At 55.5% G+C, this 56,872-nt stretch carries 51 protein-coding genes, 5 tRNA genes and 1 other annotated feature (1 of these 57 cut by a window edge); of the genes, 17 read left to right on the plus strand and 39 right to left on the minus strand.

Annotated elements, in window-relative coordinates:
- Window positions 1-136: 136 nt before the first annotated feature.
- The 3 genes from clpB to rluD form a co-directional block, all read right to left on the minus strand.
- Window positions 137-2,710, minus strand: coding sequence for an ATP-dependent chaperone ClpB (gene clpB / locus AB6T85_RS13785; protein WP_369895883.1), 2,574 nt, complete (start codon window positions 2,708-2,710; stop codon window positions 137-139).
- 125 nt (window positions 2,711-2,835) lie between these two features.
- The gene (yfiH, locus tag AB6T85_RS13790; RefSeq protein ID WP_369895884.1) at window positions 2,836-3,564 is read right to left on the minus strand and encodes a purine nucleoside phosphorylase YfiH; all 729 of its coding nucleotides are present in this window, start codon (window positions 3,562-3,564) and stop codon (window positions 2,836-2,838) included.
- Window positions 3,564-4,541 carry a 23S rRNA pseudouridine(1911/1915/1917) synthase RluD gene (gene rluD, locus AB6T85_RS13795; protein WP_253459024.1) on the minus strand — a complete coding sequence of 326 codons (978 nt, stop codon included), beginning with the start codon at window positions 4,539-4,541 and terminating at the stop codon, window positions 3,564-3,566. The genes yfiH and rluD overlap by 1 nt, the downstream gene beginning before the upstream one ends.
- A 130-nt stretch (window positions 4,542-4,671) precedes the next feature.
- On the opposite strand from rluD, the gene bamD reads away from it, so the two are divergent.
- From bamD to AB6T85_RS13815, 4 genes are all read left to right on the plus strand, one after another.
- Window positions 4,672-5,403: an outer membrane protein assembly factor BamD gene (gene bamD, locus AB6T85_RS13800; RefSeq protein ID WP_125287479.1), complete on the plus strand. Its 732-nt coding sequence runs from the start codon at window positions 4,672-4,674 to the stop codon at window positions 5,401-5,403.
- 260 nt (window positions 5,404-5,663) lie between these two features.
- The gene (gene raiA / locus AB6T85_RS13805; RefSeq protein WP_253459021.1) at window positions 5,664-6,002 is read left to right on the plus strand and encodes a ribosome-associated translation inhibitor RaiA; all 339 of its coding nucleotides are present in this window, start codon (window positions 5,664-5,666) and stop codon (window positions 6,000-6,002) included.
- A 269-nt stretch (window positions 6,003-6,271) separates the two neighbouring features.
- Window positions 6,272-6,976, plus strand: a complete 705-nt coding sequence (locus tag AB6T85_RS13810) for a hypothetical protein (RefSeq protein WP_253459018.1) — start codon at window positions 6,272-6,274, stop codon at window positions 6,974-6,976.
- On the plus strand, window positions 6,973-7,404 hold the full coding sequence (locus AB6T85_RS13815) for a hypothetical protein (RefSeq protein ID WP_301253459.1): 432 nt from the start codon (window positions 6,973-6,975) through the stop codon (window positions 7,402-7,404). The genes AB6T85_RS13810 and AB6T85_RS13815 overlap by 4 nt, the downstream gene beginning before the upstream one ends.
- Window positions 7,405-7,607: 203 nt before the next feature.
- Here the strand turns inward: AB6T85_RS13815 and AB6T85_RS13820 are convergent, their stop codons facing one another.
- Window positions 7,608-8,675 carry a glycosyltransferase family 9 protein gene (locus AB6T85_RS13820; RefSeq protein WP_369895993.1) on the minus strand — a complete coding sequence of 356 codons (1,068 nt, stop codon included), beginning with the start codon at window positions 8,673-8,675 and terminating at the stop codon, window positions 7,608-7,610.
- Window positions 8,676-9,251: 576 nt separating this feature from the next.
- Window positions 9,252-9,376: a sequence feature (Phe leader region), on the plus strand.
- On the opposite strand from AB6T85_RS13820, the gene pheL reads away from it, so the two are divergent.
- From pheL to AB6T85_RS13840, 4 genes are all read left to right on the plus strand, one after another.
- A complete protein-coding gene (pheL, locus tag AB6T85_RS13825) occupies window positions 9,253-9,300 on the plus strand; it encodes a pheA operon leader peptide PheL (RefSeq protein WP_199746341.1) in 48 nt (15 codons plus the stop codon). Its footprint overlaps the feature before it by 48 nt.
- Before the next feature lie 22 nt (window positions 9,377-9,398).
- Complete coding sequence (gene pheA, locus AB6T85_RS13830; protein WP_301730151.1) at window positions 9,399-10,559, plus strand: bifunctional chorismate mutase/prephenate dehydratase; 1,161 nt, start codon at window positions 9,399-9,401, stop codon at window positions 10,557-10,559.
- Between the two features lie 120 nt (window positions 10,560-10,679).
- Window positions 10,680-11,726 carry an ABC transporter substrate-binding protein gene (locus AB6T85_RS13835; protein WP_369895887.1) on the plus strand — a complete coding sequence of 349 codons (1,047 nt, stop codon included), beginning with the start codon at window positions 10,680-10,682 and terminating at the stop codon, window positions 11,724-11,726.
- Window positions 11,726-12,430, plus strand: coding sequence for a substrate-binding domain-containing protein (locus AB6T85_RS13840; protein WP_367317871.1), 705 nt, complete (start codon window positions 11,726-11,728; stop codon window positions 12,428-12,430). The genes AB6T85_RS13835 and AB6T85_RS13840 overlap by 1 nt, the downstream gene beginning before the upstream one ends.
- Before the next feature lie 46 nt (window positions 12,431-12,476).
- Here the strand turns inward: AB6T85_RS13840 and tyrA are convergent, their stop codons facing one another.
- Complete coding sequence (tyrA, locus tag AB6T85_RS13845; protein WP_253459007.1) at window positions 12,477-13,598, minus strand: bifunctional chorismate mutase/prephenate dehydrogenase; 1,122 nt, start codon at window positions 13,596-13,598, stop codon at window positions 12,477-12,479.
- Between the two features lie 2 nt (window positions 13,599-13,600).
- The gene (locus AB6T85_RS13850) at window positions 13,601-14,680 is read right to left on the minus strand and encodes a 3-deoxy-7-phosphoheptulonate synthase (protein ID WP_253459004.1); all 1,080 of its coding nucleotides are present in this window, start codon (window positions 14,678-14,680) and stop codon (window positions 13,601-13,603) included.
- Window positions 14,681-15,152: 472 nt separating this feature from the next.
- Between AB6T85_RS13850 and AB6T85_RS13855 the strand changes: the two genes are divergently transcribed.
- The 3 genes from AB6T85_RS13855 to AB6T85_RS13865 all read left to right on the plus strand — a co-directional run bounded on the left by AB6T85_RS13855 (window position 15,153) and on the right by AB6T85_RS13865 (window position 17,117).
- Entirely contained in the window at window positions 15,153-15,668 is a 516-nt protein-coding gene (locus AB6T85_RS13855) for a GNAT family N-acetyltransferase (protein ID WP_253459002.1), read from the plus strand.
- Between the two features lie 153 nt (window positions 15,669-15,821).
- Complete coding sequence (locus tag AB6T85_RS13860) at window positions 15,822-16,514, plus strand: CTP synthase C-terminal region-related (seleno)protein (protein ID WP_253458999.1); 693 nt, start codon at window positions 15,822-15,824, stop codon at window positions 16,512-16,514.
- Window positions 16,515-17,117 carry a glutathione S-transferase family protein gene (locus tag AB6T85_RS13865; protein ID WP_301253462.1) on the plus strand — a complete coding sequence of 201 codons (603 nt, stop codon included), beginning with the start codon at window positions 16,515-16,517 and terminating at the stop codon, window positions 17,115-17,117. It abuts the gene before it with no gap.
- Window positions 17,118-17,178: 61 nt separating this feature from the next.
- Here AB6T85_RS13865 and rplS read toward each other — a convergent pair whose 3' ends face one another.
- The 5 genes from rplS to ffh all read right to left on the minus strand — a co-directional run bounded on the left by rplS (window position 17,179) and on the right by ffh (window position 20,706).
- Window positions 17,179-17,541, minus strand: coding sequence for a 50S ribosomal protein L19 (rplS, locus tag AB6T85_RS13870; RefSeq protein ID WP_024965502.1), 363 nt, complete (start codon window positions 17,539-17,541; stop codon window positions 17,179-17,181).
- A gap of 45 nt (window positions 17,542-17,586) precedes the next feature.
- The gene (gene trmD, locus AB6T85_RS13875; protein WP_125287471.1) at window positions 17,587-18,396 is read right to left on the minus strand and encodes a tRNA (guanosine(37)-N1)-methyltransferase TrmD; all 810 of its coding nucleotides are present in this window, start codon (window positions 18,394-18,396) and stop codon (window positions 17,587-17,589) included.
- Window positions 18,393-18,941: a ribosome maturation factor RimM gene (gene rimM, locus AB6T85_RS13880; protein ID WP_253458995.1), complete on the minus strand. Its 549-nt coding sequence runs from the start codon at window positions 18,939-18,941 to the stop codon at window positions 18,393-18,395. The genes trmD and rimM overlap by 4 nt, the downstream gene beginning before the upstream one ends.
- Before the next feature lie 18 nt (window positions 18,942-18,959).
- Complete coding sequence (gene rpsP, locus AB6T85_RS13885) at window positions 18,960-19,208, minus strand: 30S ribosomal protein S16 (protein WP_033739514.1); 249 nt, start codon at window positions 19,206-19,208, stop codon at window positions 18,960-18,962.
- A gap of 136 nt (window positions 19,209-19,344) precedes the next feature.
- Window positions 19,345-20,706 carry a signal recognition particle protein gene (ffh, locus tag AB6T85_RS13890; protein ID WP_125287469.1) on the minus strand — a complete coding sequence of 454 codons (1,362 nt, stop codon included), beginning with the start codon at window positions 20,704-20,706 and terminating at the stop codon, window positions 19,345-19,347.
- A 158-nt stretch (window positions 20,707-20,864) separates the two neighbouring features.
- Here ffh and AB6T85_RS13895 point away from each other — a divergent pair, with 158 nt between their 5' ends.
- Both AB6T85_RS13895 and AB6T85_RS13900 read left to right on the plus strand, forming a co-directional pair.
- On the plus strand, window positions 20,865-21,656 hold the full coding sequence (locus tag AB6T85_RS13895) for a cytochrome C assembly family protein (RefSeq protein ID WP_125287468.1): 792 nt from the start codon (window positions 20,865-20,867) through the stop codon (window positions 21,654-21,656).
- 25 nt (window positions 21,657-21,681) lie between these two features.
- On the plus strand, window positions 21,682-22,968 hold the full coding sequence (locus AB6T85_RS13900; protein WP_125287467.1) for an HlyC/CorC family transporter: 1,287 nt from the start codon (window positions 21,682-21,684) through the stop codon (window positions 22,966-22,968).
- A gap of 64 nt (window positions 22,969-23,032) precedes the next feature.
- Here AB6T85_RS13900 and luxS read toward each other — a convergent pair whose 3' ends face one another.
- From luxS to mltB, 15 genes are all read right to left on the minus strand, one after another.
- Window positions 23,033-23,548, minus strand: coding sequence for an S-ribosylhomocysteine lyase (gene luxS, locus AB6T85_RS13905; protein ID WP_125287466.1), 516 nt, complete (start codon window positions 23,546-23,548; stop codon window positions 23,033-23,035).
- Between the two features lie 152 nt (window positions 23,549-23,700).
- Window positions 23,701-25,302: a glutamate--cysteine ligase gene (gene gshA, locus AB6T85_RS13910; protein ID WP_369895893.1), complete on the minus strand. Its 1,602-nt coding sequence runs from the start codon at window positions 25,300-25,302 to the stop codon at window positions 23,701-23,703.
- Window positions 25,303-25,333: 31 nt separating this feature from the next.
- The gene (locus tag AB6T85_RS13915) at window positions 25,334-25,759 is read right to left on the minus strand and encodes a YqaA family protein (RefSeq protein WP_125287465.1); all 426 of its coding nucleotides are present in this window, start codon (window positions 25,757-25,759) and stop codon (window positions 25,334-25,336) included.
- The gene (yqaB, locus tag AB6T85_RS13920; RefSeq protein WP_253458989.1) at window positions 25,756-26,322 is read right to left on the minus strand and encodes a fructose-1-phosphate/6-phosphogluconate phosphatase; all 567 of its coding nucleotides are present in this window, start codon (window positions 26,320-26,322) and stop codon (window positions 25,756-25,758) included. Before yqaB ends, AB6T85_RS13915 begins: the two co-directional genes overlap by 4 nt.
- Before the next feature lie 675 nt (window positions 26,323-26,997).
- A tRNA-Arg gene (locus tag AB6T85_RS13925) sits at window positions 26,998-27,074 on the minus strand.
- Window positions 27,075-27,248: 174 nt separating this feature from the next.
- A tRNA-Arg gene (locus AB6T85_RS13930) sits at window positions 27,249-27,325 on the minus strand.
- 114 nt (window positions 27,326-27,439) lie between these two features.
- Window positions 27,440-27,516 (minus strand) — tRNA-Arg (locus AB6T85_RS13935).
- Between the two features lie 252 nt (window positions 27,517-27,768).
- Window positions 27,769-27,845: transfer RNA gene (locus AB6T85_RS13940), tRNA-Arg, on the minus strand.
- A 3-nt stretch (window positions 27,846-27,848) separates the two neighbouring features.
- Window positions 27,849-27,941, minus strand: a tRNA-Ser gene (locus AB6T85_RS13945).
- A gap of 306 nt (window positions 27,942-28,247) precedes the next feature.
- Window positions 28,248-28,433, minus strand: coding sequence for a carbon storage regulator CsrA (gene csrA / locus AB6T85_RS13950; protein ID WP_004155916.1), 186 nt, complete (start codon window positions 28,431-28,433; stop codon window positions 28,248-28,250).
- A gap of 248 nt (window positions 28,434-28,681) precedes the next feature.
- A complete protein-coding gene (gene alaS, locus AB6T85_RS13955; protein WP_253458987.1) occupies window positions 28,682-31,309 on the minus strand; it encodes an alanine--tRNA ligase in 2,628 nt (875 codons plus the stop codon).
- A gap of 128 nt (window positions 31,310-31,437) precedes the next feature.
- Window positions 31,438-31,953, minus strand: coding sequence for a regulatory protein RecX (locus tag AB6T85_RS13960; protein WP_253458984.1), 516 nt, complete (start codon window positions 31,951-31,953; stop codon window positions 31,438-31,440).
- A gap of 516 nt (window positions 31,954-32,469) precedes the next feature.
- Window positions 32,470-33,537, minus strand: coding sequence for a recombinase RecA (recA, locus tag AB6T85_RS13965; protein WP_253458981.1), 1,068 nt, complete (start codon window positions 33,535-33,537; stop codon window positions 32,470-32,472).
- 98 nt (window positions 33,538-33,635) lie between these two features.
- Window positions 33,636-34,130, minus strand: a complete 495-nt coding sequence (gene pncC / locus AB6T85_RS13970) for a nicotinamide-nucleotide amidase (protein ID WP_301252607.1) — start codon at window positions 34,128-34,130, stop codon at window positions 33,636-33,638.
- A 174-nt stretch (window positions 34,131-34,304) separates the two neighbouring features.
- On the minus strand, window positions 34,305-35,375 hold the full coding sequence (mltB, locus tag AB6T85_RS13975) for a lytic murein transglycosylase B (protein WP_301730143.1): 1,071 nt from the start codon (window positions 35,373-35,375) through the stop codon (window positions 34,305-34,307).
- 203 nt (window positions 35,376-35,578) lie between these two features.
- Here mltB and AB6T85_RS13980 point away from each other — a divergent pair, with 203 nt between their 5' ends.
- Window positions 35,579-36,166 carry a DJ-1/PfpI family protein gene (locus AB6T85_RS13980; RefSeq protein ID WP_253458972.1) on the plus strand — a complete coding sequence of 196 codons (588 nt, stop codon included), beginning with the start codon at window positions 35,579-35,581 and terminating at the stop codon, window positions 36,164-36,166.
- Between the two features lie 36 nt (window positions 36,167-36,202).
- On the opposite strand, the gene lldD is transcribed toward AB6T85_RS13980, so the two are convergent.
- The 6 genes from lldD to AB6T85_RS14010 all read right to left on the minus strand — a co-directional run bounded on the left by lldD (window position 36,203) and on the right by AB6T85_RS14010 (window position 45,669).
- Window positions 36,203-37,336 carry an FMN-dependent L-lactate dehydrogenase LldD gene (lldD, locus tag AB6T85_RS13985; RefSeq protein ID WP_369895896.1) on the minus strand — a complete coding sequence of 378 codons (1,134 nt, stop codon included), beginning with the start codon at window positions 37,334-37,336 and terminating at the stop codon, window positions 36,203-36,205.
- A 181-nt stretch (window positions 37,337-37,517) separates the two neighbouring features.
- Window positions 37,518-38,195, minus strand: coding sequence for a respiratory nitrate reductase subunit gamma (narI, locus tag AB6T85_RS13990; protein WP_253458965.1), 678 nt, complete (start codon window positions 38,193-38,195; stop codon window positions 37,518-37,520).
- A complete protein-coding gene (gene narJ / locus AB6T85_RS13995; protein WP_369895898.1) occupies window positions 38,192-38,917 on the minus strand; it encodes a nitrate reductase molybdenum cofactor assembly chaperone in 726 nt (241 codons plus the stop codon). The genes narI and narJ overlap by 4 nt, the downstream gene beginning before the upstream one ends.
- The gene (gene narH / locus AB6T85_RS14000; protein WP_369895899.1) at window positions 38,914-40,452 is read right to left on the minus strand and encodes a nitrate reductase subunit beta; all 1,539 of its coding nucleotides are present in this window, start codon (window positions 40,450-40,452) and stop codon (window positions 38,914-38,916) included. Before narH ends, narJ begins: the two co-directional genes overlap by 4 nt.
- Window positions 40,449-44,207 (minus strand): nitrate reductase subunit alpha, encoded by a 3,759-nt coding sequence (locus AB6T85_RS14005; protein ID WP_369895902.1) that lies wholly within the window; start codon window positions 44,205-44,207, stop codon window positions 40,449-40,451. Before AB6T85_RS14005 ends, narH begins: the two co-directional genes overlap by 4 nt.
- Window positions 44,208-44,274: 67 nt before the next feature.
- Complete coding sequence (locus tag AB6T85_RS14010; RefSeq protein WP_253458953.1) at window positions 44,275-45,669, minus strand: NarK family nitrate/nitrite MFS transporter; 1,395 nt, start codon at window positions 45,667-45,669, stop codon at window positions 44,275-44,277.
- 313 nt (window positions 45,670-45,982) lie between these two features.
- Between AB6T85_RS14010 and narL the strand changes: the two genes are divergently transcribed.
- The 3 genes from narL to AB6T85_RS14025 all read left to right on the plus strand — a co-directional run bounded on the left by narL (window position 45,983) and on the right by AB6T85_RS14025 (window position 50,966).
- On the plus strand, window positions 45,983-46,630 hold the full coding sequence (narL, locus tag AB6T85_RS14015) for a two-component system response regulator NarL (RefSeq protein ID WP_369895903.1): 648 nt from the start codon (window positions 45,983-45,985) through the stop codon (window positions 46,628-46,630).
- Window positions 46,631-46,951: 321 nt separating this feature from the next.
- Window positions 46,952-49,504, plus strand: coding sequence for a DNA mismatch repair protein MutS (gene mutS / locus AB6T85_RS14020; protein WP_301252620.1), 2,553 nt, complete (start codon window positions 46,952-46,954; stop codon window positions 49,502-49,504).
- 163 nt (window positions 49,505-49,667) lie between these two features.
- Complete coding sequence (locus tag AB6T85_RS14025; protein WP_369895905.1) at window positions 49,668-50,966, plus strand: hypothetical protein; 1,299 nt, start codon at window positions 49,668-49,670, stop codon at window positions 50,964-50,966.
- 67 nt (window positions 50,967-51,033) lie between these two features.
- On the opposite strand, the gene rpoS is transcribed toward AB6T85_RS14025, so the two are convergent.
- The 7 genes from rpoS to ispD form a co-directional block, all read right to left on the minus strand.
- Complete coding sequence (rpoS, locus tag AB6T85_RS14030; protein ID WP_125287448.1) at window positions 51,034-52,026, minus strand: RNA polymerase sigma factor RpoS; 993 nt, start codon at window positions 52,024-52,026, stop codon at window positions 51,034-51,036.
- Between the two features lie 51 nt (window positions 52,027-52,077).
- Window positions 52,078-53,145 carry a murein hydrolase activator NlpD gene (gene nlpD / locus AB6T85_RS14035; RefSeq protein WP_253458892.1) on the minus strand — a complete coding sequence of 356 codons (1,068 nt, stop codon included), beginning with the start codon at window positions 53,143-53,145 and terminating at the stop codon, window positions 52,078-52,080.
- A 156-nt stretch (window positions 53,146-53,301) separates the two neighbouring features.
- Entirely contained in the window at window positions 53,302-53,928 is a 627-nt protein-coding gene (locus AB6T85_RS14040; protein ID WP_125287446.1) for a protein-L-isoaspartate(D-aspartate) O-methyltransferase, read from the minus strand.
- Window positions 53,922-54,683 carry a 5'/3'-nucleotidase SurE gene (gene surE / locus AB6T85_RS14045; protein ID WP_125287445.1) on the minus strand — a complete coding sequence of 254 codons (762 nt, stop codon included), beginning with the start codon at window positions 54,681-54,683 and terminating at the stop codon, window positions 53,922-53,924. The genes AB6T85_RS14040 and surE overlap by 7 nt, the downstream gene beginning before the upstream one ends.
- Window positions 54,684-54,760: 77 nt before the next feature.
- Complete coding sequence (gene truD, locus AB6T85_RS14050; protein ID WP_369895909.1) at window positions 54,761-55,798, minus strand: tRNA pseudouridine(13) synthase TruD; 1,038 nt, start codon at window positions 55,796-55,798, stop codon at window positions 54,761-54,763.
- The gene (ispF, locus tag AB6T85_RS14055) at window positions 55,798-56,277 is read right to left on the minus strand and encodes a 2-C-methyl-D-erythritol 2,4-cyclodiphosphate synthase (RefSeq protein ID WP_125287443.1); all 480 of its coding nucleotides are present in this window, start codon (window positions 56,275-56,277) and stop codon (window positions 55,798-55,800) included. The genes truD and ispF overlap by 1 nt, the downstream gene beginning before the upstream one ends.
- Window positions 56,277-56,872 carry the 3' portion of a 2-C-methyl-D-erythritol 4-phosphate cytidylyltransferase gene (gene ispD, locus AB6T85_RS14060; RefSeq protein ID WP_301252626.1) on the minus strand. The gene runs 115 nt beyond the window's last position, so only the last 596 of its 711 coding nucleotides appear in the window; its start codon lies beyond the right edge, outside the window; its stop codon occupies window positions 56,277-56,279. Before ispD ends, ispF begins: the two co-directional genes overlap by 1 nt.

Raw genomic sequence — 56,872 nt, forward strand, 5'->3', positions numbered from 1 at the left:
CGACGGCTGACAACCCCTAATTACAAAAAAACATTCGATCGACTAAAAAACGCGCTCTGACGGCTAAAAAGCACTGTTATTGGTGGCTTAATAAGCAAAAATGGGCCCGAAGGCCCATTTTTATTTGCTATGGCTGTTACTGCGTAGCCACTATAGCGCCATCCTGCACGTTCATTTCTATCGTTTTCCCCGGAACCAGCTGGCCAGAAAGTATCTGTTGTGCCAGCGGGTTCTCGATCTGCTGCTGAATTGCGCGTTTTAACGGCCTTGCCCCATATACCGGGTCATAACCGTTTTCGCCCAGCAGCTGCAGAGCGGCATCGGAAATATGTAGCTCATAGCCGCGATCGGTCAAACGATCGTACAGACGCTGCAGCTGAATTTTAGCAATAGAGGCAATGTGTTTTTCGCCCAGCGGATGGAAGACCACCAGCTCATCAATACGGTTGATAAATTCCGGACGGAAATGCTGCCCTACCACATTCATAACGACATCTTTCATTTCCGCATAGCTTAACGCGCCAAAACGTTCCTGAATCAGATCGGAACCCAGGTTCGAGGTCATAATGACCACGGTATTGCGGAAATCAACCGTTCTGCCCTGTCCATCCGTCAGGCGGCCGTCATCCAGCACCTGCAGCAGAATATTGAATACGTCCGGATGCGCTTTCTCTATCTCGTCCAGCAAAATGACGGAGTAAGGGCGACGGCGCACGGCCTCGGTCAGATAGCCGCCCTCTTCGTAGCCAACATAGCCAGGAGGTGCGCCCACCAGACGCGATACCGAATGTTTTTCCATAAACTCCGACATATCCAGCCGCACCATTGCGTCATCGCTGTCGAACATAAAGTTAGCCAGCGCTTTACACAGCTCGGTTTTACCCACGCCCGTCGGGCCAAGGAACAGGAATGAGCCAATCGGGCGATTCGGATCGGCCAGACCTGCACGACTGCGGCGGATTGCATTAGAAACCGCTTCGACAGCTTCATCCTGTCCGATGACGCGCTGATGCAGCTCCTGTTCCATACGCAGCAGCTTGTCGCGCTCGCCTTCCATCATGCGATCCACAGGGATACCGGTCCAGCGAGCCAGCACGTCCGCAATCTCGACGTCCGTCACGCGGTTACGCAGCAGCCGCATCGTTTTCCCTTCCGCCTGCGTGGCGGCAGCCAGCTGTTTTTCCAGCTCCGGGATTTTGCCGTATTGCAATTCCGACATCTGTGCCAGGTCACCAGTGCGACGCGCCTGCTCCAGCGACAGCTTCGCCTGTTCCAGATCCGCTTTAATAGTTTGCGTGCCGGACAGCGAGGCCTTCTCTGCTTTCCATTCCTCTTCCAGCTCTGAATAGTCGCGCTCTTTCTGACTCAGCTCTTCTTCAAGCATCTCCAGCCGTTTGATACTGGCATCGTCAGACTCTTTTTTCAGCGCCTGCTGTTCCAGCTTCAGCTGAATGATACGACGCTCCAGACGATCCAGCGCTTCCGGCTTGGAGTCAATCTGCATACGAATGCTGGAAGCCGCCTCGTCAATCAGGTCGATAGCCTTATCCGGCAGCTGCCTGTCGGCGATATAACGGTGCGACAGCGTAGCCGCAGCCACGATAGCCGGGTCGGTAATCTGCACATGGTGATGCAGCTCGTAGCGCTCTTTCAGCCCGCGCAGAATAGCGATGGTGTCTTCCACGCTTGGCTCCGCCACGAAGACTTTCTGGAAACGACGCTCCAGCGCCGCATCCTTCTCTATATACTGGCGATACTCATCCAGCGTGGTGGCGCCGACGCAGTGCAGCTCACCGCGAGCCAGCGCCGGTTTCAGCATGTTGCCGGCATCCATCGCGCCGTCCGCTTTTCCCGCGCCAACCATGGTGTGCAGCTCGTCAATAAACAGGATGACGTTGCCTTCCTGTTTGGACAGGTCATTGAGCACGCCTTTCAGGCGCTCTTCAAATTCGCCGCGATACTTAGCGCCCGCCACCAGCGCGCCCATATCCAGCGCCAGCACCCGGCGACCTTTCAGCCCTTCCGGCACTTCGCCATTGATAATGCGCTGCGCCAGCCCTTCCACAATTGCGGTTTTACCGACGCCAGGCTCGCCAATCAGCACCGGGTTGTTTTTGGTACGGCGTTGCAGAACCTGGATGGTGCGACGGATTTCCTCATCACGGCCGATAACCGGATCCAGTTTTCCTTTCTCCGCTCGCTCGGTCAGGTCGATAGTGTATTTATTAAGGGCCTGGCGCTGATCTTCAGCTCCCTGATCGTTCACGGTTTCGCCTCCACGCAGCTGGTCAATGGCGCGCTGGAGTTTTTCGCTGGTCGCCCCGGCAGATTTCAACAAATCAGCCAGCGAGCCTCGCGAGTCGAGCGCGGCCAGAACAAAAAGTTCCGATGAGATAAAGTTGTCGGCGCGCTTTTGCGCCAGTTTGTCGCACAGATTCAGCACGCGCACCAGGTCGGCGGAAGGCTGTACGTCGCCATCCGCGCCTTCAACCTGAGGCAAGCGGCTGATAGCCTGCTCAACGCCGTTGCGCAGTGCGGCAACATCCACGCCGGCTGAAGTCAGTAAAGGAGAGACAGAGCCGCCTTCCTGTTTGAGCAGAGCGCTCATCAGATGCAGCGGTTCAATAAATTGGTTGTCGCGCCCAAGCGCTAAAGACTGGGCATCGGCGAGAGCAAGCTGGAATTTATTAGTAAGACGATCCAGACGCATAATTCCCCCATTCAGGTCAAATTGCTACTGGAGATTAAATGAGGTCTTCCCTCAAATTTTCAAGTTAAATGACCGGAATATTTTGGTGAAAAAAAGCACAACCCGGACCGTCTTATGCGGACAGGTTAACTCAGCCAGACCAAACTTGCCATTCGACCTGTTACGCCATCGCGTCTGTAGGAAAAAAATTGGTCAGGCTGCGAGAAAGTGCACAGCCCGCCACCAGTGAAGTGGCGCACGCCTTTGCGCTGTAGCCGCAGACGCGCAAGCTGCCAGATATCGGCGTAATATTTATCGCCCGAGGGCGTAAAAGCAGCGGCATCTTCCGCATCCTGCGCTATAAATGCCTGCCGCACTTCCGCGCCGACCTCAAAAGCCTGCGGGCCAATTGCCGGCCCGAACCAGACCATGATCTCTTCCGACGGGGCCGTAAAGGCCGCCAGCGTCGCCTCCAGCACGCCTGCGCGCAATCCCCGCCAGCCGGCATGAGCCGCAGCAACCTCTTTCCCATCCTGCGAGCAGAACAAAACCGGCAGGCAATCCGCCGTCATTACCGCGCAAACCACGCCGGGCTGACGGGTATAAACGGCATCAGCCTGTAGGGAAGCGGGTGCTTCACCGGTAAGCGCAAGGACATTGACGCCGTGAACCTGCTCCAGCCAGACTGGCATAGCGGGCATTGACGCCAGCGTAACCAGACGCTCGCGATTGTGCTGCACCGCTGCGGCCCGATCGCCGACATGCGTCCCGAGGTTCAGCGAATCCCAGGGAGCATGGCTGACGCCATCACGGCGCGTGGTGCTACAGGCCCGCACGTTGGCGGGCGCATTCCATTCAGGCGTAAGCAGGCTCATTACCAGTCCAGCTGATCTTTAAATTCTTCGGTATCCGCTTTTAACGCCTCAATCAATTCGACCATGTCCTGCGGCAGCGGCGCATGCCATTCCATCTCAATACCGGTGACGGGATGATAAAGACGTAGCATGGTGGCGTGCAGCGCCTGACGATCGAATTTACGCAGCGTACCGATAAAATTCTCCGAGGCACCTTTTGGCGGACGCGGACGACCGCCATACAGCGGATCGCCCACCAGCGGATGGCTGATATGAGACATATGCACGCGGATCTGGTGAGTACGGCCCGTTTCGAGACGCAGACGCAGGCGCGTATGGGCACGGAAATGCTCCATAATGCGATAGTGCGTGGTAGCCGGTTTGCCCATTGGATGAACCGCCATATGCGTCCGCTTGGTCGAGTGACGGCTAATCGGCTCATTAACCGTGCCGCCCGCCGTCATCCTGCCAATTGCCACCGCTTCATACTCACGGGTGAATTCACGCAGCTGTAAAGATTCTACCAGGTGCGTCTGCGCAGGTACCGTTTTAGCCACCACCATCAGGCCAGTGGTATCTTTGTCCAGACGGTGCACAATGCCCGCACGCGGCACATCTGCAATAGCCGGATAATGATAAAGCAGCGCGTTCAGCACCGTACCGTCGGGATTACCGGCGCCCGGATGCACCACCAGATCGCGTGGTTTGTTGATAACCAGAATATCGTCATCTTCATAAACGATGTTCAGCGGGATGTTTTGCGCTTCCCAGCGCGCTTCTTCTTCTATCTCCGCTTCGATAGCGATTTGTTCGCCACCGAGCAGTTTTTCTCTCGGTTTGTCGATGATTACGCCGTTGACGCTGATGCGTCGGTCGAGAATCCACTCTTTTATACGAGATCTTGAATAATCAGGGAACAATTCGGCCAAAGCCTGATCTAAGCGTTGTCCGAGTTGCGATTCGGAGACCGTTGCGTTGAGTTTTACTTGTTGTGCCATAAACAGCTTCTTCGTTAACGTTGGGTTTTCACGGCGATGCCGTTTAATATAATGTGCTATTGTACCTGGTCACTATCGGGAGCTACATGGACAGCTTCCTGAATAACACTCTGAGGATAATCAAATCGTCATGACGCGTATGAAATATCTGGTGGCTGCAGCCACGTTGAGCCTGGCATTAGCGGGTTGTTCCGGCTCGAAGGATACGGTGCCCGATAGCCCGCCTTCCGAGATCTATGCCACAGCCCAGCAAAAACTGCAGGACGGTAACTTTAAAGGAGCAATAACGCAACTGGAAGCGCTTGATAACCGCTATCCGTTCGGGCCTTACTCCCAGCAAGTTCAGCTGGACCTGATCTACGCTTACTATAAAAATGCCGATTTACCGCTGGCGCAGGCCGCGATCGACCGCTTTATGCGTCTGAATCCAACCCACCCGAATATCGATTACGTGATTTATATGCGTGGTCTGACGGATATGGCGCTTGATGACAGCGCGCTGCAGGGCTTTTTCGGTATCGATCGTTCCGATCGCGATCCTTCTCACGCGCGTGATGCCTTCCACGACTTCTCTCAGCTGCTGCGCGGTTACCCGAACAGTCAGTACGCGACGGACGCAAGAAAGCGCCTTATCTATCTGAAAGATCGTCTGGCGAAGTATGAGCTTTCCGTGGCGCAATTCTACACCAAGCGTGAAGCTTATGTCGCTGTTGTTAATCGCGTTGAGCAAATGATGAAAGATTATCCGGATACGCAGGCGACGCGCCAGGCGCTGCCGCTGATGGAAAATGCTTATCGTAAGATGCAGCTGACCGCAGAAGCGGACAAAGTAGCGAAACTTATCGCGGCCAATCAGGCTTAACATAAAAAGGGCAGCGTTCGCGCTGCCCTTTTTTTCACCGGCGTCTGGCATATTACGCTGTTCCACCGGTAAGTTAACTTACCTATCATGCCTGTGAAAAAACCTCCCTACAAGCGCCTTCGCTACGATTACCAGCCTGCCTCACAAAATCTTCACTTTTGACAAAAAGTGACAAAATAAAGTGATGCAAATCACGCATTACGCCCTTTTCCAGGATATGCTTACTCTACATTCGACGGAAATGATTAGAGGTAAGCACTATGGTTCTGAACATTACCAGCAAGCAAATGGACATCACCCCGGCTATCCGCCAACATGTCGAAGAGCGTCTCGCCAAACTGGAAAAATGGCAAACCCATCTGATTAATCCGCATATCGTGCTTTCCAAAGAGCCGAAAGAATACGTTGCCGATGCCACTATCAACACGCCGAACGGCCCGCTGATTGCCAGCGCCAAACATGATGATATGTATGCGGCCATCAACGAACTGATCAATAAGCTGGAGCGTCAGCTGAACAAGGTTCAGCACAAGGGCGAAGCGAAGCGCGCCCAGGCCAGCGTTAAAGATATAAGCGTTATCGATCAGGAACTGGATTAAAGTTAATAACGCGCCTGCGGGCGCGTTTTTTATTGTTCTAATAAAATGAAATAAAAGGATTTATTTTAATAGATGTCCACATATCGACCACATCGACCAAACCAGCCCCTTTTGACGGGGCTTTTTTTGATCTACACAGGTCTCCGGGTGGAATAATATTAATTTTTATACAGCCGGGATGGATACCAAATCCTTCCGTTTCAGTATGGGTTTTATGATAAATTGGCCATGTAGCCGATCGTATTTATCATAAGGAAAGGAGATTCAGGATGAGTCAAAGGTCAGAAATAATTGATGGCAAAAAAGCTGCCGTTTTCAATAGAGGCCTGGTTTATACGGAAGTGCTGGGCTGGGTAGATCTTGGACATGCTCAGGGTACAGATATAATTGAATTGCTAAGGAAAATACGACAGGGGGAAGCTTCCGGAAAAGAATTTTATGATGTGACTTACTCTCAGGGTATGACGTCTTCATATGGACTGGCTCGATCAGGAAAAGTAATGACGTGGCGCTTAAGACATGGTCGCCCTTACTCTGAACAAAAAAGTATCGCGCTGGCGATGATGATGGCTATAGCGAGACAGTTCGAAATATTTCAGAGTTCATTCCCTAATAACCTGGTCACTGATAGCGGATTTAGCGGTGAAGATCTGGTGTCCGATCTGCTGGGATTTTACCGCGTCGTATCCGATCAAAACATCTTCCCCATATTACGGCCGGTCAGTAAAGCAGAAGCTCTTAAGCGCTGGGATTATTATGGTAAAATCGGCAACTGGAAAAACGATACGTTCCAGCCTCTGCTGTTCCCCGACCCGGAAAAATTCCCTCATGCAAGGCCGCGCATGGGAGTACTGCCAAAGTTTATGCAAAACGTTACCCCATATAGCAACTTCTCATCAGGAAATGTGATCCGTTCCCGTAATGATAAAACATTTGTTGTTCTGGGAGCAGAGAATGGCAGGATGGGATTGTGAAGAAATTTATAGCGGTACTTGCTGTTGTGCTACTACTCTGCGGAATAGCGTTCGTTTTTATCTGGCCAGTTCTGAGAATGGAATTTGCCAGTAGTGCGCATTATACCGAGCAGGATAAACGCGAATATAAGTATTACACACCTGAATTATTGAAGAAAATGCCAAGAATTTCTAAAGATTATGAATTTCACTATACAAATATCAGTGGGCCCCAGGCTTTTGTATTTGGCATACATTTTAACGGTACAACCGAGACAAGTAGGATCCGTAAATACCTTATTTCTGAAGGATATATACCGCAAAAAGAATGCCAGGTTCAAGCTGAATGCTGGCGTTCTCCACGGAACAACGATGTCGTATCGTTATATAAACTGGTGGAATTTAATGAAGCTGGAGTTGAGATCTACCGCAGGCCTAACAAAGAATAGTAAGTGTAAGTATCCAGAGAAAAGCCAGCTCGCAGACTGGTTTTCTCTTTTCCCTGGTGCTGGTCACTCATGCCTTTCCCGCACCGTTATAATAAACTTGTAGTAGCAGTCATCACACAGCGCATCGTCATTGGCCAACAGCCGTGCAAAAAAACGCCGCCTGAGCCCACACTCCTGGCAATATTTTAAGGCGATAAATTTTCTCATAGCACCAGGTCCTTTTCAGCTGACTGTTTTGCCACCAGCCCTGCCTTCTTGTTTTCCGATTTTTCTTTCTCATAACCAGGCCTGTTAACTTCGCTTAGCAATTGGGTGACGGCAGCAGAAACAGACTTACTGGCTATATTGCTGACGTTTCCGCCTTCATGCAGCACGATATTCCTGACCCCAAGCGGATGCCAGCGTCTGTATTTTTCAGGACGATCCTCAAACAAGGCCACCAGAGGGATCTGCAATGCCGATGCAAAATGTACGGGTGCGCTGTCCGCAGAAACAACAATATCCAGCTGCGTCATGGCCGCGATCAAATCGGCGACGGTTTGCGTAGAGACCCAGCGCGCTTTTTCATCTCTCCGCCATTTGGAAATACATTTATCCTGAGGTGAATGAAAAATAATAAACTCACATTTTCCGCTAAGCGCATCGGTTAATGCCTGCCATTTTTGCTCTGGCCATCGACGTTCCGCGCTATTGTTCGAAATGAATAAACCCACTCTGGCTCTGTTTTTTTCTCCCAGCTTTTGCTGCCAGTATAAAACCCGAGCCTGGCAGGGGAAAATTTGGGGATTCATCTGGTTAATATCCGGCGTGTTGAGTTCCGGCATAAGACAGAAACCGGCAAGTGCTTCATGAATTAAAGGTCGGGCCAGCATATGCGCAGGTATACGATCGTCAAACTCCGTATCAGCGTTGTGCCAGCGGCAGTCCGCAACGTTTAGCTGTCGGGCAAAGTTTATTGCATTTTTGTTCATCCCTCCGCTGGGGATGATAAGTAAATCAAACTTTATTTTCCGAAGCGAGAAAATTAACTTAACTCTATCCTTAAGGTAATTTAAAAATCCCGGCCGCACATTTTTTTCATAGTTTTTAGAATAGACATAATGGTGCACCCTGGCTACGGCAGGGTTATTATCCAGAACGGTTGAGTTATATTTACTGGCAAGAACATGTATTTCCGCCTGCGGCCACCTTTGCTTTAACGCCCGCAAAAAAGGTGTAGTACAAACCATATCCCCTAAAAAATCGATGCGAATAACCAGGATCCGCTTTATATCAGCCTTGTCCATAGACATGTCCTTACTGTAGGCACTTCTTCCATGAAAATAACATGTTAATCCTTGCATCCCTTCATAGCAAATACCATAAGAAAGCGAGGACATAATATCAGATACTCTTTACCATAAAAACAGGATAATAATCCAATTAACGTAGCTTCAATGTTAATATATAAAAATTCAATTAACAGAATTCATTATATTAACAGAGAATTTTCACAATAAATGATTATTATAAATGCCACTCAGATTTTATATAAAATGTATCATTACAAAATATTAACTATATTCAGTAAGGCTTCGGGTTGAGAGAGTAGAAAATGCCATGTGCTTATCTCAAACGTCAGCAGAAGGGCTGGGTGGACAGCCAACCTGCTCCCTGCCCGGCTACAGCTCACGCCTGGCGAAACGCTCTGCAATCCCCCTGAAGAGCCTTGCTCTTTCGCCCTATGCCAGCACTACCAGCCCTTTCGCCTGATAACACTTTGCCGCTCCGCCCTCCGAAACGCGTTTTTTATTGACAGCATTAAATCGCTGCGGTTACTTTAACCTTCTGACAATCGTGGATACTCTGATGAAACAGCTGCCGTTCTTCTTCGCCTTCTTTTTTACCTTCCGTTGACCGGGAGGCAATTCGTCGTATAAGAAAGCATGCGAAGACGAATAACAAGGCCTCCCAACCGGGAGGCTTTTTTTTTATGAACATCTGACAGGTAGCCTATGACCACCGAAAATCCCCTGCTGGGCCTGCGCGAAAAAATCAGCGCGCTGGATGAACAACTGCTGAGCCTGCTGGCTAACCGTCGGGCGCTGGCGATTGAGGTTGCGAAGGCGAAAATGGCCACGCACCGCCCCGTACGCGATATCGATCGCGAGCGCGATCTGCTGGAACATCTGGTCACGCTGGGTAAAGCTCATCAGCTGGATGCGCACTACATCACCCGACTTTTTCAGCTGGTTATTGAAGATTCCGTGCTGACGCAGCAGGCGTTGCTGCAAAAGCATCTGAATCAGACTAATGCGCAGTCGGCGCGTATTGCCTTCCTTGGCCCAAAAGGCTCTTATTCGCATCTTGCCTCACGTAACTATGCCGCTCGCCACTTCGATAGGTTTATCGAGTGCGGCTGTCTGAACTTCCGCGACATCTTTAATCAGGTGGAAACAGGCCAGGCCGACTACGCGGTATTGCCGATCGAAAACACCAGTTCCGGCTCGATCAATGAGGTGTACGATTTGCTGCAGCAGACCAGCCTTTCGCTGGTTGGCGAGATGACGCTCCCTATCGATCACTGCGTGCTGGTTACCGGCAGCACGGACTTGCAGCAGATAGAAACCGTTTACAGCCATCCTCAGCCTTTCCAGCAGTGCAGCGAGTTTATCCATCGCTATCCGCACTGGAAGATTGAATATACTGAAAGCACCGCGGCCGCGATGGAGCAGGTTGCAGCGCTGAATTCACCGAAGGTCGCAGCGCTGGGCAGCCAGGCGGGCGGCGAGCTGTATAACCTGCAGGTGCTTGAACGCAATCTGGCTAACCAGCAGCAGAATATCACCCGCTTTGTTATCCTCGCGCGCAAACCCATTGAGGTCACGCTTCAGGTTCCGGCCAAAACCACGTTAATTATGGCGACCGGACAGCAGGCTGGTGCATTGGTAGAAGCACTGTTGGTGCTGCGTCAGCATAATCTGGTGATGAGCAAACTGGAATCACGCCCGATTAACGGCAATCCATGGGAAGAGATGTTTTATATCGATTTTCAGGGTAACCTGCGCTCGGAAGAAGTACAGCAGGCGTTACGCGAACTGGCACCGATTACGCGTTCGCTGAAAGTGCTGGGCTGTTACCCAAGCGAAAACGTGCTGCCGGTCGACCCTTCCTGAGTACCGCCTCAGCCGCTTTCAGAAGCGGCTGAAACTTTTGGCCTATACCTCGCCTGGATCATTTACCTGCACCGCCCTGACGCTATATCATCGACTATATAACGTTTCTCAGGGAAATTTATGCGCAACTTTTTACGCTCCGCAGTGTTGCTTTCGCTTGGCCTGTTGGCCTTTTCCGCTTTTGCCGATCGTCAGGTTACCGATCAGCTGGGCCGCCAGGTCACGCTTCCCGATCGCGTCGATCGCGTCGTGGTCTTGCAGCATCAAACCCTCAATATCCTGGTGCAGCTGGATGCCACCAATACCCTTGTTGGCATCCTTGGCAACTGGAAGCAGCAGCTCGGCGACGGCTATTCGCGGCTGGCGCCGGAACTGACGCGTCTGCCGACGCTGGGTGATTTAACTCATGTGGATGTAGAAAAGCTGGTTGCGCTACATCCGCAGGTGGTTTTTGTCACTAACTATGCGCCGCAGGAGATGATTGACCAGATCCAGAAACTCGGCATCGCCGTTATCGCCATCTCGCTGCGTGCCGATAATCAACAGCAAAACCGTCTGAATCCCGATCTGGCTGACGAAGAGCAGGCTTATAGTGAAGGATTAAAAGAAGGCGTTCGCCTGATCGGCGAGGTGGTAAACCACCAGCAGCAGGCCGAAACGCTGATTAAAGCCACTTTCAATCAGCGGCAGCAAACGGGCAACCGGTTACAGGCGATCCCTGCTTCGCAGCGCATTCGGGTCTATATGGCTAATCCCGACCTTACGACCTACGGCTCCGGCAAATATACCGGCCTGATGATGGCGCATGCCGGTGCGCTGAACGTCGCCGCCGCAGCGGTGAAAGGGTATAAGCAGGTTTCTATGGAGCAGATCCTCGCCTGGGATCCGCAGGTGATCTTCGTGCAGGATCGCTATCCGCAGGTGATCGACGAGATCAACCAGCAGCCCGCCTGGCAGGCTGTGGATGCCGTTAAGCATCATCGCGTTTATTTGATGCCTGAATATGCCAAGGCCTGGGGCTATCCGATGCCAGAAGCGCTGGCGCTGGGCGAATTATGGATGGCGAAAAAGCTTTACCCGGAAAAATTCCAGGATGTCGATATGCAGAAAAAAGCGGATACCTGGTATCAGCGCTTCTATCGTACCCACTATACGGGTAGCAACTGATGAGCCTTACCGTTCTGGCTGCCGGAAGCCTGCGCGCCGTGTGGCCGGCGCTGGCCTCAGCGTATGGTCAACCAATCAGGGTAGCGTTTGGCCCGGCCGGGCTACTGTGCGAGCGAATTAAGCAGGGCAAGCGCTGCGATCTCTTTTTATCGGCCAATCTGACGCATCCGCAATCTTTGATCGCGGCAGGTATCGCACTCGACAGCGCCGTCTTTGTCCACAATCAGCTCTGCCTGAGCGTGCCTGCTGCCCTGGCCGCGTCGAACAAAAGCTGGCTGGAGCTGCTAAGCCATCCGCACTTACGCGTCGCCACCTCTACGCCGTTAAGCGATCCATCCGGCGACTACGCCTGGCAGCTTTTCGATCGTATTGAACGTCGCTATGCGGGAGTGGGAACCGCGCTGAAACAGCGGGCGCTACAGCTGGTTGGCGGCCCATTCAGCCCGGCTGTTCCGGCTGGGGAACCGGCAGCGAATTGGGTGCTGAACGGCGATCGGGCGGATATTTTTATCGGCTATCAGAGCTATGCCGCGCGGCCCGGGATTAAAACTATTACTATCCCGCCGCCTTTCCATATCCGCGCAGACTATGCTTTTGCCCTGTGTCATGCAAAAGCACAGCCGCTGGCAGATTTCTTACTGAGCGCCGAGGCGCAGGGAATTTTAGCGAAAGACGGCTTTCTTCCGCTGGAGAAGAGAGCCTGAGGCGAGAATACAGGCCGCGATCGGGCCTGCATTTTATCCAAAGCCGTTATCGGCGGCTGTCGTTGGCCTGACGCAGCAGCGAACGACTTTCCAGCATAAAGCTCTGGGCGTAATCGCCAAACCAATGCTCTACGCGACGGAAACTGTCGACGAACGCCTGCTTGTCGCCCCGCTCCAGCAGCTGAATAGCCTCGCCGAAGCGCTGATAGTAACGTTTAATCAGCGCCAGATTATTTTCTGAGGACATGATGATGTCCGCATAGAGCTGAGGATCCTGCGCAAAGAGTCTGCCCACCATCGCCAGCTCCAGGCGGTAAATAGGCGATGAAAGCGCCAGCAGCTGCTCAAGATTCACGTTCTCTTCCGCCAGATGCAGGCCATAGGCAAAGGTGGCGAAGTGACGCAGCGCCTGAATAAAGGCCATGTTCTGATCATGCTCTACCGCGCTGATGCGGTGCAGACGTGCGCCCCAGACCTGGATCTGTTCCAGAAACCACTGATAGGCTTCCGGCTGACGGCCGTCGCACCAGACCACCACCTGTTTCGCCAGGCTACCGCTGTCCGGGCCGAACATCGGATGCAGCCCCAGCACCGGGCCGCTGTGCGCGGCCAGCATCGCCTGAAGCGGGCCATTTTTTACCGAGGCCAGATCCACAAGAATACAGTCTTCCGGCAGCGGCGGCAGATCGGCAATCGCTTTTTCCGTCAGGTGGATCGGCACGCTGATGATCACCATTCCCGCATCCGCCAGCAGGCTTTCCGCCTGCGCCCACTCCTCTTTATCCAGGATTTTCACCTGATAACCGGAAAGGGTCAGCATCTTTTCAAACAGCCGCCCCATTTTGCCCTTGCCGCCAACGATGACTACCGGTCGAAGCTGCGGATGCAGCGTTTTGAAGCCTTTATCGTTTTCACTGGCGTAGGATTCGCGCATAACGCGGCGCAGCACATCTTCGATCAGGTCTGGCGGCACGCCAAGCGTCTCCGCCTCTTTACGCCGTGACGCCAGCATGGAAGCTTCGCGCTCCGGCACGTAAATCGGCAGACCGTAGCGGCTTTTTACTTCGCCCACCTCGGCGACCAGACTCAGCCTTTTGGCCAGCAGATCGAGCAGGGCTTTGTCCACTTCATCAATTTGATCGCGCAGCGCGGTCAGTTCAGCCACCATAATTAACCCTCTTGCGACAGACGCGCCGCCAGTACTCCGTCCAGTTCCTGATGAATTGTTCGCAACAGCGTTTCGGTCGTTTCCCAGTTGATGCAGGCATCGGTCACGGAAACGCCGTAGCGCATGGCGCTTTTGGGCTGTTCGGACGACTGGCTGCCTTCGTGCAGATGGCTTTCCAGCATCAGCCCAATCACGGAACGGTTGCCGTCTCTGATTTGCGAGACGGCGGACTCGGCTACGCCGGACTGGCGACGGAAGTCTTTGTTAGAATTACCATGGCTGCAATCTATCATCAGCGCCGGACGGAGTCCCGCCTGAAGCATCTCTTTTTCACACTGCGCGACATCTTCCGGCCCGTAGTTTGGCTGTTTGCCGCCGCGCAGGATGACGTGGCCATCCGGATTACCCTGGGTCTGCAACAGGCAGACCTGGCCGCTCTGGTTGATACCCACAAAGCGGTGCGGCATAGAGGCGGCGCGCATTGCGTTAATCGCCGTGCCCAGACTGCCGTCCGTGCCGTTTTTAAAGCCGACCGGCATAGAGAGGCCGGAAGCCATTTCCCGGTGCGTTTGCGACTCGGTAGTGCGTGCGCCGATGGCCGACCAGCTGAACAGATCGCCCAGGTATTGCGGACTGTTAGGATCCAGCGCTTCCGTTGCCAGCGGCAGCCCCATCTCGACCAGTTCAACCAGCAGCTGACGGGCGATATGCAGACCGGCTTCCATATCGAAAGAGTTATCCATGTAGGGATCGTTGATCAGCCCTTTCCAGCCAACGGTGGTGCGAGGCTTTTCAAAATAGACGCGCATCACGATATAGAGCTGATCTTTGAGATCGTCAGAAAGCGCTTTCAGATGCCGCGCATAGTCCAGCGCTGCTTCGGTATCGTGGATCGAACAGGGGCCGCACACCACCAGCAAACGGTGATCTTTTCCGCTGATAATGTCTGAAATAGTCTGACGGGAAGCAGCGATCTGCGTCTGCTGCGCGTCGGTCAGGGGGAACTTGTTTTTCAGCTCCTGCGGCGTAATTAAAATCTGTTCGTCGGCGATATGAACGTTGTTCAGCGCATCTTTTTGCATGGTCGTCAGCTCTCTAGTGGTCCCGTCAGCCTGTCATCAAGGTTTGAATACTGTATCAGAAGCGGTACAAAACTCAATCTCCCTATGTACACTTTTATTACCACAAAAGATAAACAAGAAGAAAAAAAAAATAAATGATTGTTAATCATATAGTTAATAAAAAATAAGACCAGAAACCAAAACGCCTACATGTAAAGTTAAATTTACACCAATATATGCGTTAACCTTACGTCTACCCGATAACCTGAAGTAAAGGACGTCGTACGGCTATCAGCAGGTTAGCCATAGCTACTTTTATTGATTGATCTGTCGCTGTTGAAATGTTTATAAATAACCCTGGGATTTTATAAAGGCAGCGTCGCTTTAAAAACCTGCATCATCCGCCGTATTGCCTTAAGCCGCCGCTTTTTTCGGGCTTCTGTCTGCATTAATAACGCCGTATAAATATTAATAAGCCTGAAGGAAAAGCCATATGCAGGTGCTTTACCGCCCTTACCGTCACGACGACGCCATTGAATTTGCGCAAGCCGTGAATGCCTCACTGGATACGTTGCGTCCCTGGCTGCTCTGGGCGCATGAAGGTTTTAGTCCAGCAGAAGCTCGCCGCTGGTTTGCCGCTACCCACATGCTGCGTGAGACAGGCGAAGCCAACGAGCTGGGGCTTTTCGCCGGGGATGGCCGCTTGCTGGGCGGTGCCGGACTGCGCTATTCCAGCGATCAGAAAAATCTGTGCTCAATAGGCTACTGGGTACGCAGCAGCGAGCAGCGACAGGGCATCGCCAGCCAGGCCGTGCGTTATCTTCTCGATCTGGCGTGGCAGGATCAGGAAAAAGATACGGTAGAAATCCTGGCAGTGGCGGAAAATATGGCCAGCCGCCGCGTGGCGGAAAAATGCGGCGCAGCCTTTATGGGCATTAAGCATGGATTGATCGTGCTGGATAGTGGGCCGGCGGATACGGCCATTTACCGCTTTCATCGAACGCGCTGATTTTCTGAAAACCCGCAACCCTGTGCTTCGGGTTGTTTTATATTTCCATGACTCATCGGGCCGATACGCCTGACGGCTGCGCTCAATAGTCAAAAGCGTAAGCCAGATTGCTGGCTAACGTATAGCCTCTTTTTTCTGCAAACAGGAAACAACATGCACCAATCTGTCCGTCTTGCCCTGGTGGGCGATTTCCGTCCTGATGCCGTGGCGCACCAGGCCATCCCACCCGCTATCAAGCTTGCCGCCGACTCGCTCAATATTTCGGTAGAGGCAGAATGGTTGCCCACCCCAGAGATTACCTCGACTGACGTATTGCATAATTTTAATGCGATCTGGGTCGTGCCGGGCAGCCCTTATCAGCATGACCAGGGCGCTTTTATGGCTATCACCTGGGCGCGCGAAAACAATATCCCTTTTCTTGGTTCCTGCGGCGGTTTTCAGTATGCGCTTATTGAGTACGCGCGCAACGTGATGGGCTGGCAAGATGCGGCACATGCGGAAACGGATACGGAAGGCCGTATGGTGATTGCGCCGCTTAGCTGCTCGCTGGTTGAACAAACAGGCGACATCGTCATTGAACCCGGTTCGACGATAGCAAAAGCCTACGGCAAACTCAGCACGCATGAAGGCTATCATTGTAACTTTGGCGTTAACCCTGATTTCGGGAACGAACTGGCCGATTTTCCGCTGCGCATCAGCGCGAGAGATCGGCAAGGCGATGTGCGCGGCATAGAATTGCCCCATCACCGATTTTTTGTCGCTACGCTGTTTCAATCCGAACGGGCGTCGCTGCGTCATGCGCTTTCGCCGCTGGTCGTCGCTTTGCTTACGGAGGCCGGGCGCTAAATGAACGTTTATACATTTCCTAAAAGCCGCTCCTTGAGGGTGCTATGGACTCTGGAAGAGCTAAAATTAGATTACACCACTTCTCCGGTAGCGCTCTTTTCCACAGAACCAGCGGCCTCTTCTCCTCATCCCTTACATAAAGTGCCCGTACTGGAGGACGAAGGTAGCCTTATTTTTGAAACGGCAGCTATCTGCCAGTATCTGGGCGAAAAAAAAGGGGATGGGAAACTTTACCCGACGGATGCGCTGCAAAAAGCCAAAGTCAATGAGTGGCTCAGCTTTTCTCTGACAGACCTTGAATCGCCAGTCTGGTATTTGCTTAAACATAAATTTTTACTGCCCGAGGCTCTACGTTCGCCAGCAGTGATTGAGACAACTTTCCGTGACGCCAGCAAGACGCTTGACGCTATCCGTTTTTCAGCTGAACAAGAGTGGATTGCAGGTGAGCATTTTACGCTGGCCGATATTTTCTTCTCGCATACGCTGATGTGGGCGCAACTGTGCGCATTGCCGGTTAACGATAAATTGACCCGTTACGTAGCAAGATGTCAGCGACGGGAAGCGTTCAGCAAGGCGCTGGAGAGGAATAACCGCACGGCCTGACGCGTTACGGCAGGCAAAAAAAAGGGCCGGTCTTTCGACCGGCCCCCTGTTTCGTATTAACTTAGGATGCTGCTTTAGCGCCCAGACGTTCTTTGATACGTGCAGACTTACCGGTACGCTCACGCAGGTAGTACAGTTTGGCCTTACGTACGGCACCACGACGTTTAACAGCAATGCTGTCGATTACAGGTGAGTGAGTCTGGAATACACGCTCAACACCTTCGCCGTTAGAAATTTTACGAACGGTGAATGCAGAGTGCAGACCGCGGTTACGAATAGCGATAACCACGCCCTCGAATGCCTGCAGACGCTTCTTGGAGCCTTCAACAACCCATACTTTCACTTCCACGGAATCGCCCGGACGGAATGAAGGTACGTCCTGTTTCATCTGCTCTTGTTCGATTTGCTTGATAATGTTGCTCATAATTAAATCTCTTATCCTGGGTAAACTGATATTCAGGCGCCGCGGCTACTGCCCGGACTGCCCATCATCGTTATGTTGCCGTCTGAATTCCTTTTGGAACTCCTTCAGCAACTTTGCTTGCTCTTCAGTCAGAGCCAGGTTTTCCAGAAGTTCAGGTCTTCTTAGCCAGGTACGGCCCAGCGACTGTTTCAGACGCCAGCGGCGAATTTCGGCATGGTTGCCCGACAGCAGAACTGGCGGAACCTCCATCCCTTCTAACACTTCAGGTCGGGTGTAGTGCGGACAGTCCAGCAGCCCCTCGGAAAACGAATCTTCCTCGGCGGACGCCTGCTTGCCCAGTACGCCAGGTATAAACCGGGCGACCGAATCAATCAGCGTCATTGCCGGCAGTTCCCCACCGCTGAGCACGTAATCCCCGATCGACCACTCTTCATCGATTTCGGTTTGGATGACGCGCTCATCAATCCCTTCATAGCGACCACACACCAGAATTAACTTCTCGCTGGTCGCCAGCTCGCAAACCCCCACTTGATCGAGTTTGCGTCCCTGAGGTGAAAGATAAATCACCTTAGCGCCTTCTCCTGCCGCCGCTTTTGCTGCGTGGATGGCATCCCGTAAGGGCTGAACCATCATTAGCATTCCCGGTCCGCCGCCGTAAGGACGATCGTCCACGGTACGGTGCCGGTCATGAGTGAAGTCGCGAGGACTCCAGCTCTGAATGCTGAGCAGGCCATTTTTTACTGCCCGGCCAGTTACTCCGTATTCGGTAATTGCGCTAAACATCTCAGGGAACAGGCTGATTATGCCAATCCACATCGACTGCGCCGGAGTGTTACCGTCTTGTCCGGAGCTCAAAAACCAGGATCCCAATCTACTTCGATGGTGCCGGTAGTGAGATCGACATTCTTGATAACCTGTCCATCAAGGAACGGAATCAGCCGCTCCTTCGCACCAAACGCATCCTTCAGGTTTGCCTTCACGACGAGAACGTCGTTTGAACCGGTTTCCATCATATCAATGACTTTGCCCAGCTCGTATCCTTGCGTGGTTACTACCTGGCAGCCCATCAGGTCTTTCCAGTAATAGTCACCGCTTTCCAGAGGAGGCAGCTGCTCCGCGTCTACCACAATTTCGCAATTGGTAAGTAGCGTGGCCGCATCACGATCGTCAATGCCTTTGACTTTGATGATCATGTCCTGATTGTGGCGCTTCCAGCCTTCCAGCTCGATAAGCTGCCATTGACCCGCCCGCTGGATAAACCAGGGTTGGTAGTCAAAAATGCTTTCAGCATCTTCGGTGGAGGAAAACACTTTGAGCCAACCACGAATACCGTAGGCCGACCCCATCTTTCCCAGAGTTAACGGGTTAGCGGGCGGCTGGGCGGTGAGTTGCTTGCTCATGTTGACCACCGTGACAGATTAAGCTGCTTTCTTAGCTTCTTTGATCAGCGCGTTAACGCGATCAGAGAGAGTAGCGCCCTGGCCAACCCAGTGCTCAATGCGGTCCAGATCCAGACGCAGTGCTTCAGCCTGACCAGAAGCGATCGGGTTGAAGAAACCAACGCGCTCGATGAAGCGGCCGTTGCGAGCGTTGCGGCTGTCAGTGACAACTACCTGATAAAACGGACGCTTTTTAGCGCCGTGACGTGCCAAACGAATTGTTACCATAACATCCTCTTTAGTTAATAAAACAACCGGGCCCCATTGAGGGAACGGGGCCCGGGTGCAATATAAAAAGCCCGAAAATTTTACTCATTTTGGCGTAAAAAGCAATCTAATTCGCCTGAGCGCTTTTCCGACTCGATTAACGGCCCGGGAAGCCCGGCGGCATCATACCTTTCATGCCGCGCATCATCTTCGCCATTCCGCCCTTCTTCATCTTTTTCATCATGCGCTGCATGTCGTCAAACTGCTTAAGCAAACGGTTGACGTCCTGCACCTGCATACCGGAACCCGTCGCGATACGACGCTTGCGGGACCCTTTGATAATTTCCGGCTTCTCGCGCTCTTTGCGCGTCATGGAGTTGATCATCGCCTCCATGCGCACCAGCACTTTGTCATCCATCTGCGATTTAACGTTGTCCGGCAGCTGGCCCATGCCCGGCAGTTTGCCCATCAGGCTGGCCATGCCGCCCATGTTGCGCATCTGCTTGAGCTGCTCCAGGAAGTCGTTGAGATCGAAGCCGTCGCCTTTTTTCAGCTTGCTGGCGAGTTTCTCTGCCTGCGCGCGGTCGACTTTGCTTTCGATATCTTCAATCAGTGACAGGACGTCGCCCATGCCCAGAATACGGGAAGCGATACGATCCGGATAGAACGGCTCCAGCGCCTCGGTTTTTTCGCCGACGCCCATAAACTTAATCGGCTTGCCGGTGATATGGCGGATAGAAAGCGCCGCACCGCCGCGCGCGTCACCGTCAACCTTGGTCAGGATAACGCCGGTCAGCGGCAGCGCTTCGTTAAAGGCTTTCGCCGTGTTCGCCGCATCCTGACCGGTCATGGCGTCGACCACAAACAGCGTTTCCACCGGATTAATGGCAGCGTGGACCTGTTTGATCTCGTCCATCATCGCTTCGTCAACGTGCAGACGACCGGCGGTATCCACCAGCAGCACGTCGTAGAACTTCAGTTTTGCCTGCTGAAGCGCATTTTTAACGATGTCGACCGGCTTCTGACTCAGGTCGGACGGACAGAAATCGACGCCAACCTGCTCCGCCAGGGTTTCCAGCTGTTTGATCGCCGCCGGGCGATAAACGTCGGCAGAAACCACCAGCACTTTCTTCTTGTGCTTCTCGCGCAGGAATTTACCCAGCTTGCCGACGCTGGTGGTTTTACCCGCACCCTGCAAGCCCGCCATCAGCACCACGGCCGGTGGCTGAGCGGCCAGATTGAGCGTGTTGTTCTCGGCGCCCATGGCGGCAACCAGCTCATTCTGAACGATCTTCACAAATTCCTGACCCGGCGTCAGGCTCTTGTTGACGTCGTGACCCACGGCGCGCTCTTTAACGCGGCCGATAAAGTCACGCACTACCGGCAGCGCAACGTCTGCCTCAAGCAGCGCCATGCGCACTTCGCGCAGGGTGTCCTTAATGTTGTCTTCTGTCAGCCGTCCACGGCCACTGATATTGCGCAGGGTCTGCGACAATCTGTCGGTTAAATTATCAAACATCGTCTCTCGCTCAACGTAATGAGAGGTCGCCAGGCGACACAATGGCGCAGATTATAACATGAAGACGCGGCGATCTCAGCCATCCGCGTTGAGATCGTTTGGAGCCAGCGGCCGCTGGCGCTATACTGCTTTTTTTCATAGCCTTGCCGGTACCACCTATGTCCGTTTTTGCGATCCTGGCGCTGCTCGCCTACTCTTTCAGCCTTGCCCTGATTATTCCCAGCCTGCTGCGCAAGCAGAGCGCGTGGCGAGGCATGGCCGTTATCTCCGCCGTCGTCGCGCTGGTGTGTCATGGCGTCGCGCTGGAACAGCGTATTTTCACAGCGGAAGGCGGTCAGAACCTTAGCCTGTTGAATATCGGATCGCTGGTCAGCCTGCTGATCTGCGCCATTATGACCATCGTGGCCTCGCGCAATCGCGGCTGGATCCTGCTGCCTTTGGTCTACAGCTTCGCGCTGATCAACCTGGCTTTCGCCACCTTTGTGCCCAACGCGTTTATCACGCATCTGGAAACCACGCCCGGCATGATGGTGCACATCGGGCTGGCGCTGTTTGCCTATGCTACGCTAATGATTGCGGCGCTTTATGCGCTACAGCTGGCGTGGATAGACTGGCTGCTGAAAAACAAAAAGCTGGCTTTCAGCAAGGACATTCCGCCGCTGATGACCATCGAGCGCAAAATGTTCCATATCACTCAGATCGGGGTAGTGTTGCTGACGCTGGTGCTGTGTACCGGTCTGTTTTATATGCAGGATCTGTTCAGCCGTGAAAACGTGGATAAAGCCGTGCTGTCGATTCTGGCCTGGTTTGTCTATATCGTTTTGCTCTGGGGTCACTATCATGAAGGGTGGCGCGGTCGCCGCGTGGCCTGGTTCAATTTCGGCGGCGCGTTCCTGCTGACCATGGCCTATTTCGGCAGCCGTATGCTGCAACACTTTTTGTCCTCCTGATCCTCCACTACAAGGAATTCCCTCGTTGGAACAAGTTTCAACCACCACGCTGATTATTATTCTTTTCGTTATGGTGCTGGTGTCGGCGTGGTTTGCCGGCTCCGAAACCGGCATGATGACGCTCAACCGCTATAAGCTGCGCCATCAGGCTAAAAACGGCGATCGCGCCGCCCGTCGGGTAGAGAAACTGCTGCGTCGCCCCGATCGCCTGCTCAGCCTGGTGCTGATCGGCAACAACCTCGTTAATATCCTCGCCTCCGCGCTGGCAACCATCGTCGGGATGCGCCTGCACGGCGATGAAGGCGTAGCCATCGCTACCGGCATCCTGACGTTTGTGGTGCTGGTGTTTGCGGAAGTACTGCCGAAAACCGTTGCCGCGCTTTATCCTGAAAAAGTCGCTTTCCCCAGCAGCCTGCTGTTAGGCCCGCTGCAAATCATCATGATGCCGCTGGTCTGGCTGCTGAATACCATTACCCGCGTGCTGATGCGGATGGTCGGCATGAAAACCGACAGCGCCGCCACCTCCGCGCTGAGCAAAGAAGAGCTGCGCACCATCGTGTATGAATCGCGCACGCTGATGTCGCACCGCAATCAGGATATGCTGCTGTCCGTGCTGGATCTGGAAAAAGTGAACGTTGACGACATTATGGTGCCGCGCAATGAAATTGTGGGCATTAATATCAACGATGACTGGAAATCCATCGTGCGGCAGCTGACGCACTCGCCGCATGGCCGCATCGTGCTCTATCGCGATTCGCTGGACGATACCATCAGTATGCTGCGCGTGCGGGAAGCCTACCGCCTGATGACCGAGAAAAAAGAGTTCACCAAAGAAGTCATGCTGCGCGCGGCGGATGAGATTTACTACGTGCCGGAAGGCACGCCGCTGAACATCCAGCTGGTGAAGTTCCAGCGCAATAAGAAGAAAGTAGGTCTGGTTGTTGATGAATATGGCGATATTAAAGGCCTGATCACCATTGAAGACATTCTGGAAGAGATAGTCGGCGATTTCACCACCTCCATGTCCCCGACGCTGGCGGAAGAAGTGATGCCACAGAATGACGGCTCGGTGCTGATTGAAGGCAGCGCTAACGTGCGCGAGCTGAACAAGGCCTTTAACTGGCAGCTGCCGGAAGAGGAAGCGCGTACGGTTAACGGCATGATTCTGGAAGTGCTGGAAGATATTCCGCTGCCCAACACTACGGTGCATATCGGTCACTATGCGATCGATATCCTCGACGTGCAGGAGAATATGATTAAACAGGTTCGCGTTACGCCGCAAAAGCCGCTGAAGGAGTCGGTGGGTTCCTGATAGCTATCCCCTGCCGCCAGGGGATAAACAACCGGGTTTCTGCAAGGGAAGCCCGGTTAACTGACTAGATGTGCAGTTCCTGCAGTTTATCCTGCGGCAGTGCCAGCTCGTCGTTGTGGTTCACGCCGATATCATGCTCAATGATGTGACGCGCGATATCCTGCGCTTCATCCAGAGAGTGCATTTCATAGGTGCCGCACTGGTACTCGTTCAGCTCAGGAATTTTGCGCTGATCGGTCACTTTCAGCACGTCCTGCATCGCGGCTTTCCAGGCTTTCGCCACGCGCTGCTCGTCCGGCGTGCCAATCAGGCTCATATAGAAACCGGTGCGGCAGCCCATTGGCGAGATATCGATGATTTCAACGCCGTCGCCGTTCAGATGGTTACGCATAAAACCGGCAAACAGATGTTCCAGCGTGTGGATACCGCGCTCCGGCATCACTTCTTTGTTTGGCCGGCAGAAGCGCAGATCGAAAACGGTAATGGTATCGCCGTGCGGCGTGTTCATGGTTTTCGCTACGCGAACCGCAGGCGCCGCCATGATGGTATGATCGACGGTAAAGCTATCCAGCAATGGCATATGGTTACCTCTGATAAATTTATTTTCGCAGTGATGAAACTTTCTCTGTCGACTCGTGGTCTGAATCTATGAAAGACGCGCATTTTGTTATCATCATCCCTGACAACAGAGATGTTAATTTGGCCACATTGATGTGGCCTTTTTCTTTTGCGTTAGCTTCGGCTTTTCAGAAAGTCTTCAAAGCTAAGCGTATCACTTTCTTCGATTTCCTGCTGACTAACGTTTGAACGGATAGCCTCCTGCTCAAAGTCGCTCTCCGTCAGGATCTCCAGCTGCTCGTTCGCCAACTGAGCATGATACTGCTCTGCCAGCGCCAGGCCCGTACCGGCCAGCCCGTTTTCTTTCAGCGCTGTCAAAAAACGCGCCGAATAGGTCAGGTCAGGATCGTCAAACGAGGCGGCCAGACGGTCACAGGCGGCCTGATAATGGCGATCGCCCTGCTGACGATCGAGCGTTTCCGCCACGCGCTGCAGATCTTTAAACAGGTTTTTGCCGACTTCCGCCAGCGGGAACTGCGCTTCTTCGCAACCGATACCCAGCATCAGGCCCGGCTTGCGCCCTTCCAGAATGACCCGGTTCCAGTTGGCGCGCGTGCAGAGCAGCTCTTCGCTGCTCATTTCCGGCGCGTCGGCCAGCGTACACCAGATCAGGAACAGATCGAGGAAGCGCACCTGATTTTCATCCACGCCTGTCGGCGAGAACGGGTTAATATCCAGCGAGCGCACTTCAATGTACTCGATGCCGCCGCGCAGCAGCGCATCGGAGGGATTTTCGCCGGAGCGCGTAACGCGTTTCGGGCGGATCGGCGCATACAGCTCGTTTTCAATCTGCAACACGTTAGTGTTGAGCTGCAGCCAGTTGCCCTGCTCATCCTTCACACCCATGCGCGCGTACTCTTCCGAAGGCGTTTTAATCGCCGCCTTCAGCGCTTTGACATAGTCAGGAAGATTATTGAAGGTGATGCCCAGTCCGCTCTGCGATTTATTGGTATAACCCAGGTCACTCAGGCGCAAAGAGGTAGCGTAAGGCAGATAGAGCAGACCATTTTCGGTACGCTCAAACCGTAAGTCCGTCTCTTTCCCCTGCAGGAAAGAAGAACAAACGGCCGGCGAAGCGCCAAACAGATAGGGAATGATCCAGCCAAAGCGATAGTAGTTACGGATCAGGCGCAGATAGCCTTCCGAGATCGCGTCGGTGCTGCTCTGCCCTTCTTTGCCATCCGTCCAGGCCTGCCAGAAAGAGAGCGGCAGCGAGAAGTTATAGTGCACGCCGGAAATGACCTGCATCAGCGCGCCATAGCGGTTCTTCAGGCCCTGCCGATAGAGCGTTTTCATCTGCCCGATATTGGAGCGCCCGTACTGCGCCAGCTCTATTTTATCGCTGTCGTCGATCAGGCACGGCATACTCATTGGCCACATCCGCTCCGCGCCGAGATCGCGTGAGACGTGACGATGAATATCGCGCAGAAAAGCCAGCAGATGATCGATGTCACGATCTACCGGCGTAATAAATTCCAGCAGCGTTTCAGCAAAATCAGTGGTAATCCACTTATGGGTCAAGGCTGAACCCAGCGATTTAGGGTGTCCGCTGGTGGCCAGATGGCCATCAGGTTTAACACGCAGCGTTTCGCGTTCAATGCCGCGACCAATACCTTTCATTGCCTCAGGGTGAGCTTCCAGCCAGGAAAGCGCCTGTGATACGTCCGGGATCAAATTGACCTCCCGCTTGGGGAAAAATTTATTATTGTTCAGCATAATGTTAATCATGATAGCGACGCTTAGCGAATCACTGCCACCATTCCATGCCCTGTAATGTTGCGAAAGCCAGCACGCCATAGCGCAACGTCTTGCCCACGGCGAGCCAGAGCGCAACCGGAAGCCAGGCGAAGCGAAGCCAACCCGCGAGAACGCAAAGCAGATCGCCAATAACCGGCAACCAGCTAAGAAGTAACGCAGCAGGCCCCCAGCGGTGCAGCCACGCTGTTGCTGTGTTATGCCATCGCCCCTGCTGTTTTAGCGGCAGACAGCGGCCGATGATAACGTTGGTTAAACCGCCGAGGGTATTCCCCAGGGCAGCAATGCCGGTCACGCCGAGCGCGGAAGCTTTTCCCGACAGCAGCAGCGAAACCAGCAGCACTTCTGAGTTTCCCGGCAGCAGCGTGGCGCTTAGGAAACCGCTGACAAACATTGAACCGTATAGCCAGTCGCTCACAGACGCCTGACGTCGACAAAAGCCATGCCTGCCGCCTGCGCGGCCTGAATACCGAAATCGGCGTCTTCAAACACGATACAGCGCTCAGGCGCAACACCGATTAATTCGGCGCAGCGCAGAAACGTATCCGGTTCCGGCTTATGACGCTTAACGTCATCAGCGCCGACAACCGCGTCAAAATAGTCGCGAAGCCCTAAATGTTGCAGCAGCGCTTCGGCTACGGCGTGCTCGCTGCCGGTACCGACCGCCATAGGCCGTTTACCGCGGTAAGCTTTAACGACGTCAACCAGCGGCAGCGGCTGGACGCTATCGAAAAGCATCTCTTTCAGCGCCGCGGTTTTTTCTGCGGCCAGCTGATGGGGATCCAGGCTGCTCTGATAGCTGTTGATGATAGCTTCCGCTATCCGCCACGTTGGCGAGCCGTTCAGCTTAATCAGCGACAGGTCGTCAAAGCGCATATCGTAGCGCGCCAGAACGGTTCGCCAGGCTTTACGATGCGTAGGTTCCGTATCCAGAATCGTGCCGTCCATATCAAATATCAAGCCGTCATAACTGTCGTACACGGAAGCCTCCGTCCCTGAATCAACGAACGTTTACTTTAGCGTAAAGCACCGAACTTGTCGCTGTCAGCTTGGATCCGCAAATGCCTTGAAACATATAGGGTTTTTTATTATCAGATTATATCCTTGTTAACAGATGGCCTTAATTGAGGCCAAAAAGCACAAAAGTGTAACTATGGAACCGACTCTGGACCGGCAATTAACGGGGTATATAACGGCAAAAGCAGAAAGTGAGGAAATGTATATTATAAAGCGGCGTGATAATTTCGCCTTGTTAAGGCAGCAAGTATGAGGATACGGAAAGGGTATTGGAAAAGCATCAGGCAGGTTTTTTACAATTCGATCGTAAAGGATTGCTGTAGCATCAGCGCTATAAGCTTTATACGGTATGGCTGTTCAGAATGGCTATGAGTTGGAATAACAGAAGATGAGGATAATGCGCTTGCGCTTCGGGTCATTGCTAAGCGTTTTTACTCTTCCTGTACAAGCTGCAAGCTTTTCACAGTATGTCAGTAAAGGTGTTACGACGAGATATTCAGAAGATGGTGCATCCGGGAGGATGATTCGGCTGGCGCCTCACCTTTACGGGCCGTTGCTAAAGCAACGTTATCATCCCTTGTGCTGGCGGTAACTGCTTGCGCTATGCGAGTACGTTATTGCGACCAGATTTGCAATATATGGTGCATCCGGGAGGATTCGAACCTCCGACCGCTCGGTTCGTAGCCGAGTACTCTATCCAGCTGAGCTACGGATGCATTGAGGAAAGCTAAAGATACTGCCTGGTACAACTGAATAGGGTGCATCCGGGAGGATGATTCGGCTTACGCCTCACCCTTCGGGCCATCGCTTAGCGATGTTATCCTCCCTGTACACGCTGCAAGCTTTTCACAGTATGTCAGTTAAGATATTGCTGCCACATTACTAAAATATGGTGCATCCGGGAGGATTCGAACCTCCGACCGCTCGGTTCGTAGCCGAGTACTCTATCCAGCTGAGCTACGGATGCATTGGAAAACAGTGGGGAGATAACGCGACAAACCTGAGGAGATACAGAAGAAACTGACAGACGTTTAAATCTTTTCATTTCTCAGAAGAGGCTACTGCCGACTTCTACAAAATATGGTGCATCCGGGAGGATTCGAACCTCCGACCGCTCGGTTCGTAGCCGAGTACTCTATCCAGCTGAGCTACGGATGCATAACAAATTCTGGTATAACGCAGGGGTGCTGACGACTCACCTTGATACAGGCTGCTAACGCTGTATCGGTACTACTTAAACAAAGCGGCGACTTGCTAAGCCACTTTATAAAATATGGTGCATCCAGGAGGATGATTCGGCTTACGCCTCACCCTTACGGGCCGTTGCTAAAGCAACGTTATCATCCCTTGTGCTGGCGGCTAATACTTACTGCTTTGCCAGAACACAATGGCTGCAACACTTCTTAAATATGGTGCATCCGGGAGGATTCGAACCTCCGACCGCTCGGTTCGTAGCCGAGTACTCTATCCAGCTGAGCTACGGATGCAAATGGCGGTGAGGCGGGGATTCGAACCCCGGATGCAGCTTTTGACCGCATACTCCCTTAGCAGGGGAGCGCCTTCAGCCTCTCGGCCACCTCACCATACGCGCTCTTATCGAGCTGTGCTTCTGAACTTGTTTCTGCTCATCGGCACTGCGTGGCGCACATATTACTTTCTGGGCCTTATAAGTCAAACATATTTTTTCACTCTCGCGTTTGATTGCGCATTTCCCAGCCAAAATGGGTATTTGGAAAGCAAAAAGAGTGATTTATCAACAATAATCGGCCCTTTCACAGCAGGGAAGTGTGTACAGGCCCGAAGAGATACAGCGAAAGAAAAACAAAGAAAGGCGGGAAAGAAGGACAAAACCGGTAGCGCCTCGCCTGGGCGGCAAGGCGCTGGATCCGTTAGTAACTCGTTTGCTGAGTTTTTTCGGCCTGAATACGCTGATAAATCTCTTCGCGATGAACCGAAACTTCTTTAGGGGCATTCACACCGATGCGAACCTGATTCCCTTTTACTCCCAGCACCGTTACAGTCACCTCATCACCGATCATGAGGGTTTCACCAACTCGACGAGTTAGAATAAGCATTCTTTGCTCCTTGAAAGATTAAAAGAGTCGGGTTAACTGTCGCCCGGCATTATCCATCATATAACGCTAAATATAGACTATGACAAATGCACAACAAGTGCATCATCACGGTAATACATTCTGCTGATACTTAGTTTAGCCGAAATACACACCATCAACCTGACTTTGTGTTTTTTGCGATAACATCTGACAGAATGACGCGGTGAAGCCCTGCCCCACCGCGCTTTCCGGGATGCTTTTTTATAGTGTTACAGTTTTGCCGCCACCCAGCTTTCAACACCGGCCAGAGCCCCTGGTAGTGCTCCGGCATCGGTGCCGCCGGCCTGAGCCATATCCGGACGGCCGCCGCCCTTACCGCCAACCTGCTGAGCCAGTTCGCCCACCAGCTCGCCGGCTTTCACGCGATCGGTTACATCTTTGGTTACGCCGGCAATCAGCGAAACCTTTCCTTCCGCAACGGTAGCCAGCACGATAACGGCTGACTTCAGCTGGTTCTTCAGATCGTCCACCATCGTACGCAGCATTTTCGGCTCGACGTTGGTCAACTCGCTTACCAGCAGCTTAACGCCCTTGACGTCGATAGCTTTACTGCTGAGAGAAGCGCTCTCCTGCGCGGCCTGCTGATCTTTCAGCTGCTGCAGTTCTTTTTCCAGCGCGCGGACGTTATCCATCAGGCCACGCACTTTTTCATTCAGATTGCTGCTGTTGGCTTTCACCAGGTGAGCGATCTCCTGCAGCTGCTCGCTCTGGGCATACATCTGCTTTAACGCGCCTTCGCCCGTCACCGCTTCAATACGGCGAATACCTGCCGCCGTACCGGCTTCAGAGGTGATGCGGAACAGGCCGATATCGCCCGTGCGGCTGGCGTGCGTGCCGCCGCAAAGTTCGGTAGAGAAATCGCCCATCGTCAGCACGCGGACGCGATCGTCATATTTTTCGCCAAACAGCGCCATCGCGCCCAGCGCTTTCGCTTTTTCCAGCTCCATCACGTTGGTGTCGACCGCCAGGTTACGGCGGATCTGTGCGTTGACGATTTCCTCAACCTGACGGATTTCCTGCGGCTTCATCGCTTCAGAATGGGAGAAGTCGAAGCGCAGATATTTATCGTTCACCAGTGAGCCTTTCTGTGCCACATGATGGCCCAGAACCTGACGTAGCGCAGCGTGTAACAGGTGCGTCGCTGAGTGATTCAGACGAATACGCGCGCGACGCTCTTCGTCCACGTGCGCGGCCAGACGATCGCCGACCCGCAGCTGACCGGAAGCCAGCTTGCCGATATGACCAATCGCCTGCGCATATTTTTGCGTGTCGGTAACGGTGAACACCGCGTCGTTGTTACGCAGCTCGCCGGTATCGCCTACCTGGCCGCCTGATTCGCCGTAGAATGGCGTTTCATCCAGCACGATAACGCCTTCCTGACCGGCGGCAATCGCATTTGCAGGCTGACCGTCCACAAAGATAGCGGTAACGGTCGCGCTCAGCTCAAGCTGGTCATAACCTTTGAAGGTCGAGGCTTCATCAATGCGGATAACGTTGCTGTAGTCCGCGCCAAAGCCACTGGCTTCACGAGCACGCTGACGCTGCTGCTCCATCGCTTTCTCGAAGCCCGCTTCGTCAATTTTCAGATTACGCTCGCGACAGACGTCGGCGGTTAAATCGACCGGGAAGCCAAAGGTGTCATACAGGCGGAAAACGGTTTCACCGTCCAGCGTGTCGCCCTGCAGCTTCTCCAGCTCTTCGTCCAGCAGCGCCAGACCGCGCTCCAGCGTTTTCGCAAACTGCTCTTCTTCGGTTTTCAGCACCTGCTCAACCTGAGCCTGCTGCTTCGCCAGCTCTTCGCCCGCTGCGCCCATAACGTCAATCAGCGGCGCTACCAGTTTCCAGAAGAAGGACCCCTGCGCGCCCAGCATGTTGCCGTGACGAATAGCGCGGCGAATAATGCGGCGCAGCACGTAGCCGCGGTTTTCGTTGGATGGGATCACGCCATCGCAAATCAGGAAAGCGCAGGAACGGATATGGTCGGCAATGACGCGCAGTGATTTGCTGCTCAGATCGGTGGCGCCAGTCGCTTCTGCAACAGCCTTGATCAGCTTCTGGAACAGATCGATTTCGTAGTTGGAGTTAACGTGCTGCAACACGGCGGAGATACGCTCCAGGCCCATACCGGTATCGACGGAAGGCTTCGGCAGCGGCAGCATGGTGCCGTCAGGCTGACGGTTGAACTGCATAAAGACGATGTTCCAGATCTCAATAAAGCGATCGCCGTCCTCTTCCGGACTGCCCGGCGGGCCGCCCCAGATATGGTCGCCGTGGTCAAAGAAGATTTCGCTGCACGGGCCGCACGGGCCGGTGTCGCCCATCTGCCAGAAGTTATCAGAGGCGTAAGCGCCGCCCTTGTTATCGCCAATGCGGATAATACGCTCACGCGGCACGCCGATTTCATCTGCCCAGATATTGAAGGCTTCATCATCGGTTTCGTAGACGGTAACCCACAGCTTCTCTTTCGGCAGGTTAAACCACTGCGCGCTGGTCAGCAGCTCCCACGCAAAACCGATAGCTTCGCGTTTGAAATAGTCGCCGAAGCTGAAGTTGCCCAGCATTTCAAAGAAGGTATGGTGACGGGCGGTATAGCCAACGTTTTCCAGGTCATTATGTTTACCGCCTGCGCGCACGCAGCGCTGCGAGGTGGTTGCGCGCGAGTAGCTGCGCTTGTCCTGGCCCAGGAAAACGTCTTTGAACTGGTTCATCCCGGCGTTGGTAAACAGCAGCGTCGGGTCATTAGTCGGGACGAGGGAGCTACTGGCTACAACCTGATGTCCCTTGCTATGGAAAAAGTCGAGAAACGCCTGGCGAATCTCCGCAGTGCTCTTGCTCATAATTGTCCTGGAATCACGCTAACGAACGTTTCGTGGGTTTAAACCTGCCGTAAGGCTAAGCAACACACGAACAAAAAGTGGTGAATAAGATAAATTTTCTTCGGTGCGAAGTAAAATCCCATTGGCGCTCAATCTTCAAAATTTGAAAAAACGCTGCGGATATCTTCGGAAAAGAAGCCTTTAGTCATTAAATAGCGCTGCACTTTGGCTTTTTCCTTCCATTCGGTCGGCAGCGGCAGGCCAAACTTCCGCTCCGCCGAGTCGAACGCCATTTGCTGCCAGTCGATTTCCGTTTTGGCCAGCGTTTCATCGATCAGCGGCTTCGCCACGCCCTTCTGCCCCAGCTCCATACGGATGCGCTGCGGGCCGTAGCCCTTACGGCTGCGGCTGGCGACAAAGCGCTCCGCAAAGCGGGCATCGTCCAGATAATTGCTTTCATAACACCAGGCGACGACCCGATCGATTTGCTCTGGCGTAACGGATTCAGGCTGCTGCGCCTGCGTTTTAGCATACATCGCGGCCCGCTCTGCAGAGAGCGAAAGCTTGCGACGAAATTCCGCCTCGCTGTGATCGCGCATGGCCAGAATGCGCATGGCCCGATCTAACAGGCGGGTAAACTGGCTTCGTTCGGTGGCGTCAGACATCTTGCTCCGGTTATGCAAAAAATTAACTCATGGTAAGGGTAGCGAGGAACCGCAAAAGAAACAAAGCGCTTTGGCTAATGTGTGGAGAAAGGCGGCAAAGGCGATTTGTAAGCGGGAAACAGGTGATACAAGGCGTTTCGTAACGCTAAAACAGGTAGCGCCAGGCGGCTCGCCCCCTGAAACAAGTTAGTTCGTACGTTAAAAGCAGGCGCCGCCGGGCGGCTCGTACACTGAAAAAAATTGATACAAGGTGATTCGTACGCTGAAAGCAGGTGGCGCCAGGCGACTCGTCCCCTGGAAAAATCAGCTACAAGGCAGCTCGTTCGCTGGAAAAAACTCGCATGGGCGGTTCACAGCGCTGAAAATAATGCTCTTTTGCGCGCGTGCGCTATAGAACGAACCTGGCTGCTGCCGTAACAAGCTGGTTCAGAAAGCGTAAGTCGAAAATAAAAAAGGAGCGGCACAGGGCCACTCCTTTTCAGCGCTTTCCGACTATCTGCCCTCGCGGGCTGCTAATCAGAAGTTTTCGTTAGTTTCGCTGGCTTCGTTGGCATCATCTTTGTCAGCCACGAAGTCTGGCGTGGTGTCCGGATTGTTCATCAGCGTAGCGCGCAGCTTGTTTTCGATCTCGGTAGCCACAGCCGGGTTCTCTTTCAGGAAGTTGCCGGCGTTTGCCTTACCCTGACCGATTTTATCGCCGTTGTAGCTGTACCAGGCACCCGCTTTTTCAATCAGCTTGTGCTTCACGCCAAGGTCTACCAGCTCGCCGTAGATATTGATGCCTTCGCCGTACATAATCTGGAACTCAGCCTGCTTGAACGGCGCGGCGATTTTGTTTTTCACCACTTTCACGCGGGTTTCGCTACCGACGACTTCGTCACCCTCTTTAATCGCGCCGATACGGCGGATATCCAGACGGACAGAGGCGTAGAATTTCAGCGCGTTACCGCCGGTAGTGGTTTCCGGGTTACCGAACATCACGCCGATTTTCATACGGATCTGGTTGATGAAGATCAGCAGCGTGTTGGAGTTCTTCAGGTTACCGGCCAGCTTACGCATAGCCTGGCTCATCATACGAGCCGCCAGACCCATATGCGAGTCGCCGATTTCGCCTTCGATTTCCGCTTTCGGCGTCAGCGCCGCCACGGAGTCAACGATGATTACGTCAACCGCGCCGGAACGCGCCAGCGCGTCACAGATTTCCAGCGCCTGCTCACCGGTGTCCGGCTGCGAGCAGAGCAGGTTATCAATGTCCACGCCCAGCTTTTTGGCGTAAACCGGATCGAGCGCATGCTCGGCATCGATAAAGGCGCAGGTTTTGCCCTTGCGCTGTGCAGACGCGATAACCTGTAACGTCAGCGTGGTTTTACCGGAAGATTCCGGCCCGTAAATTTCGACGATACGGCCCATTGGCAGGCCGCCCGCGCCCAGCGCGATATCCAGCGAAAGCGAACCGGTAGAGATGGTTTCCACATCCATAGTGCGGTCTTCACCCAGGCGCATGATGGAGCCTTTACCAAATTGCTTTTCAATCTGGCCCAGCGCTGCTGCCAGTGCTTTTTGCTTGTTTTCGTCAATAGCCATTTCCACTCCTAATCACGCGGGGGTAAAGCACGCTTTCGCGGCTTCGTGTCTCAATCAATATGGGTGCAATTATACTGTATAGTCATACAGTATCAAGCTTAATTTTTAAGAAAATGGTCACGTAGCGTCAACAGCGCATAAGCCGTGGCCTGACGTCGAACGGCCTCTCTGTCGCCCGCAAAAATTTTGCGCTGCGCCAGCGAGTTAGCGCCTTCCGCTGCGAAGCCGAACCACACCGTTCCCACCGGTTTTTCCGCCGTTCCGCCATCGGGCCCGGCGATGCCGCTGACAGCTACAGCATACTGCGCGCGGGCCTGTTTAAGCGCCCCTTCCGCCATCTCTGTCACCACCTGTTCGCTGACCGCGCCAAAGCTTTCCAGCGAGGCGGCCGTCACGCCCACCAGCGTCTGCTTGGCCTCATTGCTGTAGGTGACAAAGCCCCGCTCAAACCATTGTGAACTGCCGGCGACGTCGGTAATCACTTTCGCTATCCAACCGCCCGTACAGGATTCCGCCGCGGTAACCGTGGCATTAAGGCGCTGTAAATGCTGACCGATTTCCTGGCTTAACAGGCGCAATTCGCTGTCCGTCATTCTTGTTCCCTGCTTGCTTATCGTAAGAATGAAGATTAGCACTTTTTAGCCAGGCGCGAAGAGACAAAGGCGGGATTTGCGAACCGCTTTCATAAAGTCAGTCAGGAAAAGCGTTGTAGAAACAGGCGATTGCCCGGCAACGCGCCGCCGGGCGATCGGGAGGTAAAACTGGCGTTACTGACGGGCGTCGCGTACGGCCTGGCCCAGCTGCCACACGGCCATCGCATAGTGATTGCTGTGGTTATAGCGGGTAATAACGTAAAAATTCGGCAACCCGTACCAGTATTGATAGTAAGTGCCCATATCAAAACGCAGCAGGCTGACCTGCTGATTGTCCTGTAGCGGCACCTGCGGCGACAAACCGGCGGCAGAGAGCTGCGCGGCCGTATAGCGGGTTTTGAAGCCCGTTTCCAGCTGCGACGCTTCGCCGTTAGCCGGTACGGCTACGGTGCCGCCTTTTATCCAGCCGTGCGCGCTGAAATAGTGGGCCACGCTGCCTATTGCATCTACAGGATCCCAAAGATTGATATGGCCGTCGCCATTGAAATCAACGGCGTATTGCTTAAAGGCAGAAGGCATAAACTGGCCGTAGCCCATGGCGCCAGCGAACGAGCCGCGTAAATCAAGCGGATCGTCGTTCTCTTCTTTCGCCATCAGCAGGAAGGTTTCCAGCTCGCCGCTAAAGTACTCGGCGCGACGAGGATAGGCGAACGCCAGCGTCGCCAGCGCATCGATAATGCGCGTTTTACCCATTACGCGTCCCCAGCGGGTTTCGACGCCAATAATGCCGACGATGATTTCCGGCGGCACGCCGTAAACTTCCGAGGCACGATTGAGCGCGTCCTGATATTGATTCCAGAACTGGACGCCGTTCTGCACGTTATCCGGCACGATAAATTTTTTGCGATAGCGGATCCAGGCGCCGTTCGGGCCGGAGGGTGCCTGATAAGAAGGCGCCTGCCGATCCATCAGCCGCAGCACCCAATCCAGCCGCTTCGCCTGTGCCAGCACGTTATGCAGCTGCTGACGGTTAAAACCGTGTTCGCGCACCATTTTATCGATAAAGGCTTCGGCCGTCGGGCTGTTGGCGAAATCGCCGTCCAGCGGCGCTACGTTATGCTCGGGATCCAGTAAAAAGCTGTTGTTGCCCCGAAAAGGATTGCCGTGAGGCTCAGGCGCAGGGGCTTTACTGCTGCAGGCGGAAAGCAGCAGCAGCGCGGGCAAAAATGAGGCCAGATAACGCATTGAATATCCAGAGTGCAAAACGGAAAAGTAGCATTCATGTTAGAACATCGCCAGCCATTCTGAAAACAGATGTTATGTAAATCTGCCGCTTTTTTCCTTTCTCTTTTCCTGCGCGGCCAGACGGCGTAAACTCGCTGCTGCCATTAAAATAAAACGCCATTTCATTTAATAGAAAATAGCATTTTATCAAATCAGGAGGAGTAATGAGCAAACAGGCTGCGGTGCTGCTGGCGCCGGGATTCGAAGAGGCGGAGGCCTTTATTATTATTGATATATTAAACCGTCTGCACGTTAAGGTAACGACTGTCGCCTGCCATGATACGCGTGAGGTGCCCAGCTACCATGCCGTGCCGGTGGTAGCGGATGTTCTGCTGGCGGGCCTGGATAAAGAGTTTGACGCCGTGGTTATCCCTGGCGGGCCGGAAGGCACCGTTAACCTGGCGGCCAACCCGCTGGTCACGGCGTTTATTCGCCGTCATGACGAAGCGGGCAAATGGATTGCGCCGATCTGTTCTGCTGCCGCGCGCGTGCTGGGCGGCAATCATCTGTTGAAGGGCCGTCGCTATACCTGCTCAGGTGATTTGTATAAGGGCGTTACCGATGGCGTTTATAGTGCGGAGGAGGTGGTGGAAGACGGCAACCTGCTGAGCGGCAAAGGGCTGGGCAAAAGTTTTGAGTTCGCCTTTCAGCTGGCCTGGCGCCTGACCGACGATACCGAAACGGCCGATTTCCAGGCTGACCACATCTATTTTGACCACTGGCGCTCTTACAGCGGGCTAAACGCCAGCTAGTCTGTGCTGTCGGCAGGCGCCCTCGCCCGCCGACCTTTACAGCGTCAGCAACTCGCGGCTGATGTCGGCTACCGATTTCGCGCCGGTCAGCGTCATCGCCACGCGCATCTCTTTTTCCATCAGCGAGAGCAGATTCACCACGCCAGCTTCGCCCGCTGCGGCCAGCGCATAGACAAAGGCTCGGCCCAGCAGCACGCTGTCCGCGCCCAGCGCCAGCATCCGCACCACGTCCAGCCCGGTTCGTATCCCTGAATCCGCCAGGATCTTAATGTCGCCTTTTACCGCATCGGCAATGGCGGGCAGCGCACGCGCGGTAGAAAGCACGCCGTCCAGCTGACGGCCGCCGTGGTTAGACACCACAATGCCATCGGCGCCGAAGCTCACGGCATCCTTCGCATCCTGCGGATCGAGAATGCCCTTAATGATCATTGGCCCTTGCCAGAACTCACGGATCCACTCCAAATCTTTCCAGGAGATAGAGGGATCGAAGTTGGCGCCCAGCCAGCCAATGTAGTCTTCCAGCGTGGTCGGATGGCCGCGATAGGCCGAGACGTTGCCCAGATCGTGCGGCTTGCCGTTCAGGCCCACATCCCACGCCCACTGCGGATGCAGCATGGCCTGCACCATCCGGCGGAAAGCCGCGTTCGGTCCGCTCATGCCGGAATGCGCATCGCGGTAGCGCGCGCCGGGCACCGGCATATCCACGGTAAAGACCAGCGTTTTTACCCCTGCGGCTTTGGCCCGCTCCAGCGCGTTTCGCATAAAGCCACGGTCTTTTAAGACGTAAAGCTGGAACCACATAGGCCGTGAAATCGCCGGCGCGACCTCTTCGATGGGACAGACGGAAACGGTGGAAAGCGTAAAGGGAATGCCCATTTTTGCCGCCGCGCGCGCCGCCTGCACTTCGCCACGCCGTGCATACATGCCCGTCAGTCCTACCGGCGCGAGAATGACCGGCATCGCCAGCTTCTCGTCGAACAGCGTGGTTTCCAGGCTCAGCTCGGCCATATTTTTCAGGATGCGCTGGCGTAGCGCGATATCGGCCAGATCGGCGGTATTGCGCCTGAGGGTGTGCTCGCTATAGGCACCGCCGTCGATATAGTGGAAAAGGAAAGGCGGCAGCCTGCGCCGTGCCGCTGCCCGGTAATCCGTTGATGCGGAAATGATCATCTGGTTTCCTGCCTTGTTAAAACGCTCGGCTTCATCGCGAAGCAAAGTAAACGAGCCGCGAGAGCGGCCCGGAAGAACAGGCAGTGTAGTCGAGACGGAAAACGGATACGCTGACCCACATCTCAACATTTTGGCAACAAACCAGACGATCGCCTTTTTTGCACAAGGTAACGCCGCACAACTAACGGCGATTGCGTACCAGCTGATAGCGCCGCGTCAAATATTCCAGCGGCACGCTCCAGATATGCACCAGGCGGCAGAACGGAAACAGCAGAAACAGCGTCATGCCCAGTACCATATGCACGCGGTAAATCAGCGCCACGCCTTCCAGATGCTGCGACGCGCCCGCATGGAAGGTCACGATCGCCTGCGCCCAGCCGACCAGCTTCATCATTTCGCTGCCGTCCATATGCTGCGCGGAGAAAGGAATGGTCAGCAGCCCCAGCGTGGCCTGCGCTACCAGCAGCGTCAGGATCAGGATATCGCCGGCGCTGCTGGTGGCCCTGACGCGCGGATTGAGCAGGCGACGCTTAAGCAGCAGCCCGCCGCCCGCCAGCGTCAGCAAACCGCAAACGCCGCCGGCCACCATCGCCAGCTTCTGCTTGGCGGCGATCGGCAGAAAAGCCTCGTACATCCAGTGCGGCGTCAGCAGGCCGACGAAATGGCCGAAGAGAATACCAATGATGCCGATATGAAACAGGTTGGAGGCGAGCCGCATCCCTTTTTTATCCAGCATCTGGCTGGAGCCGGCGCGCCAGCTGTACTGGCCATAGTCGTAGCGCAGCCAGCTGCCAATCAGGAAAACGCTGCCTGCGATATAAGGATAAATATCGAAAAAGAAACCTGAGAGAAAATTCATGATGAACGCCCCGTGGATGTTGTCATTGCCGCCACGTCCAGATACTGCGGCGCGACGGCGTCGGCAAAGCGGCGCTGATGCGCGGCCTGCTGGGCGGAAGCACAGCCCTGCTCGCCGAGAAATTTGATCTGCTCCTCTTCCCAGACCGCATCCAGCGCCGCTGGCGTATCGTCGCGGGCCTCTTTATGGATTTTCGGCGTCAGGTCATCTACCGCCAGCCCGGCGCCGGAGAGCGCCAGCAGCAAAGTGAACAGCTCGCCGTAGCGGCTTTGACGCTGTTTTAGCCTGGCGGCCAGCAGCGCGAGGATTGGCGCCACGTCGGCCAGGCCAGCGCGGGCGCGGGTGACGTCAAGGCTGGCCAGATACTCCAGATAGAGCGGCAGAAAATCGGGCAGCTCTTTCGCGCTCAGCTCCAGGCCATCGGCGCGATATTGCTCCAGCAGATCGACCATTGCCTGGCCGCGATCGCGCGACTCGCCGTGAACATGCTCGAACAGCAGCAAAGAGGTGGCCCGACCGCGATCGAACAGCTCGCAATAGTCGGCCTGCCTGTCCAGCAGCGAGCCTGCGCAGAATTCCGTAATAAAATCGCTCAGCTGCGCGCGCTGCGCGGCATCAAGCTCGCTGCCCGCTTCCAGCGCCGCCAGCATTTCAGCCTGATGCGTAAAGAGCGCTTCATCGGGATAATCCAGCAGCCGGGCGAGGATACGTAGCGTAATCATGGCTGCTCCTCCTGCGTTTTTTTGCCAATATCAATCGCGTCGATGCGGCGGCTGTTAAACAGGTTGAAGCGACCGTCGCTGCCGTGGCAGCCATCGCCGAAGCTGAAGCCGCAGCCTTTGCTTTCCGGGAAGGCTTCCCGCGCCAGTTCACGATGGCTGGAAGGCACCACGAAACGATCTTCGTAATTGGCGATGGCCAGATAGCGGTACATCTCCTGCGCCTGCGCTTCGCTTAAGCCAACCTGTTCCAGCGCCCGCGTGTCGACAAGGTTATCGACGGTTTCCGCGCGTTTATAATGACGCATGGCCAGCATTCTCTTTAGCGCCAGCAAAACCGGCGCGGTATCGCCCGCCGTCAGCAGGTTCGCCAGGTACTGCACGGGAATGCGCAGGCTTTCCACGTCCGGCAGAATACCGTTGTGCGGCAGGTCGCCCGCGTCCACCGCGCTCTGAATGGGCGACAGCGGCGGCACGTACCAGACCATCGGCAGCGTGCGGTATTCCGGGTGCAGCGGCAGCGCCAGCTTCCACTCCATCGCCATTTTATAAACCGGCGAGCGTTGCGCTGCGTCAATCACGCTTGGCGGGATGCCTTCTTTTAACGCTTCGGCAACCACCTCGGGATCGTGGGGATCGAGGAAGATCGCTCTCTGGCTTTCATAAAGATCCTGTTCATGCTCGCTCGCTGCCGCTTCTTCAATGCGATCCGCGTCGTACAAAAGCACGCCAAGATAGCGGATGCGCCCTACGCAGGTTTCCGAACAGACCGTGGGCTGGCCTGCCTCAATACGCGGATAGCAGAAAATACACTTCTCCGATTTGCCGCTTTTCCAGTTGAAGTAGATTTTTTTATAGGGACAGCCGGTCAGGCACATGCGCCAGCCGCGACACTTGTCCTGATCGATCAGCACGATACCGTCTTCGCCGCGCTTATAGATGGCGCCGCTTGGGCAGGTCGCCACGCACGCCGGGTTCAGGCAGTGCTCGCACAGGCGCGGCAGATAGGCCATAAAGGTGTGTTCAAACTGGCCGTACATCTCTTTCTGGATGTTATCGAAATTTTTATCCTGCGAGCGTTTGGAAAACTCGCCGCCAAGGATCTCTTCCCAGTTCGGGCCGTTTTCGATTTTTTTCATCCGCTTGCCGGTGATCAGCGAGCGCGGCCGCGCTATCGGCTGATGTTTGCCAGCGGGCGCATTGTGTAAATGCTGATAGTCGTAGTCGAACGGCTCATAGTAATCGTCCAGCGCGGGCACATCCGGGTTAGCGAAAATTTTCGACAGCAGCCCGACGCGGTTGCCCATGCGCGGCACCAGCCTGCCGTTGATTTTACGGATCCAGCCGCCCTTCCATTTTTCCTGATCTTCCCATGCCTGCGGATAGCCGACGCCCGGCTTGCTTTCAACGTTGTTAAACCAGGCGTATTCCATCCCTTCACGGCTGGTCCAGACGTTTTTACAGGTCACGGAACAGGTGTGGCAGCCGATACATTTATCCAGATTCAGCACCATGCCGACCTGCGAGCGAATTTTCATGATTTTCTCCCCTTGCCGCCCTGGCAGTCGTCGTTACCTTCACCGTCCAGCCAGTGAACGTGATTCATTTTGCGCACCACCACAAACTCATCGCGATTGGACCCTACGGTGCCGTAATAGTTAAAGCCGTAGGAAAGCTGCGCGTAGCCGCCGATCATATGGGTTGGTTTAGGACAGGCGCGGGTCACGGAGTTATGAATGCCGCCGCGCTGGCCGGTAATTTCCGAACCGGGAATGTTCACAATGCGTTCCTGCGCGTGGTACATCATGGTCATGCCTGCCGGTACGCGCTGGCTGACCACTGCGCGAGCGGTCAGCGATCCGTTGGCGTTAAAGGCTTCAATCCAGTCGTTGTCCGCAATCCCCAGCTCCTGCGCGTCTTCTTCACTCATCCAGACGATAGGGCCGCCGCGCGACAGCGTCAGCATCAGCAGGTTGTCGCTGTAGGTAGAGTGAATGCCCCATTTCTGGTGCGGCGTCAGGAAGTTCAGCGCCTTTTCCGGATTGCCGTTCGGCTTTTTGTTCAGCAAAGGCCTGGCCGCCCTGGTATCAATAGGGGGACGATAAACCAGCAGGCTTTCGCCAAAGGCGCGCATCCACTCGTGATCCTGATAAAGCTGCTGGCGTCCGCTGAGCGTGCGCCACGGGATCAGCTCATGCACGTTGGTATAACAGGCGTTATAGGAGACGTGCTCGTCTTCCAGTCCTGACCAGGTGGGGCTGGAGATAATTTTGCGCGGCTGCGCCTGGATATCGCGGAAGCGAATTTTTTCGTCTTCTTTGTTCAGCGCCAGATGGGTGTGGTCGCGGCCGGTAATGTCGCTCAGCGCCTGCCAGGCTTTAACTGCCACCTGACCGTTGGTTTCCGGCGCGAGGGATAAAATGACCTCGGCCGCATCGATGGCGCTGTCAATATTCGGCCGGCCGGCGGCCGGGCCATCCGTCTTGACGTAGTTCAGCTCTTTAAGGAAATCGACCTCTTTTTGCGTGTTCCAGCTGATGCCCTTACCGCCGTTGCCCAGCTTGTCCAGCAGCGGGCCAAGCGAGGTAAAGCGTTCCCAGGTGGCCGGATAGTCGCGCTCTACGGCAATAATGTGCGGCGCGGTTTTGCCGGGGATCAGGTCGCACTCGCCTTTTTTCCACTCTTTAACGTCAAAAGGCTGCGCCAGCTCCGCCGGCGAATCGTGCTGCACCGGCAGCGTGACGATATCGGTTTCCACACCGAGATGCCCCGGACAAAGCTCCGAGAAGCGTTTGGCGATGTCTTTATAGATCTCCCAGTCGCTTTTCGCTCCCCAGGCCGGATCGACCGCCGCCGACAGCGGATGAATAAACGGATGCATATCCGAAGTATTCATATCGTCTTTTTCATACCAGGTGGCGGTAGGCAGCACGATATCGGAATAGAGACAGGTACTGGACAGGCGGAAATCCAGCGTTACCACCAGATCCAGCTTGCCTTCGCCGCCTTTCTCCTGCCATTCCACTTCTTCCGGCTTCACGCCGCCCTGCACGCCTAAATCTTTACCCTGAATGCCATTTTCCGTGCCCAGCAGATATTTGAGCATGTACTCATGGCCTTTGCCGGACGATCCCAGCAGGTTGGAGCGCCAGACAAACAGGTTACGCGGGAAGTTCTGCGGATTGTCCGGCTGCTCGGCGGCAAAGCGCAGCGTGCCGGTTTTCAGGCTTTCCACGGTGAAATCCACCGGCGGCATCCCGGCCGCTTTCGCCTGCGCGGCGATGTTCAGCGGATTGCCGTTCAGCTGCGGCGCGGAAGGCAGCCAGCCCATGCGCTCGGAACGCACGTTAAAGTCGATTAAACTGCCGCCGTAGCGCTTTTTATCGGCCAGCGGCGAGAGCAGCTCGCTGGTCTGCACGGTTTCGTAGCGCCACTGGCTGGAATGGTTATAGAAGAACGAGGTGCTGTTCATATGGCGCGGCGGACGCTGCCAGTCGAGCGCGAAAGCCAGCGGCGTCCAGCCGGTCTGCGGCCGCAGTTTTTCCTGACCGACATAGTGCGCCCAGCCGCCGCCGCTCTGCCCCACGCAGCCGCAGAAGATCAGCATATTGATCAGCCCACGGTAGTTCATATCCATGTGATACCAGTGGTTCATCCCGGCGCCGACGATAATCATCGAGCGGCCACGCGTTTTTTCCGCGTTGTCGGCAAACTCGCGCGCCAGCCGAATGATATTCTGCCGCGACACGCCGGTGATCTGCTCGGCCCAGGCCGGGCTGTAGGCTTTGATCTCGTCATAGCTGCCTGCGCAGTTTTCGTCGTGCAGACCACGATCCAGCCCGTAGTTCGCCAGCGTCAGATCATACACGCTGGCGACCAGCGCAGCGCTGCCGTCGGCCAGCTGCAAACGCTTCACCGGCAGCTTGTGCAGCAGGATCTCCTCCAGCGGCACGCTGCTGAAGTTTTCGCTTTCCAGGCCGCCGAAATAGGGAAAGCCGACCTCGGCGATCTCGTCATGGCTGCCCAGCAGGCTAAGCTGAAGCGTGACTTCCCGCTGCGAGCCGCCTTCACGCGACTCCAGGTTCCACTTGCCTTTTTCTCCCCAGCGATAGCCGATGGATCCCTGCGGCGCCACCAGCTCACCGCTCTCCTGGTCGATGGCGATGGTTTTCCACTGCGGGTTGTTTTCCTGCCCCAGGTTATCAATCAGATCGCTGGCGCGGAGCTGGCGTCCGGCAGCGTAGTAGCCGCCCTCGCGCGGCTCCAGCAGCACCAGCATCGGCATATCGGTATAGCGGCGCACGTAGTCACGGAAATAGGGCACCTCGCGCTCAAGGTGAAACTCCTTCAGCATCACGTGTCCTAAAGCCAGCGCCAGCGCGCTGTCGGTGCCCTGCTTAGGATTCAGCCACTGATCGCACAGCTTGGCGACCTCGGCATAGTCAGGCGTGATCGCCACGGTTTTGGTGCCCTTGTAGCGCACCTCGGTAAAGAAATGAGCATCCGGCGTGCGCGTCTGCGGCACGTTAGAGCCCCAGGCGATAATATAAGAAGAGTTATACCAGTCGGCCGATTCCGGCACGTCGGTCTGCTCGCCCCAGGTCATGGGCGAAGCGGGCGGCAAATCGCAATACCAGTCATAAAAACTCAGGCAGACGCCGCCGATCAGCGACAGATAGCGCGCGCCTGCGGCATAGGAAACCATCGACATCGCCGGGATCGGTGAAAAGCCGATAATGCGATCCGGGCCGAAGGTTTTCGCCGTATAGATATTGGATGCCGCGATCAGCTCGTTGACCTCCTGCCAGCTTGACCGGACGAAGCCGCCGCGACCGCGAGCGATCTTATAGCTCTGCGCTTTTTGCGGATCGCTGACGATCGATCCCCAGGCCGCGACCGGATCCTGATGCTCCGCTTTGGCTTCGCGCCACAGCTTGAGCAGCTTTTTGCGCATCAGCGGATATTTCAGGCGGTTGGCGCTGTAGAGATACCAGGAGTAGCTGGCGCCGCGAGGACAGCCGCGCGGCTCGTGATTCGGCAAATCCGGTCGGGTGCGCGGATAGTCGGTTTGCTGCGTTTCCCACGTGACCAGGCCATTTTTGACGTAAATTTTCCAGCTGCAGGAGCCGGTGCAGTTTACGCCATGCGTGGAGCGCACGATTTTATCGTGCTGCCAGCGGCTACGGTAGCCCTCTTCCCAGTCGCGATTGGTGTTGAGTGTCTGGCCGTGTTGACCAGCAAAGGGTTCCGCCAGCTGTTTAAAGTAGCGAAACCTGTCGAGAAATTTGCTCATCCGGAAAACTCCTGAAGGCTTAGGTGATATTGCTCAGGCGGCGGAGGGACATTGCCTCCGCACGTTATCAAAATTTATTTTTGCGGCCGTAAACCAGCCAGGTGACGCCAACGCAAAGCAGATAGAAGGCGAGGAAGATTTTCATCGCGCCCGTCGGCGTGCCCAGCATGGACAGCGAAAGGCCAAACGTCTGCGGGATGAAAAAGCCGCCCAGCGCGCCGATAGCGGAAATAAAGCCAAGCGCGGCGGAGGTTTCGGTCACTGCTTCCCGCTGTGCGGTCTCTATGCCTTTCCCTTCCGCGCTTGCCTTCTCCAGGGTGAGCTTGCGGAAAATCACGGCGATCATCTGATAGGTCGAGCCGCTGCCCAGGCCGGCGGTTAAAAACAGTCCCATAAACACGGCGAAAAAGGCGCTAAAGGATCCGCTGGTTCCTTCCCCCGGCAGCGTCAGGAACAGCAGCGCGGCAAACAGCGCCATCAGCACAAAGTTAGCCAGCGTCACGCGTACGCCGCCCAGCCTGTCGGAAATAATGCCGCCCGCCGACCGCGCCAGCGCGCCCAGCAGCGGGCCGAAAAAGGCGTAGTGAAGAATGCTGATATCCGGAAACTGCGTTTTGGCGAGCATGGCGAAACCGGCGGAAAAGCCGATAAAAGAGCCAAAAGTCGCCAGGTAAAGCAGCGCCATCACCCACAGGTGGCCGCGTTTCAGTACCGGCAGCTGCTCGCGCAGAGAAGATTTCGCCGCCGCCAGGTCGTTCATGCCGAACCAGGCCGCCAGCGTCGCGACAAGCAGGAACGGCACCCAGATCCACGCGGCGTTTTGCAGCCAGATCGTTTCGCCGCTGCTGGTGTGCTGCGCGCCGCCGCCAAAGGCGCCGAAAACGGCAATGGAAACGGCCAGCGGGGCGGCGAACTGCATTACGCTGACGCCCAGGTTGCCCAGACCGCCGTTGATGCCCAGCGCCCCGCCCTGCTGCGCTTTAGGAAAAAAGAAGCTGATATTGCCCATGCTGGAGGCAAAGTTCGCGCCCGCAAAGCCGCACAGCAGCGCGATCAGCACAAAAATGCTGAAAGCGGTGCTGGTGTCCTGCACGGCAAACCCAAGCCACAGGCAAGGGACCAGCAGGATACCGGTGCTGAAAGCCGTCCAGCGCCGTCCGCCGAACACGGGGATCACAAAAGAGTAAGGGATCCGCAGCAGCGCGCCTGAAATGGAAGGCAGCGCCGTCAGCAGAAAAAGCTGCTCGGTGGTAAAGGTGAAGCCAACTTTGTTCAGGTTCACTGCAACGGCGCTGAACAGCATCCAGACGCAGAAAGCGAGCAGCAAACAGAAAACGGAAATCCACAGGTTACGGTTGGCGATGCGTTTTCCACGCTGCTGCCAGAACCGCTCGTTTTCCGGCTGCCAGTCCTGGATAACGGCACCGTTTTCTTCGGGTTGAAGAGGGGCAAGTTGCGTCATAGTCATCTCCGGTTTGAATGGAGCGCATTCTGCTTAACCGCTTCTGACGCCGGGTTGACGCAAATCAACGTGGATGCAGGTGATCTTTTGCCTCCGTGCTGTCGCTGCGCCTGGATGAGTAGAGACATATCGGAAACATATTTATAAAATTCATGTAATTACTACGCACAGCGGGCGCTTTTTTCAGTTAGACTGCGGAAGGAAGAAATTTATGGTTACTCCCTTAGTGGTATAGGGTTAACGTTTTTAATCGGTAAGATTAAGAAGCTAACCGGGAATCATTCGCCGCCCTCTGACTGTGGAAAATCCAAGCGTGAAAGAAGAAGCCGCCACTATCCTGCTGATTGACGATCATCCGCTGCTGCGGAACGGCGTTAAACAGTTGATTAAAATGGAAGAAAGTTTGCAGGTTATCGCAGAAGCCAGCGACGGCGCGCAGGGCGTCGTACTGGCGGAACAGCATGACCCCGACCTGATCCTTTTGGATTTAAATATGCCAGGCATGAACGGGCTGGATACGCTGGTGCAGCTGCGCACCATCGAGCTTTCCGGGCGCATCGTGGTATTCAGCGTTTCCGATCATGAAGATGACGTGGTAAACGCGTTAAAACACGGCGCAGATGGTTATCTGCTGAAGGATATGGAGCCGGAAGCGTTGCTGAAAGCGCTGCATCAGGCCGCCGCCGGCCAGATGGTGTTAAGCGAAAAGCTGACCAACGTGCTGGTGGCCAGCCTGCGTGAATCACGCCCGACAGAAGCGCGCGATGTGGAACAGCTGACGCGCCGCGAACGCGATATTCTGAAGCTGATCACGCTGGGGATGACCAATAAAGCCATTGCCCGCAAGCTGTCGATTACTGAAAGCACGGTAAAAGTGCACGTTAAACATCTACTGAAAAAAATGAAGCTGAAATCCCGGGTGGAAGCGGCCGTCTGGGCGCTGCAAAACGGCCACGGCTGATAAAGACTTTCTTCGCTCCGCTTTTCCGGCACCGCAGTAGTCGCCGGACAGGGCTGCGCTTCACCCTCTGTCGCTAAACGGTTTCGCCAACGCTATCGCATTTTGCTCCCTCTATTTTTACGCTTTGCGGCCCGTCTCTGGCTTTTACCTGTGACAGCATCGATCGCGCTGCGTTACTATAGCCCTCAGAAAAAGGCGCCGCTCTCGTGCCCGTCACCTGCGCTGACCTCGCTGGCGCGCCTGCCCAATCACCGTTTTGAAGTAAAACTCAGCGTCCCGCGCCGACTTTATATTCAATGGACTGGAAAAGAAGACCTGATAATGACCACTGACAATCTTTCTTCCCATACGCCCATGATGCAGCAGTACCTGCGTCTGAAAGCCGAGCATCCGGAGATCCTGCTGTTCTACCGCATGGGCGATTTTTACGAGCTGTTTTATGACGATGCTAAACGCGCCTCTCAGCTGTTGGAAATCTCGCTGACCAAACGCGGCGCTTCCGCTGGCGAACCGATCCCGATGGCTGGCGTCCCGCATCATGCCGTGGAAAACTACCTCGCGAAACTGGTGCAGCTGGGCGAGTCGGTGGCGATCTGCGAACAGATCGGCGATCCGGCGCTGAGCAAAGGCCCGGTCGAGCGTAAAGTGGTACGCATCGTCACGCCCGGCACCATCAGCGACGAAGCGCTGCTGCAGGAGCGTCAGGACAATTTGCTGGCGGCCATCTGGCAGGGTTCGCGCGGCTTCGGCTACGCCACGCTGGATATCAGCTCCGGCCGCTTCCGCCTGGCGGAGCCGAGCGATCTGGAAACGATGGCGGCAGAGCTACAGCGCACCAATCCGGCGGAGCTGCTCTATCCCGAAGATTTTGCCGCCATGTCGCTGATTGAAAATCGTCGTGGCCTGCGTCGTCGCCCGCTGTGGGAGTTCGAGGTGGATACCGCGCGCCAGCAGCTGAACATGCAGTTCGGCACCCGCGATCTGAACGGTTTCGGCGTCGAGCAGGCGCAGTTTGCGCTGCGTGCGGCAGGCTGCCTGCTGCAATATGTAAAAGATACCCAGCGCACCTCGCTGCCGCATATCCGCTCGCTGACGATGGAGCGTCAGCAGGACGGCATCATCATGGACGCCGCCACGCGCCGCAATCTGGAAATCACCCAGAACCTGGCGGGCGGCATCGATAACACGCTGGCTTCGGTGCTGGACAGAACCGTCACGCCGATGGGCAGCCGCATGCTGAAACGCTGGCTGCATATGCCGATCCGCGACACCGCAACGCTTATCAACCGGCAGCAAAGCATCGGCGCGCTACAGGATTTTACCGCCGAGCTGGCGCCGCTGCTGCGGCAGGTCGGCGATCTGGAGCGTATCCTCGCCAGGCTGGCGCTGCGCACGGCGCGCCCGCGCGATCTGGCCAGGATGCGTCACGCTTTTCAGCAGCTGCCCGGGCTGGACGCGCTGCTGGTTGACAGCGACGTGCCGCATCTGCAAACGCTGCGCCAGCAGATGGGCCAGTTCGACGAGCTGCGCGAACTGCTGGAAAACGCCATTATCGATGCACCGCCGGTGCTGGTGCGCGACGGCGGCGTGATTGCGCCAGGCTATAACGAAGAGCTGGACGAGTGGCGCGCGCTGGCGGACGGCGCCACCGACTATCTGGACAAGCTGGAAATCCGCGAGCGTGAAAAGCTGGGGCTGGATACGCTCAAGGTCGGTTTTAACGCCGTACACGGCTACTATATTCAGGTCAGCCGTGGGCAAAGCCATCTGGTGCCGATCAACTACGTGCGCCGTCAGACGCTGAAAAACGCCGAGCGCTATATTATCCCCGAGCTGAAAGAGTATGAAGACAAGGTTCTGACCTCGAAAGGCAAGGCGCTGGCGCTGGAAAAGGCCCTTTACGACGGGCTGTTCGATCTGCTGCTGCCGCATCTGGAAGCGCTGCAGATCAGCGCCGCCGCGCTGGCGGAGCTGGACGTATTGAGCAACCTTGCCGAGCGCGCCTGGACCCTGAACTTCAACTGTCCGACCTTTACCGATAAGCCAGGCATCAGACTGACCGGCGGCCGTCATCCGGTGGTCGAGCAGGTGCTGAAAGAGCCGTTTATCGCCAACCCGCTGACGCTGTCACCGCAGCGCCGCATGTTGGTGATCACCGGGCCGAACATGGGCGGTAAAAGCACCTATATGCGCCAGGCCGCGCTGATAGCGCTGATGGCCTTTATCGGCAGCTACGTTCCGGCGGAAGAAGCGGTAATTGGCCCCATCGACCGCATCTTCACCCGCGTTGGCGCGGCGGACGATCTCGCTTCCGGTCGCTCAACCTTTATGGTCGAAATGACCGAAACCGCCAATATTCTGCATAACGCGACGGAATACAGCCTGGTGTTGATGGACGAGATCGGCCGCGGCACCTCGACCTACGACGGTCTTTCTCTTGCCTGGGCCTGCGCGGAAAGCCTGGCGAACCGCATCAAAGCGATGACGCTGTTCGCCACGCACTATTTCGAGCTGACCACGCTGGAAGAGAAGATGGAAGGCGTCGCCAACGTGCATCTGGATGCCGTGGAGCACGGTGACACTATCGCCTTTATGCACAGCGTGCAGGACGGCGCGGCCAGCAAAAGTTACGGACTGGCCGTTGCCGCGCTGGCAGGCGTGCCGAAAGAAGTGATCAAGCGCGCGCGGCAGAAGCTGAAAGAGCTGGAAGCCAGCTCGGCCAGCGCGGCCGCAGGCAGCGCGGAAGGCCCACAGCTGCCGCTGCTGGTTGAAGAGACGTCCCCGGCCGTTGAGGCGCTGGAAGCGTTAGATCCCGACACGCTGTCGCCGCGTCAGGCGCTGGAATGGATCTATCGTCTGAAATCGCTGGTTTAGTTGCAGGCTGATGGTTTAAGCGCAGGCCCGCCTCACGCGGGCCTTTTCTTTGCAATGGAACCATCCCCCTCCTCTCTCCCACGTAATGACAGTGATAAAGCGTTAGCGGTCTGCATCGCGCCGTTTTGTCCGCGTCATTTCATCTAATCCAGTGGAGAGTGTCATGAATTTAAGAGTGAATCCCGTTGGGATAAACAGCGAGGCGATTAACGCGGGACAGTTCTCCGCGCGCCCGGGTAAAGCGCAGAACGGCAGCCTCGCCGCAGCACCGGAAAAGTCCAGTCTGTTGCAATACGGCGGCGCGCAGGGCACCACTACGCAGAAAAGCTCTACGGCCTCGCTCAGTGCCGATTATAAAACGCTGATCGATTCGCTGTTAAAGCAGGGCAAGGAGGAGCTGAGCAAGCTCAAGGAGCAGCTGGCGCAGCAGCAATCTTCAGGCACCAGCGCGCAAAACGGCTCCCCTTCGGCCAACAACACGCAGAACGTGATGTCGCAGCTGCAAATGCTGCTCGACAGCATTACCAAACTGCTTAAACAAAGCCAGGAGAGCCAGCAGTCGTCCGGCAACAGCAGCACAACCGATACGCAACTCAGCAGCGCGCTGTCTCAGCTTAAGGAGCTGCTCTCTTCGCTGGGTGCGACGGCCACGGGCGCAACCGGCACTACCGATGCGAACGCCGGCGGGCAGACGATGCCAGCCAGCGAAAAGGACACCAGTGTTCCGCCTTCCAGCAGCACGCTGTTTAAAAACATGGATGGCGACAACCGCACCGCCGATCAAATCATCAACGAGAACCCGGTGTTGAAAAATCTGGGCAATCAGAAAGATATCAAGCAGAGCGAGCTGAAAAAGCAGTTCGGCGACTGGACGGCCAATAACCCGGACGAGAAAAGCCGGGCGCTGGCCGCCAAAAACATGTCGTACTTTTTAAATAACGTTAAGGCGCTGGATAACCGGGAAGGCGGCGATCGCGGTAAAATCTCCACTAACGGCAAAATCGAAGGCCTTACCAAAAGCGGCGATGCCCGTCACGGGACGGAAGCGGCGATCGTCAAAGACGTGGCGGAACAGGGGCTGGATAAAGCCTTTCCAAAAGACGGCCGTTTAACCACCACCAACGACGAAATGGTCAACCTGAACGGCACCAATAAAAGCGGTTTTCAGGGCATTTGCCTGAAGCTGGGCAAAGCGCTGGCCTTTATTCCTGGACTCAGCAACGTGCTGACCGGGATGGGTCGCGCAGAAAGTACCAATCCGTGGGATGTGATCAAAGGCGGCATCGTGGGCGGCGTGAAAACCGCGTTTGACGCGCTAAAAGGCATGGCGCAAGGGCTGTTGACCGGCAAAGTTACGCCGATGCAGATGTTGATGAGCGCTTATAAAGGCGCGGTGATGGATACCTATGCGATGCAGGATGTGAAATCCGACGCAAAAGAGAAAGTTAAGGAAGTTGTCTGATTTACAGGCAATAAAAAAGCGGTGGTTTGCACCACCGCTTTTCGCTTTCACTCTTTAAGCGCCCGCATTATTCGCGAAACAAGGCTTCAATGTTCAGTCCCTGAGCCTGCAAAATTTCCCGCAGACGACGAAGACCTTCAACCTGAATCTGGCGAACACGTTCACGGGTCAGACCGATTTCGCGACCCACATCTTCTAACGTTGCCGCTTCGTAGCCTAACAGGCCGAAACGACGCGCCAGCACTTCACGCTGTTTGGCGTTCAGTTCGAACAGCCACTTGACGATGCTCTGCTTCATGTCATCGTCCTGGGTGGTATCTTCCGGACCGTTGTCTTTCTCGTCGGCCAGGATATCCAGCAGCGCTTTCTCAGAATCTCCGCCTAACGGCGTGTCAACTGACGTGATGCGTTCGTTGAGGCGCAGCATACGGCTGACGTCATCAACGGGTTTGTCCAGCTGTTCGGCAATTTCTTCCGCGCTTGGCTCGTGATCCAGCTTGTGGGCCAGTTCGCGGGCGGTACGCAGATAGACGTTCAGCTCTTTAACAATGTGGATTGGCAGACGGATGGTACGGGTTTGATTCATGATCGCCCGTTCAATCGTCTGACGGATCCACCAGGTAGCGTAAGTAGAGAAACGGAACCCACGTTCAGGGTCAAATTTCTCTACCGCGCGGATCAGGCCCAGGTTACCTTCTTCAATCAGATCCAGCAAAGCCAGACCACGATTGCTGTAACGACGGGCGATCTTCACTACCAGACGTAAGTTACTTTCAATCATGCGGCGACGAGACGGAATGTCACCACGCAGAGCACGACGAGCGAAGAAAACTTCTTCCTCTGCCGTAAGGAGCGGTGAATAACCGATCTCCCCCAGGTAGAGCTGCGTCGCATCCAAAACACGTTGTGTAGCGCCTTGTGACAACAGCTCTTCTTCAGCTATATCGTTATCAGCAGGTTCATTTCCGACAAGAGCCTTCTCATCAAAAATCTCAGCTCCGTTTTCGTCGAATTCCGCGTCTTCATGTAACTCATTAACTTTCAGCGTATTCTGGCTCATTAGCGGCTCCTACCCGTGATCCCAGGGCAGAACAACCAGGGTTCTGCCGGTTTATCGCTGCGGCAAATAGCGCAACGGGTTTACGGATTTCCCCTTGTAACGAATTTCAAAATGCAATCTAACCGAACTGGTGCCGGTACTGCCCATTGTCGCAATCTTCTGACCCGCTTTTACTTCCTGCTGCTCGCGGACCAGCATCGTGTCGTTATGGGCATATGCACTCAGGTAGTCATCATTATGTTTGATGATAATCAAGTTGCCATAACCGCGCAGCGCATTCCCGGCATACACAACGCGCCCTGAGGCGGTTGATACAACGGGCTGTCCTCGCGATCCCGCGATATCGATACCTTTGTTGCCGCCTTCGGAAGCAGAAAAGTTATCGATAATCTTCCCGTCGGTCGGCCAACGCCAGCTGCCTACCGGAGTAGAGCTATTCGTTGTGCTGCTGACGGTCGGAGCACTTACCGGCGCTGTCGTCGTTGCGACAGTATTTGTACCGGCTGAAGGTAACATTTTGCCTTCACTTGGTTTACCTGAATCCTCAGAATACGTAATAACCGGCTGACGTGCAACCGTTGTGCTCTTCATTTGCGCAGTGGTCGGCTGAGTGGGCACGCCGCCCGCCGTTGCATCCGCTGCGGTGATGGCATTGCCGCCGGTCAGGGTGCCGCCGGAGCCGTTACTAACCTGCAACTGCTGGCCCACATTGAGGCTGTAAGGCGCAGAGACGTTATTTCGTTCGGCTAAATCACGGAAATCGTTGCCGGTAATCCAGGCAATATAGAACAGCGTATCGCCGCGTTTAACGGTGTAAGTTTCGCCGCTGTAGCTACCTTTCGGAATATTCCCATACGAGCGGTTATAGATGATACGCCCATTTTGCGTAACAACATTTTCACTTCTGCCGCCGCTCGCTGCGGGCGCGGCGCGGCCAGAACCGGAAACGATCGGCGGTGGCTGGCTGATTAATCCCCCGCCGCTGTTGGCGCTGCCATTGCCGCCTACCGAGCTGATTGGCGCCTGTGCGTTATCGCTGGAACAGCCAGCTAACCAAAAACCAACGAGTGAAACCGCCGCAATACGGCGTAATTTTACTACCGGGCTTCCCGTGCTCATTTATATCCCCCGCTACGGCAAAACTGTGCGGCCGCGCTCGGCTAAACCTGCGCCAGCAGCATTAAATTCTGAATAGATTGAATAGTAACAATATCGGCCGTCACGTGCCATTAACAGATAGAAGCCATTAACAGATGCGTACAATTGGCCGGGCGCTCAGGCCAGATCGCCCTGCACCAGCGGCACAAATCGCACCGGCTCGATAGTTTCCACCAGGAATTCGCCGTTTTTACGGGTGATGCGCTTGAGCTGCTGCTGTTCGTCGCCGACCGGCAGCACCATGATGCCGCCCTCATCAAGCTGGTTCATCAGCTCGACAGGGATCTCCGGCGGCGCAGCAGTAACGATAATCGCATCGAAAGGGCCGCGCGCTGGCCAGCCCTGCCAGCCATCACCGTGACGGGTGGAAACATTATGCAGATCGAGCTGCTTCAGCCGCCGTTTCGCCTGCCATTGCAGGCCTTTGATTCGTTCGACGGAGCAAACATGCCCGACAAGATGCGCGAGGATAGCGGTTTGATAGCCCGAACCTGTGCCGATCTCCAGCACGCGCGACTCGGGTTTCAACGCCAGCAGCGAGGTCATTTTCGCCACGATATAGGGTTGGGAAATGGTTTGCCCGGAGCCAATCGGCAGCGCCGTATTGTCCCAGGCTTTATGCTCGAAAGCTTCATCAACGAAACGCTCGCGCGGCACCGCTTCAATCGCCTTCAGCAAGGCTTCATCCGTAATGCCCTGCTGGCGCAGCTGGTCCAGCAGCGTTTCAATGCGGCGGTTTACCATTCGTTTTCAACTCCCGAACTGGCTAACCATGAAGCAACGACCTCCTGCGCGCCATGCGCGGTGAGATCGACATGCAGCGCGGTTACCGACACGTAACCTTCTTCGACGGCGGCAAAGTCCGTATCGGGGCCGGCGTCGAACTTTTCACCCGGCGGGCCAATCCAGTACAGCGTATGGCCGCGCGGATCCTGTAGCGGGATAGCCTGATCGCTGGGATGACGGCTGCCGCAGCGGGTCATGCGGATACCTTTAATTTCGCTGAGCGGTAAATCCGGCACGTTGATGTTCAGGATCCGGCCGGTGCGCAACGGCTCGCGCTGCAGCGCCCGCAGCAGAGAACAGGTTACGGCGGCGGCGGTGTCGTAATGCTGATGCCCGTCCAGCGAGACGGCCAGCGCGGGCAGGCCCAGATGGCGCCCTTCCATCGCCGCCGCCACGGTGCCGGAATAGATGACGTCGTCGCCCAGGTTCGCTCCCGCATTAATGCCGGAAACGACGATATCCGGTTTGGGGCGCATCAGCGCGTTCACGCCCAAATAGACACAGTCGGTTGGCGTGCCCATCTGTACCGCAATATCGCCGTTGGGATAGCTGAAGGTACGGAGCGGCGTTTCCAGCGTCAGCGAGTTAGATGCGCCGCTGCGGTTGCGATCCGGCGCCACCACCTGCACCTCTGCAAACTCGCGCAGCGCGGCCGCCAGCGTCTGAATACCCGGCGCGTGGATACCGTCATCATTACTCAGCAATATTCGCATCTGGAATTTAACCCCTTCTTTTCAATCTGTTGGGTATCATATCATCCCCGACCGCCGCCGGGGCGCGCCTTTTGCGCCTATTCCGCTACGTCCGCCTCGCCGTTCGGCTGGTTAAGCAGTTCGCGCACCAGGCTGGTGGCAAAACTGCCCGCCGGCAGCCAGAAGGAAAGCTCGACGGTGACATCATCCCACCAGCTCCAGCGCAAATCACGCGGCACCACCAGCGCGGCGCGGCGAGCCGCCTCTACGCGCTCGCGCGCCAGCAGCGCAATCAGCGCCGTTTCGTGCGCCAGGCTTTGCTGCTCAAACGCCAGCGCCTCGCCCTGGGTGCCCGGATCGCCGCTGCCCGGCAGCGGTGCCGTCACGCGCAGCTCGTTATTCTCCGTGCGCGCCTGCAGCCCAGGCAGCTCTTCTTCGGCGGCCACAAACCAGCTGCCGCGTCCGGTAAGCTGCAATGCATCGCCCGGCATCACGCGGGTCAGCGATCCCATTTTACTCAGGCGATCGCTGACGACCTGATTAAACAGCGCGCTGCGCGCGGCGGAAAGTAAAAAGCTGCGCTTGTTGCGCTCGCGCACGCGGATCTCATCCGCCGCCCAGCGCTGCGCCATAATCAGGTTGTTGTTGGCATGGCCAAAGCGCTGCTCGCCAAAATAGTTCGGGAAACCGCCCTGCGCTATCTGCTGCAGACGCTGCTCAACGGACGCCTGGTCGGAAATCTGACGCAGGATAAGCGTAAAGGCATTGCCCTGTAGCGCGCCGGTACGCAGCTTACGACGATGCCGCGCGCTCTCCAGCACTTCACAGCCTTCCAGCTGAAAAGCGGTAAAATCCGGCGTCTCTTTGCCGGGCACGCGCAGGCAGAACCACTGCTCGGTCACGGCGTGACGATCTTTCATGCCGGCAAAGCTGACGTCGCGCGGATGAATTTTAGCGAACTTTGCCAGCGCCTCGGCCACAAAGCGGGTATTGCAGCCGTTTTTACGAATGCGCACCAGCACCTGTTCACCGTCGCCGTCCGGACGGTAGCCCAGATCTTCGATCACCACGAAATCTTCCGGGTTCGCTTTGACCACGCCGCTGGCGGCGGGCTGCCCATAAAGCCAGGCGGTCATTAAGCGTCAGCCTTGATCAGCAGCGCAACGGCTTCACAGGCTATGCCCTCGCCACGGCCGGTAAAGCCCAGCTTTTCAGTGGTGGTCGCTTTCACATTGACGCAGTCCATATGGATGCCCAGATCTTCCGCGATATGAATGCGCATCTGCGGCACGTGCGGCAGCATCTTCGGTGCCTGGGCGATAATAGTCACGTCAACGTTACCAACGCGATAGCCTTTTTTCTCAATCTGGCGCCAGGCTTCACGCAGCAGCTCGCGGCTGTCTGCCCCTTTATAAGCCGCGTCGGTGTCGGGGAAAAGCTTGCCGATATCGCCCAGCGCCGCCGCGCCCAGCAGCGCATCGGTCAGCGCATGAAGCGCCACGTCGCCGTCGGAATGGGCCAGCAGCCCTTTCTCATAAGGAATTCGCACGCCGCCAATAATCAGCGGGCCTTCGCCGCCAAACGCGTGTACATCAAAACCGTGGCCGATACGCATTATGCGCTCTCCTTATTATGTAATTGAGTCAGGTAAAAAGCGGCCAGCGCCAGATCTTCCGGTCGCGTCACCTTGATATTGTCGCTGCGGCCGACGATCAGTTCGGGATGATAGCCGCAATATTCCAGCGCGGAGGCCTCGTCCGTGATGGACGCACCTTCCTGCAGCGCCCGCTGCAGACAGTGACGCAACAGCTCCAGCGGAAACAGCTGCGGCGTCAGCGCGTGCCAGAGCGCCTCCCGCTCCACCGTATGGGCAATTGCCGGCGAGCCGGGTTCCGCGCGCTTCATGGTGTCACGCACGGGCGCGGCCAAAATGCCGCCGATGCGGCTGGTCGCGGTAATCGCCAGCAGGCGGTGTAAATCGTCGGGATGCAGACAGGGACGCGCCGCGTCGTGCACCAGCACCCAACGGGCCTCTGGCGCGGCTTGCAGACCGGCCAGCACCGAGTCGGCTCGTTCTTTGCCGCCGGCGACCCAGCGCACGCGAGGATCCTTAGCGACCGGCAGCGTAAAGAACCAGGGATCTTCTGGCGTGATAGCCACGATAATCTGATTGACCTGCGGATGCGCCAGCAGGCCGTCAATGGCGTGCT

It is taken from the genome of Erwinia aeris, assembly GCF_041224955.1.
GTDB classification, from domain to species: domain Bacteria; phylum Pseudomonadota; class Gammaproteobacteria; order Enterobacterales; family Enterobacteriaceae; genus Erwinia; species Erwinia aeris.

What these genes read in the sequence shown, in the direction of transcription:
- rpsP (WP_033739514.1), bottom strand. Translation starts at nt 19,208, where the DNA reads ATGGTAACAATTCGTTTGGCACGTCACGGCGCTAAAAAGCGTCCGTTT.
- AB6T85_RS13960 (WP_253458984.1), bottom strand. Translation starts at nt 31,953, where the DNA reads ATGTCTGACGCCACCGAACGAAGCCAGTTTACCCGCCTGTTAGATCGG.
- lldD (WP_369895896.1), bottom strand. Translation starts at nt 37,336, where the DNA reads ATGATCATTTCCGCATCAACGGATTACCGGGCAGCGGCACGGCGCAGG.
- AB6T85_RS13860 (WP_253458999.1), top strand. Translation starts at nt 15,822, where the DNA reads ATGCACCAATCTGTCCGTCTTGCCCTGGTGGGCGATTTCCGTCCTGAT.
- AB6T85_RS13855 (WP_253459002.1), top strand. Translation starts at nt 15,153, where the DNA reads ATGCAGGTGCTTTACCGCCCTTACCGTCACGACGACGCCATTGAATTT.
- clpB (WP_369895883.1), bottom strand. Translation starts at nt 2,710, where the DNA reads ATGCGTCTGGATCGTCTTACTAATAAATTCCAGCTTGCTCTCGCCGAT.
- AB6T85_RS14040 (WP_125287446.1), bottom strand. Translation starts at nt 53,928, where the DNA reads ATGGTAAACCGCCGCATTGAAACGCTGCTGGACCAGCTGCGCCAGCAG.
- pheA (WP_301730151.1), top strand. Translation starts at nt 9,399, where the DNA reads ATGACCACCGAAAATCCCCTGCTGGGCCTGCGCGAAAAAATCAGCGCG.
- AB6T85_RS13865 (WP_301253462.1), top strand. Translation starts at nt 16,515, where the DNA reads ATGAACGTTTATACATTTCCTAAAAGCCGCTCCTTGAGGGTGCTATGG.
- AB6T85_RS13850 (WP_253459004.1), bottom strand. Translation starts at nt 14,680, where the DNA reads ATGCAAAAAGATGCGCTGAACAACGTTCATATCGCCGACGAACAGATT.
- truD (WP_369895909.1), bottom strand. Translation starts at nt 55,798, where the DNA reads ATGACCGCCTGGCTTTATGGGCAGCCCGCCGCCAGCGGCGTGGTCAAA.
- AB6T85_RS13840 (WP_367317871.1), top strand. Translation starts at nt 11,726, where the DNA reads ATGAGCCTTACCGTTCTGGCTGCCGGAAGCCTGCGCGCCGTGTGGCCG.
- narI (WP_253458965.1), bottom strand. Translation starts at nt 38,195, where the DNA reads ATGAATTTTCTCTCAGGTTTCTTTTTCGATATTTATCCTTATATCGCA.
- AB6T85_RS13980 (WP_253458972.1), top strand. Translation starts at nt 35,579, where the DNA reads ATGAGCAAACAGGCTGCGGTGCTGCTGGCGCCGGGATTCGAAGAGGCG.
- surE (WP_125287445.1), bottom strand. Translation starts at nt 54,683, where the DNA reads ATGCGAATATTGCTGAGTAATGATGACGGTATCCACGCGCCGGGTATT.
- AB6T85_RS13810 (WP_253459018.1), top strand. Translation starts at nt 6,272, where the DNA reads ATGAGTCAAAGGTCAGAAATAATTGATGGCAAAAAAGCTGCCGTTTTC.
- raiA (WP_253459021.1), top strand. Translation starts at nt 5,664, where the DNA reads ATGGTTCTGAACATTACCAGCAAGCAAATGGACATCACCCCGGCTATC.
- AB6T85_RS13895 (WP_125287468.1), top strand. Translation starts at nt 20,865, where the DNA reads ATGTCCGTTTTTGCGATCCTGGCGCTGCTCGCCTACTCTTTCAGCCTT.
- luxS (WP_125287466.1), bottom strand. Translation starts at nt 23,548, where the DNA reads ATGCCATTGCTGGATAGCTTTACCGTCGATCATACCATCATGGCGGCG.
- bamD (WP_125287479.1), top strand. Translation starts at nt 4,672, where the DNA reads ATGACGCGTATGAAATATCTGGTGGCTGCAGCCACGTTGAGCCTGGCA.
- yfiH (WP_369895884.1), bottom strand. Translation starts at nt 3,564, where the DNA reads ATGAGCCTGCTTACGCCTGAATGGAATGCGCCCGCCAACGTGCGGGCC.
- gshA (WP_369895893.1), bottom strand. Translation starts at nt 25,302, where the DNA reads ATGCTGAACAATAATAAATTTTTCCCCAAGCGGGAGGTCAATTTGATC.
- rpoS (WP_125287448.1), bottom strand. Translation starts at nt 52,026, where the DNA reads ATGAGCCAGAATACGCTGAAAGTTAATGAGTTACATGAAGACGCGGAA.
- csrA (WP_004155916.1), bottom strand. Translation starts at nt 28,433, where the DNA reads ATGCTTATTCTAACTCGTCGAGTTGGTGAAACCCTCATGATCGGTGAT.
- rluD (WP_253459024.1), bottom strand. Translation starts at nt 4,541, where the DNA reads ATGGCACAACAAGTAAAACTCAACGCAACGGTCTCCGAATCGCAACTC.
- tyrA (WP_253459007.1), bottom strand. Translation starts at nt 13,598, where the DNA reads ATGGTGGCTGAACTGACCGCGCTGCGCGATCAAATTGATGAAGTGGAC.
- AB6T85_RS13835 (WP_369895887.1), top strand. Translation starts at nt 10,680, where the DNA reads ATGCGCAACTTTTTACGCTCCGCAGTGTTGCTTTCGCTTGGCCTGTTG.
- mutS (WP_301252620.1), top strand. Translation starts at nt 46,952, where the DNA reads ATGACCACTGACAATCTTTCTTCCCATACGCCCATGATGCAGCAGTAC.
- narJ (WP_369895898.1), bottom strand. Translation starts at nt 38,917, where the DNA reads ATGATTACGCTACGTATCCTCGCCCGGCTGCTGGATTATCCCGATGAA.
- alaS (WP_253458987.1), bottom strand. Translation starts at nt 31,309, where the DNA reads ATGAGCAAGAGCACTGCGGAGATTCGCCAGGCGTTTCTCGACTTTTTC.
- ffh (WP_125287469.1), bottom strand. Translation starts at nt 20,706, where the DNA reads ATGTTTGATAATTTAACCGACAGATTGTCGCAGACCCTGCGCAATATC.
- mltB (WP_301730143.1), bottom strand. Translation starts at nt 35,375, where the DNA reads ATGCGTTATCTGGCCTCATTTTTGCCCGCGCTGCTGCTGCTTTCCGCC.
- AB6T85_RS14025 (WP_369895905.1), top strand. Translation starts at nt 49,668, where the DNA reads ATGAATTTAAGAGTGAATCCCGTTGGGATAAACAGCGAGGCGATTAAC.
- AB6T85_RS14010 (WP_253458953.1), bottom strand. Translation starts at nt 45,669, where the DNA reads ATGACGCAACTTGCCCCTCTTCAACCCGAAGAAAACGGTGCCGTTATC.
- pncC (WP_301252607.1), bottom strand. Translation starts at nt 34,130, where the DNA reads ATGACGGACAGCGAATTGCGCCTGTTAAGCCAGGAAATCGGTCAGCAT.
- narH (WP_369895899.1), bottom strand. Translation starts at nt 40,452, where the DNA reads ATGAAAATTCGCTCGCAGGTCGGCATGGTGCTGAATCTGGATAAATGT.
- nlpD (WP_253458892.1), bottom strand. Translation starts at nt 53,145, where the DNA reads ATGAGCACGGGAAGCCCGGTAGTAAAATTACGCCGTATTGCGGCGGTT.
- rimM (WP_253458995.1), bottom strand. Translation starts at nt 18,941, where the DNA reads ATGAGCAAGCAACTCACCGCCCAGCCGCCCGCTAACCCGTTAACTCTG.
- ispF (WP_125287443.1), bottom strand. Translation starts at nt 56,277, where the DNA reads ATGCGTATCGGCCACGGTTTTGATGTACACGCGTTTGGCGGCGAAGGC.
- recA (WP_253458981.1), bottom strand. Translation starts at nt 33,537, where the DNA reads ATGGCTATTGACGAAAACAAGCAAAAAGCACTGGCAGCAGCGCTGGGC.
- AB6T85_RS14005 (WP_369895902.1), bottom strand. Translation starts at nt 44,207, where the DNA reads ATGAGCAAATTTCTCGACAGGTTTCGCTACTTTAAACAGCTGGCGGAA.
- rplS (WP_024965502.1), bottom strand. Translation starts at nt 17,541, where the DNA reads ATGAGCAACATTATCAAGCAAATCGAACAAGAGCAGATGAAACAGGAC.